Here is a 56,725-nt window from a genome sequence, read left to right on the forward strand (position 1 = left end):
GAGTGCCTGCAGGCGGTCGACGAGGCCCAGTGCCAGCGGCACTTCGGGACCGACAACCACGAACTCCACCTTTTCCCTCCGGGTGAGTTCGACCAGGCCGTCAATGTCATCCGCGGAGACCGGGTGGCAGGTGACGTCAGAGGCGATGCCGGCGTTGCCGGGGGATGCGATCACCCTGGGGGAGGAGGGAGATGCGAGCAGCGCGCGCACCAGCGCGTGTTCGCGGCCGCCGGAGCCAACAACGAGGACTGAGCGGGGAAGAGCGGTCATGAGCGAAAGAGGAAAATGCGGGATCAGAGGACCTGCAGTTTCTTGCGGTAGAACGCGACAACCTCCTCGGGGTCGTCGGAGAACAGGATGTAGTCCAGCATCCAGGCGGGAGCCCGCTGCGTGCGCACCATTTCCTGCAACTGGCCGCGGAGGTCGGCGAAGAAGGTGGAGTCGAAGAAAACGTAGGGCACGCGCTGGCGGATTCCGAGTTTCAGATTGCAGAGCTCGATGCCGATCTCCTCGAGCGTGCCCACCCCGCCGACGTTGAAGATGCAGAAATCCGCGACCTCGAACCATTTTTGCCGGAAATGGCGGGAGTGTTCCTGAAAGGTGTTGAAGAAATCGACACCGAGCTCCGGAGGCTGGGCCTCAAGCTCGAGGAAACACGCCCCGGTGAGCGCGCCCTGGCTTCGGGCCTGGTCGGTGGCCAGGCGCATCACTCCACCACCTCCTCCCGTGAGCACGCCGACGTTGGGTCCAACGAAGCCGGTGAGCGTGTCGATCAGCGTTGAGATCCGGCGCGTCTGCTCGACATCGAGTCCGGCGGCGCTTCCGTAGAACGCGAGGATGGTTGCGCCCTCGAAGCGTTTCACCAGTTCCTCCCGAATGAAGAACCCCTGGTCCTTCTTGTAGGTGTGGATGTACAGGTCGCCCATGGCGGTGTTGTACCAGTACACGTCGAGTCCGATGGCGTAGAAGCTGTCGAGCCGGCTGTGCGCGTTGCTGGAGAGGAAGAAACCGTGGGTGCGCGACGGTTTGCGAAAGACGATGCGGCGCAGCTTGAGCTCGTGGATGCGGGTGAGGAGCTCGATGTTCTCGAACAGATTCGGAAAGTAATCGATCAGCAGGGTGTCGGCGTCAGGCGGGGCGTTGTCGAGCGCCTGCACCATGGTCTTGTAGCCGCAGGCGTCGAGTCGCGCCTCGGCGAGTTTTCCCCGGAGGCTGGGAGGGCTGCCCGCCTGAAAGAAAAGGCAGGCGTTCTCCATCAGGGCGCTCTGACCGCGCACGGTGATCGTGGTCTTGGGGCGGGCCTCGGCGGTGCTTTTCGGGGGATTTTCGTCGAGGCACTGGTAGATGTCGGTGACGGTCGAGAGCAGCCGGGTGCGGCGCCGGGCGATGGCCTTGGTTTCAGGGTCGGCGGGCGGTGGCGCGCGGAAAATCTCGACGGAGACGAGTGGATTCACGACCGGCTGGTCGCCGGTGTTGTAGATCTCCAGCATGACGTTCGTGCCGAAGGTCTTGAGGGGATCCAGGAGCACGGCGCTGGTGTGGATGCCGAAGTGTCCCTCGCCCTGGTTGAGCACGACGTAGTGCTCCTTCAGATACATGGAGCAGCTTGTCAGGATGCCCGAGCGGGGGGGGACGGTGAGCGGTGAGGCTTCATGGCGGATCTGGACCTTGTCGAGGTAGGACCGTCCGGCCTCGCCGGATACAAGGCGCTCGAAGCTGCCGCGCGGGAGCTTGGGATTGAGCGAGTAGGTGACCTGGTGGGGCGTGAGATAGACGCGCCCGTCGCGGTCTATGCTGATGGTGTTGGGCAGCTTGATCTTGTTCGACTTGACGCTCGCCCAGATCTCGCCGGTGGTCAGCTTGGCTGCGGGCGGGGCGTAGTAGAGGCGCCCGACGGGGACCCCGGGCCGGAGCAGCTTTTTCCAGAAAGGGGTGTTGGGAAAGCTGGTGTCGTAGATGAATGCATCGGCCTCGATGGTGAGGCGGTTGCCGTCGATGCAGAAGGGGCCGCGCATGAGCATTTCGATGCCGATGCGCGCGAGGGTGCTTCTCAGGGTGAATCGCACGTCGGCGAGGTGGGCCTTGAGAAACTCGAATTCAGCCGGGTTTCTTGGCCAGAAGGCGAGGGTGAGAATGGCGCCGGCGTCGTCCTTTGGCTTAACCAGAAGGATTTGTCCGTCCTGGCTGGTCCAAAATTGGTCGTGATGCATGGTCGAGACGGACCAATCAACCGGTGTTGCTGGCATGACTCAAGCGAGTATCTCCTGATTGCACCTGGCTTGAAACCTTGTTCCGGCGGCGGCCTGAACCATTAGAGTTTGCCAACGCAACGCAGCAGCGTACGCTGGCATATTTTCCGCAACAAACATCGATGTTCTGGATCTCAACACCTTCACGCATGAATCTCACACGCATTTTCACCACGGTTGCAGTGACAGTCGCCTGCGCCCATCTGACCCACGCGCAGACTCCGCCTGCCCCTTCGCCTGAATCGGCCGCAGCCGCCACGGCAGCGCCAGTGCTGAAATTTTCCGAAGATCAGCTGCTTGAAACGTTTGGCTGGTTTGTCGGAAAGCGCATCGGGATAACCGAGCTGAAGTTTACGCCGGAGCAGACCGCAATGATCATCAAGGGGCTGCAAATTGCCGCGGCCGGCAGCGACGCCCCCTACAAGCTCGAGGAAATCGGACCCGAGATGGACAAATTTCTGCAGCAGAAGCAGCAGCAGTACCTGGATGTCCTGAAGCAGGAGGGACTCGCGGCCTCCACAAAATTTCTGGCGGAAGTTAAGGCGAAACCCGGGGTCACAACCCTTCCCAGCGGGCTGGCTTACGAAATCGTCCAGCCGGGATCAGGAGAATATCCGAAGCCGACCGACACCGTGAAGGTGCACTATACGGGCAAACTGATCGATGGCAGCGTGTTTGACAGCTCTGTTCAGCGCAACGAACCCTCGGAATTCGCCCTGGATCAGGTCATCCCAGGGTGGACGGAAGGACTTCAGAAAATCAACAAGGGCGGAAAGATTAAGCTCTATGTTCCGCCGCACCTGGGCTATGGCGACGACGCCCGTCCCGGCATACCGCCGGCTTCGACGCTCATCTTTGATGTCGAGCTCCTTGATTTGACGCCCGCTGCTCCGGCAGCTGCAGCCACACCGGCGGCGAATCCGGGCGCGAAGTAGCGCTGGATTTGCACAGGATGGTGCGCCAATCAGGGTGGAGGCTTCAGGCCCGTTTCTCCACCCTGACGTCGGTGAACAGCGAACTGCGGACGCGGGTGGAGCTGTAGATGCTTCCCTGGATTGGATTCACGCTTTCGGCGGACGGCGCATGTGCAACGGGAATGAAGGAGTCATCGCAAAACACTCCATGCGTTGGATCGACGCCCTTCCATCCCGCGCCTGGAAGATAGACCTCCGCCCATGCGTGCATGGCGCCGAGTGACCGGTGGCTGTCGTCGGTTTCTGAATACACGTAGCCGCTGACAAAGCGCGCCGCCAGACCCAGCGTCCGGAACAGCGCCACGAGCAGCACGGCGTAGTCGCGGCACGCGCCGCTTCCGCGCGCCAGCGTCGTGCGGGCGTCCTGGATGTCCGGGTCCTCGCGGCGGACGTAGTTCATGTTTGAATACAGGAGCTGGTTGAGGCCGCTGATGAACGAGACGGTCTCCCCGGGGCGCTTGAATGCCTGGGCGTCCAGCCAGGCGCGAAGAGCGCGCTGGGTTTCCTCGGGCGGCGGCGCCAGATAGGACGACAGATTGAAGCGCTCGGATGGTTCGTAGGCAAAGGGGAAGCTGGCGGCGCCGGGTCTGAGTATGAAATCGAAGGGGTTGCCGTCGCGGGTTTCGACATCGAAGTCCGTTCGAATGCTCAAGGCGCGGGCGCCGTCCCAGAACCAGGCGATTGCGTGCTCGACGTCGTGTGCGTCCCGGGCCCAGACGATCTTTGCTTCGGGAGAGATGTTGAAGTTGAAGCTGCTGACCCGCCGGAGAGGGGTTTCCCGCGGATGAAGGTAGAGCAGGTGCGGCGAGAACCTGACGACCCCGTCGTATTCGTATCTGCTCAGGTGTGTGACGTGGAGTTTCATCGGCGGGGGATCCTATGGCAGGGGTTGGGCTTGGAGGGAAGATCGCAGGTCGGCGACAAATCGATCAATGTCATCCTGGCGCGTGTCCCAGGAGCACATGAGCCGGTATCCGTGCGCGCCGATGAAGTTGTAGAAGTGCCAGCCCCTTTCATGCATCCGCTTCGCGGTCTCGGCGGGGAAGCTGACAAAAAGTGCGTTGACCTCGGGTTCCACGAGTATGCGCACGTCCGGAAGCCGGCGCAGGGAGTCCGCCAGCCGCCGGGTCATGGCGTTGGCGTGGCCGGCGTGGCGAAGCCAGGCGCCCGACTCCAGCAGTCCGAGCCATTGCGAGCTCAGGAAGCGCATTTTCGAAGCGAGCTGCCCGGCCTGTTTGCACCGGTAGTCGAATTCGCGGGCGAGTGCGGGGTTGAAGAATACAACGGCCTCGCTGGTGGTCATGCCGTTCTTGGTGCCGCCGAAGCACAGCACATCGACCCCGGATCTCCACGTGATGTCGGCGGGGGTGATGGCGCGGCCGGAAGGGCCTCCTTTCCCGGCGAGGGCCGCCGCCGCATTGGAAAACCGCGAGCCGTCCATGTGCACCGCCAGGCCGTGACGCCTGGCGATCGAGCTGAGCGCGATGATCTCCTCGACTGAGTAGACCGTGCCCCACTCCGTGGACTGCGTCAGCGAGAGTACCCGCGCCTTGGGGAAGTGAATGTCAGTTCGCTTCAGGATCAGCGACTCCACGGCTTCGGGGGTCAGTTTGCCGTCGCGTCCTGGCGAGGTGAGGATCTTCGTGCCGTTGGAGAAAAACTCAGGGGCGCCGCACTCATCCGTCTCCACGTGCGCCGCCTCATGGCAGATCACGCTGTGATAGCTCTGGCAGAGCGAGGCGAGCGACAGCGAATTTGCGGCCGTGCCGTTGAAGACAAAAAACACTTCGGCGTCGGGCTTGTCGAATACGGCGCGGATGCGGTCGCACGCGCGCCGGGTCCATTCGTCTGTTCCGTAGCTTGGAAGCCGACCCTGGTTGGCCGCCTCCAGGGAGGCCCACGCTTCCGGGCAGATGCCCGAGGTGTTGTCGCTGGCAAAATGGTAGTCGAGGTGCGGCTTGTTTTCCGCCGATCTGTCTGGCATGGGGGCATTCTCGCCGCACGCGGGCGTTGCGTGAAGCGGATTTTTTATTCGTTGGCAGACGGACTCCGGCGCTGAATCATCGCCGACCTGACCGGATGACTGCGCCCGCAACCAATAATCCAGGACCGAATCTCTACCTTGTGGGCTTCATGGGCACAGGCAAAAGCACCATTGGCCGCGCGGTGGGCCAAAGGCTGGGTTATGCCGTGATGGACAGCGACCATGAAATTGAGCGCGTCGCCGGCAAACCGGTCACGGAAATCTTCGCTCAGGAGGGAGAGGCGGCCTTTCGTGCGATGGAGCGCGAATTCGTGGAGAAAGGGCATCCGTCGTCGGGTCAGATTGTGGCGTGCGGAGGCGGGCTGGTCGTTCCTGAGGGCATGCTGGGACTGTTGCATCAAAAGGGCGTGGTGATATGCCTGCATGCCTCGATCGAAACCATTTTGAAACGGACCCAGGGCCAGCGGCATCGACCGCTGCTCAATGTGGCCGACCCCGACGAGCGCATACGCACATTGTATGCTGCACGCGAGCCCATCTATCGAAGGACGGGGACCATCATCCTGACGGATGGGCGTCCGCTGCATGACATCGTGGCCCATGTCATTCGCGCCTACCGGCGGGAGGCATCGGAGTGGGCGCGCCAGCGGCGGAGCCCGGGCGCGGCACCCTCGTAAGGCGCGTCAGTGCCCGGCGAAGACCGCGGCCATCTTTTCGGAGAAACCCGGCGGTGGCCGAACGGGGCGACCGGATCTGTCGATGAAAGCGTGCAGGGTCGAACCCGTTGCAAGCCGCTCGGTGCCACGCAGAACCTCGTAGTCGAGCTTGATGCGCAGGAGCGGTCGTTCGCGCATGGTGGTTACGATGACAAGGTCATCGTCGTAATGGGCGGGCCGGAAGTACTTGATGTTGACCTCCAGCACCGGGAGACGGAATCCCTCAGCCTCAAGAGCGCGGTAGGGGAGCCCGTGCTCCTTCAGGAGATTGGTGCGGCCGACCTCGAACCATGGCAGAAAACTGCCGTGGTAGACGATGCCCATCATGTCCGTTTCCGCGTAGCGGACCTGGATCGCCGTCCGTGACTGTATCATGACAGCGTTCCGCGTGGGTGCGGATCGTTGAAGAGCAGGTTTGCGGCCTTTTGCCAGGTATTGCGTCGCGCCCAGGAGCGACCGGCCTCTCCCATGCGCAGGCGCAGGTCGGAGTCGCTGATCAGGCGCTCAAATGCCGCCGTGAGCTGGGCGGGATAATTCGGCGGAACGCAAAGGCCGGTGACTCCGTCGACGACGGCCTCAGAGACGCCTCCGATGGAATGCGCCACGACGGGCAGCCCGTGTGCGGCGGCTTCGAGGTAGACGAGACCGAATCCCTCCACGCTCTGGCGGTAGTCGATGCTCGTCATGGCAAAGATGTCGGCGCGGTCATAGATCCGATCCAGTTCGTCGTCGGGCAGTTCACCGAAGAAACGGACCTTCAGGTCGCTCTGCGTCGCGGTTTCGCGCAGCTTCTGCTCGTACTGGCGCCGGTTGTGCTCCCCGACGATCCAGTATTCGATGCGCTGGCGGAATCGGGGAGCGAGCGCCTGAAGTGACTGGAGCGTGAGCATCTGTCCCTTGCGGGGATGGAGACGGCCGACCGTAAGGACGATGAGTTTGTCCCTCGAGCGATCCGCCGGCGAGTCGGGCACGACGGCGAAGTCTGATCGGAGGGCGCCTGGGGTGAGGAAGGTTTTTCCCTTTGCGGCGGGAAAACGCTCGGTCAGGAGGTTGTGCGTGTAGTGGCTGAGTGTGCTGATGCGCGATGCCCGGGAGATCAGGCGGTTCGTCAACCGGCGGGTGACGGGATTGCTGTGGAAGCGCAGGATTTCGGAGCCGTGAAAAGTCAGGACCAGTTGTTTTGGGCGAAAGGCGGGGATCCCGAGCAGCAGCATCATGGCAAGCATGGGTCCCGGCTCCGGCAGATACACCGTGGCGTAGCGCAGGCGCCGCCGCTCGGCGATCAATTGAGAAGCCAGTTTGACCTGGCAGCGAAAGTCCTGGGTCCCTGGCAGCGGGAGCCTGCGCAACCTGAAGGGCCAGGGTTTTTCCCGGATCGAAGTGGAGGCCGATTGCGCCCACACCTCCACGTCGAACCCAAGTCCGGCGGATGCCTTGGCGATCTCTTCGGCGAAGGTCGCGATTCCACCCCGCTTCGGGTAGAATTCGTGCGTTATCAGGAAAAGCTGGCGGGTTTGCGCGGTGGCGCTCATGCGCGATGGATCGTCGTTCAGGGAAGCATCAGGCAACCCCCTACGCAAGACTCATGAGTTCACCGGCTGGTGCCCCCACCGTGACTCGAACACGGATCATTCGTTTAGGAAACGAACGCTCTATCCACTTGAGCTATGGGGACGAACAATGGGCACGACCGTGAACAAAGGTTTGGCAATCTACGAACACTTTTTGGAACCGCCTCTCCGCGCAGCGCCCGGGGGAACGGCGGTCCACCAGACTGCACTCAGAGTGTAAAATTGTCGCCGGTGCCGTGGTGTTCGATCATGTAGTCCATGTCCTTGTCGCCGCGGCCGCTGAGATTGACCAGAACCGTGCGCGCCTCCGTTGGATTCTGGCGTGCGAGCCGGATGGCGTGCGCGACGGCGTGGGAACTTTCGAGAGCGGGAATGATGCCTTCGTTGCGACTCAGCACGTAGAAAGCTTCCACGGCCTCCTTGTCGGAAGCCGCGTAATATTTCACCCGGCCGGAATCCTTGAGATGGCAGTGCTCGGGGCCGACGCCGGGATAATCCAGACCGCTGGCAATCGAGTGCACGGGTGCCGGCTCGCCTTTTTCATCCTGCAGCAGGTAACAGCGGAATCCATGGATGAGCCCTTCCCTTCCGTAGGTCATGGTTGCCGCGTGATTGCCCAGAGTTGAATTCCTGCCGAGCGGCTCGACTCCATGGATCTCCACAGGATCGTCGATGAATCCGGCGAAAAGGCCCATGGCGTTGCTGCCGCCGCCGACGCAGGCGGCGACGATGTCCGGCAGGTTGCCGGTCATCTCGAGGAACTGCTCGCGTGCCTCGATTCCGACGACGTGCTGGAAATCGCGGACCATCATGGGGAAGGGATGCGGGCCGACAACGGAGCCGATGCAGTAGATCTGGTTGACGGGATCCTGGATGTAGGCGACTAGCGCGGCGTCAACAGCCTCCTTGAGGGTTTTCAGGCCGTGCGTTGCGGGAATCACCCGTGCGCCGAGGATTTTCATGCGGGCGACATTGGGAGCCTGTTTGGCGATATCCACCTCGCCCATGTAGATGTCGCACTCGAGTCCGAAATAGGCCGCGGCCGTTGCGAGTGCGACGCCATGCTGTCCCGCGCCGGTTTCGGCGATGAGCTTCCGCTTTCCCATGAAGCGGGCGAGCAGGCCTTCTCCCATGCAGTGATTCAGTTTGTGGGCGCCGGTGTGGTTGAGATCCTCGCGCTTCAGGTAGATCTGCGTCCGCCCGAGTTTCTTCGAGAGCCGTGCCGCGTGATAGGTTGGTGTCGGACGCCCCTGGAAATGCCGGCGGATGCGGCGGAGCTCCTCAATGAATTCGTGGGAGCGTGAAACAACCGCATAGGCGTCGCGCACCTCCGCGAGCGGTTTCTCAAGTTCCGGCGGGACAAAAATGCCGCCGTATCTGCCGAAGAATCCGGAGGCATCAGGTGAGTTTCGCAGCTGTGAGGAGGGGCTCATGATTGGATTGAAAGGCGCATGATGTGCCAGCCTGTCTTGCACAAGGCAAGGCGGTATGGCTCGGCGCGAGTGAGCGGTGAAACAGGAGAAGAACAGTGCCGCCCGGTTGACATCCGCGATGATTCGGCCTCATGTGTCTCTGTCATGGTTGCGCCATCCCCATTGATCCACCATCTGCGTGCGGTGCGTCGCATCGTGCGCCCGGGCGGTGTCTGGGGCTGTCATGATCTTGCGCGAGCGCCGTAAGGCTGGAGAGCATCCGCGGGCTACGAAGCGGACCGGCTCCTGATCCGGGGCATGTTCCCGGAGACAGACGGAAATCTGCGGGGCGCTGAGCGCCTCTTTTGACACGCGGCCTCGCCGCAATTCTCCAACAGACACGATTGATCGGACTTGGTCATCTGAGTTCTGCGGTCGACCCACACGCGCACACGACCGCAACCAAAGCGCGACCGTCATGAATCCAACGTATGTAACTTCCACAGACAACGAATGCCTGCGGTGGATGCTCGCCCAGGCTCCCTTTTGCATCGACCGCCGTCGTGAGCGCAATGTCCTCCGCACGAAGCTGGATCGCGCGTTCATTGTTGCCGATGAACCTGAACGGCCTGCGTTGATCCGCATGGGCAGCACCTTTGAAACCGTCGATGGGCAGACGGGAGCGACGCAATCCCACACGCTCTGCCTTCCGAACCAGGTTCTGCACCTGGACGACGGCCTTTCCGTGGATTCGCGCCTTGGCGTCGAGGCCCTTGGCCGCAGTGCCGGTGACGAAATAGTCTGGCAGACCCCGGCCGGCTCGCGGCGCATCCTGATCCGCGAAGTCAGGCCGCCGCGCCAGGCCGGCACGCTGGCCCAGGCGGTGCTTATTTAGCGGCGGCGTGGCTCGAGTCGAAGGATTGATTCATCCCACCTTCAGCCACGGCGTTTGTCGCTGCAATCAGGCACCGCGACGCTGATCGATCGCCCAGCGGGCGGCGCCGATCACGCCGGCGTGGTTGCCGAGCTTTGCGGCGATGACCGTCACGTGACTCGTGTCGATCAGTCTTGCGCGGTTCACGGCCTTCCTTGCGGCGTTCACAAAGAAAGCGGCGTGCGCCTCAACCAGACCTCCGCCGAGCACGATGCGGTCGGGGAGAAAACTGTGCAGCACGCCCCAGGTCGCCGCAGCGACCGCCTGCTGTGTATCCATGAGCACACTACGCGCGGATTCGTGGTCCGCCCCGGCCGCGAACAGCGCGTCCGCGGAGTCGAGGCCGATCGCCGCTGCCGCCGCCGCGATCGCGGGGCCCGAGGCGTAGGATTCCACGCACCCCCGGCACCCGCAGTAGCAGGGCGGTCCGTCGCTTGAAACAAGCATGTGCCCCGGCTCCGGATGCCCGCCGCCGGCCCCGCGGTAGATCCTGCCGTGGAGCACCGCGGCCCCGCCCACTCCCGTGCCAAAGGTCAGCATGACGAGCCGTTCCACTTTTTCGCCCGTGCCGAAATGATACTCGCCGTACGCGGCCGCATCGGCGTCGTTTTCCAGCCAGGCCGGCAGACCGAGCTCGTCCGACATCGCCGCGACGAGATTGCAGCCATCCCAGCCGGGAAGCGTGTAGGGATTGTCGACAACACCGGTCGTCGGATTGACCGGGCCCGTGCACCCCATGCCGACACCGGCCAGTGCGCCAGCCGGGATTCCGCTCGTCCTGAGCAGTTCCCGCGCGGCGGCGCCCATGCGGTGGATGGCGCTCCCGAACCCGAGGCCGGGATCCGTGGCAACGGCCGCTTGGGCCAGCAGGGCTCCATGCTCCGCCACCACGCCGAGAGCGATCTTTGTGCCGCCGATGTCGATTCCCAGTGCGTGATTCACGGCATGCCGGCGATGGATTGGGGCGGAGCGGGGCGTTTTTCGAAGGAAAGCGCCACGGCGGCGGTTATGGCCAGCACGACACCGGCGATCTCGAGTCCCCCGATCCGTTCGCCGAGAAAAATCAATGCCAGCACAACCGTGACGACGGGCTGAACCGCCGCGGCGAGAGGCGTGACGATCGAGGCCTTGCCCTCGGCGCGGTAGGCGGCGAACGCGGCGATGACGCCGAATCCGTTGAGCGCGCCGGCTGCCAGGCCCGACCAGAGCATGGGTGCCGGCATGTTCCATTTCAGCTCCTTCGTCGCGACGATCCAGATCGCAACCGGCACGAACGCCGCGCACCAGGCCAGATAGGAAAGCTCGGCGGAAATGTGGTTCGTCGAAATCTTCTGTGTCGCACTGAAGACCCCCCAGAACACCATCGCGGCGAAGGTGTACCCCATCCAGGCATTGAGCCCGAGACGGTGAAGAAATTCGGCGGGATTGCCCAGCGAGCCCGCCTCACCGCTCAGCAGGACGATGGCCGCGACGGCGACGCCGATGCCGGCGATCTGTATCCCATTCAGGCGTTCGCGAAACCAGAGCCAGGCGATGGCGATCGTCACCAGCGGATATATGTTTGTCAGTGGAATGGCGACTGCTGTGTCGGCTCCGTTTTCGAGCGCCAGGTAGAAGGCAAGATTGCCTCCGGCTGCCAGGAGTCCGGAGACAAAGCCCCAGAACAGCCCCCGCGGTTTGTTTGTGCCGATCTTCACGCGCGGCGAAAACGCAGCCACCAGGGCGGACGGGATCAACGCGAAGGTGAACAGAATCTGCGTCATCCAGCCCGAGAGTTCGCGGCTCGGCCCCTTGGCCAGCACGCCCCAAATGCCCCAGCAGGTTGCCGCGGTGAGAGCGTGGATGAGCCACCAGGGGCGTTGTTTGGTGGAGGCGGGCGTTTGTGAGGGCATTGGGCGCTAGTTGATCGTGGTTACCTTGCTGGCCAGCTTGAAGCGGCCGGCCTCGCGTCCATCGCGTGCGGCGATCGCAAGTGAAAGCATCTGCACGGGGAGAATCTCCACGAGCGGCAGCAACGGTGCAGGCACCACCGGAATCCGGAAAACCCCCGCGATCCCCGCGTCGGCGCCGATCACGCCGACAACGCCTCCATGGCCGCTGATCTCCGCGGCCAGCTTCTGGTGCAGTTGGGCGACTTCCGGTTGCCCTGCGAGAATGAGCACCAGCGTTTGCGGGCCGACCATTTCGATGACGCCGTGGCGAAATGCCGGTGCAGACATGCCTTCAGCGGGTTGCCGAGTGGATTCCTTGAGGATGAGTCCCCCCGTTCCCGCGGTCGCCAGCGAGGCGCCGCGTCCAATCACATACACCGCGCGAGTCCCCGCGATCATCCCCGACAACGCATCGACGAGACTCTGGAAATTTTCGACGTAGGCCCGCATCGGCTTTTCGATCGACTGAAGCGCCTGGATGGCTTCCGCGACGCTGCCGCCGGCCAGGGCCTCGCCGAGCCAGTGAAGAACGGCCAGTGTTGCGATGTAGGTCTTGCAGGAGACCGTGGCCTCCTCGCCTGCGTGCAGGCTGAGCAGCGTATGCGCGGCGCGACCGAGGGTGGAGGAGGAGTTGTTGGTGATTCCAATCACGTGGCCGAACTGCCCCCTGTCATTGAGCAGCGCGACCACCTCGGCGCTTTCACCGGATTGCGACGCCATGACGAGCAGCGTGTCGCGTGCCTTGAGAGGTCCGAATCCAAGGAGCAGTTCCGCGGTTTCAATCCAGTGCGAGGAGAAACCCGCGGCGCTGAGTCTCAGGTGCAATGGATAGAGCGCATGAAATGAACTGCCCATGCCCGTCAGAACCACGCGGCGGTACAGACCGCTCTGCAATCCCTTGCGGAGCTGATGCGGCGGCTGCAGGGGGCCAAGCGCGGCGCATACGCGGTGCAGGACCTCACCCTGTTTGAGGAGATCCGAAAGGTAGGGACCGTGAATGATGGTTGTCACGTTGCTCCAGGGTTTTTCGAGCTGGCGGGAGAGGGTAGCAGTGCGCGGCGGATGCCGCAATCCACGTAATTACGGGCGTTGCGGACCTTGCCGGCGGGATTGCTTTCCCTGGCGCGATGGTGCATGATTTTCGCGAACGATGCCTCGAAACAAGTGGATGCCTGCCGGGTTGGCCGCGATGGCGATGGGATCATCGCTGATGGCGCAGCCGGCTCCCGCAGAGCAGCATTCGCGGCCCTTTGTGCTGCCCAGCTCCATCGCGCGCGCCATCAGCCCGGAAATTCGGGCGCTCGATGATCGCGAGCAGCAACTGACCGCGGAGCTTCAAGTCCTTTCCCATCCTCCCAAGAATGAGCGCGCGTCAAGGATCGGGTGGAAGGTGTTTGGTTATGGCAGCAGTCTGGCCGTCGATCAATGGATTGAGATCGACCTCGGTGCGGTTCATTCGATTGACGCGCTGTGCCTTGTGCCGGTTGATGTTCCCTTCGCGGATACCGCCGCACCGGGCCATGGATTTCCGCGGCGTTTTCGGGTGGAAATCGACAATGGCACAACCGGCTGGACGATTGTTGAGGATCATTCGAATGAGGATTTCGAGAATCCGGGTTCGTTTCCCGTCTTGATTCGCACGCCCGGACGAGTCGCGCGCAAAGTGCGAGTGGTCATGACCAAGCCCTGGGAGAAAGGCGTCTACCGAGCCTATGCGCTGGGCGAAATCATGGTCATCCAAGGCAGCCGCAATCTCGCCACCGGGCTGAGCGGGGTGAAGGTGCGCACGAGCGCCTCGCTTGAACGCGGGCCGACCTGGAGTCGCCAGAACCTCATCGACGGACAGAGCATCGTCGGCGCACCGGTTGCAAAGACGAGCCATGCGCTTACGCACGGCTGGGAGTCCGACGTCTATTCCGATCCATCGACCAACGTTTGGTTCCAGGTGGACCTGGGACGTTCGTATGCGCTCGATGAGATTCGGTTGCTGCCGATCAAGTTCACGGATTTCTCCAACACGCACGGCTACGGGTTTCCGATGCGGTTTCGAGTGGAGTTGTCCGACGATGTGGAGTTTCACACCGCGCACGTTGTCGCGGACTGGTCGAGGCGCTCGTTTGGGGTGTCCTCTTTCAGTCCGATAACGCTGCCCTGTGAAGGGAAAGCCGGACGCTTTGTACGCATGACCGCGGAGGAGCTGTGGGAAAAGAGCGAGGGCCAGTACATTTTTGCATTGGGTGAACTGCAGGCCTACCATGGCGACAGCAATGTCGCGCTCGGGGCCGACGTGACGGCGATGAGCGCGACGTCGCAGAGTCCGAGAAATTTCAATCCCTCGTACCTGACCGATGGCCAGCGCGGACCGATGCATCTTATCGATTGGACCGCCTGGCTGCAGGAGTTGTCTCGGCGGGGAGAAGTCGAGCAGGCGCTTGCAACAGTGCAGGCCCGGCTGGCGGTGCTGCAGCCGCGTCTGGCCCGGCGTGTCTCACGCATTTTCATCGGGGGCGTCACGGTGGTGGTTCTGGGGACTCTGGGTGGATTTCTCCACCAGCGGCGCAAGCAGGCGCTCGCGGTCGCCGCTCTGCAGCGGAGGATTGCCGGGGACCTTCACGATGAGATCGGGAGCAATCTGGCCGGCATTTCCATGATGGCTGAGCTGGGTCATCGCGAGGGCGCCGGGCTTTCGGCGGCTGACACCGAGGAGATCCGAAAGCTCGCCGCGGATACAGCATCCGCGATGCGTGACATTGTGTGGCTCACGCAGCCGGGTCCGCACGATGCGCCCCGGCTCACGGAACGCCTTCGCGAAACAGCCAGGCACCTGCTGAAGGGTGTCGAGTGGACGTTTGAAATCGAGGGCATGGATGAGGCGCCGGCGCTCGATGTGCAGCGGCACCTGCTGCTGGCATTGAAGGAAATGCTAAACAATGTCCTGCGCCATGCAGGCGCAGGGCACGTGTGGATCCGCCTTCAGGTCGACGAGCGGAGGTTTTCGCTGGAGGTCAGGGATGATGGATGCGGATTCGTGGTCGGTGCGTCTGGAGATGGACACGGACTCACCAGCCTGCGCCACCGGTCGATGCTCCTGCACGGCAATCTTGAACTCGCGAGCCAGCCGGGGAAGGGGACGCGGGTTTCGCTGAACGGGATCCTCAATCCCGTGCCGGCCGCCCCGCCTGCGCCCGCCTGAACGTTCACCGCACAAGGCGGTTCACCCGCGACGCGCGGCCTCGATTTTTGCGATGTCGATTTTGCCCATTTCCATCATGGCCTCAAAAGCGCGCGTGGCCTCCGCACCGCCGGCGGTGACCGCGTGGATGAGGGCGCGCGGGGTGATCTGCCAGGACAGCCCCCAGCGGTCCTTGCACCAGCCGCAGGCGCTCTCCTGGCCGCCGTTGCCGACGATTGCGTTCCAATAGCGGTCGGTTTCCTCCTGGGTGTCCGTCGCCACCTGGAAGGAGAAGGCTTCGCTGTGCTGGAAGGCCGGCCCGCCGTTCAGGCCGATGCAGGGAATTCCGAGGACGGTGAACTCGACCGTGAGGACATCGCCTTTTTTCCCGGACGGGTAGTCGCCCGGCGAATGGTGCACTGCGGTCACTTTGCTGTCGGGAAATGTCGCCGCGTAGAATTTGGCCGCGTCCAGCGCGTCCTTGTTGAACCAGAGGCAGATGGAGTTTCTTGGAATCGGATTGTTCATGGGGAGTGTGTTCGAAGATCAGGTGAAACGCATGGACGTTTCACACCGCCCGTTTTGGCCGGGCATCAGTCGGAATGATTGTCCTTTTTGCGCAGCACGATGTGTGTCGCGGCCGGCGTGGCCGTGTGTTCCGCGCATCGATAGCCGAGTTTCAAAAGATCAATCCCGGTGAAAAGGGGCTCTCCCGCACCCAGCAGAACGGGCGAGATCGCAAGGTGCATTTCGTCGATCAACCCATCCTGCAGGTACTGGCGGATCGTCGCAACGCCACCACCCACGCGGATGTCCCTGCCGTGCGCGGCTTCGCGGGCCTGTCTCAAGGCGGAATGGATCCCGTCCGTGACGAAGTGAAACGTCGTGCCTCCCTTCATCGGAATCGACGGCCGGGCATGATGAGTCAGCACAAAAACCGGAACGTGATAGGGCGGGTTGTCGCCCCACCAGCCCTTCCAGGCATCATCGGGCCACTCTCCCCGGATCGGTCCGAACATGTTGCGACCGAGGATCCATGCGCCTAGGTTTTTCAGTCCACGCACGGCGTACTCCTCTTCAATCCCAGTCGTGCCACCCTCGTTGCCGATCATCTTCTGGAATGTCCGCGTGGGGAAAAACCATTCAGCCAGCGCCTTGCCGCCGACGCCGAGGGGGTTCTCCAGACTCTGGTTCGGACCGGCACCGAAGCCGTCAAGTGAGATGCTGAAGCAGTGAACGCGGAGTCGGCCACTTGGCGTTTGAGCATTCGTTGTCATGAATGAGGTCGGGGGATGCGGAGAATCAGTGAAATTGACGGACTTCGACCGGGGCGCGGCAGGCGAGCGTGGCTTTTTTTGCCCAGACGAGTGCCTCGTCGAGGTCAGCCGTGTGAAGCACCCACAGACCACAGATGTGCTCCCGGGTTTTCAGATGGGATCCCTCGGAAACGGTCACCGAGCCATCGTGCTGGCTCTTTACCGAGCGTGCGCTGTAGGCGGGATGAAGTCCGCCGACGAAAAGCCTGGCACCGGCCGCAACCATCTCGTCGTTGAGGGAGTCTATTGCGCGATCCATGGTCTCGTCCTCCGCGATCGATGGATCGTAGTCGTCGGGATGGTAAATGGAAATCAGGTATTTTGGCACCGTGCGTCCTTTCGCCTTTCTGGGGTGGGCTTGTTTTCGTTGGCTCACTGCTACCACGAATGAAGTGCCGGTGAATGGACACTCGACGGAAAAGAATCATTTGCCACGCGAAGAAAGGATCGACCTTGGGAATCCTGGCAGATGCGAGGGACGCCCCTCATTTTTGACTGCGTAGCGACTTTAGAAGGCAAGGCGGTGCAATCCCGGAATGACGTCAAAATGAGTGTCATTGCTGAGAAGTGGAAGTTGAAGTTCCGCAGCAATAGCAGCGATCCACAGGTCATTGCTTGGGATTGGCGTGCCCCGACTTTTGAGGTGCAGCCGCAATTCGGCATAGTGGCTTGCGGTGGTGGCGTTGACTGGCTGGAGTTCGGCAAATAGGAGGTTTTTGGAGAGCCAGTCCTCGTAGCGTGCGCGATGGCGGGACAGACCAATGCCATATCGATATTCCCCGAGAACAATAGCGGGGACAACAAGCCGGGAGGATTCCAGAAAGGCTTCACGGCAGGCGGGATTTCCGTCGGCCCAGGCAGAAAGTGCGTTGGTATCCAGGATCATGCCCCGTCTTCCTGGTCGAGCTTTCCGAAGGCTTCGGCAATGAGGGAATCAATCTGCCGGGTTTCATCGCCAAGGTCGGACAACGCACCGAACCCTTTCATCCAAGGTGGCTCGGCAGAGCTGGAGTTTGTCAAAGCAGTGGAGGAAATCCGTTTCTCGAGCGCTTCAGTGACGAATTGTCGAAGCGAAATCCCACGCAAGGCAGCTCGGGCCTTCGCCTGGCGGAAGATTTTGTCAGGAATATCCAAAGTTGTTTTCATAAGTATAACCTGCCGTATTTATGGCTTGAGGCAAGTAAAACGGCGAAATGCAATCGGAAATTTCAATTTCTTGACATTTTCATAGATGCTTTTCATTGCACTTGCTGAATCTCTGCGCAGTGGCTCCCCCTCCATGCTGATCATAGAAATCGCCCGGAAGGCTCGCGTATCACCGGCAACGGTATCCCGGGCAATCAATCAACCGGAGCTTGTCGCGGCCGAAAGCCTGGCCCGCATCCGGGCGGTCATGCACGAGCACAACTATGTGCCCGCTCCGATCAATGGACGTCGAGGACCGAAGACCCGCCTGCCGGAGCAGCGCCGGATTGGGGTATGGTTTGTCGGTGCGAAGGCCAACAATCCGAGCCTCAACTGGTTCCAGGATCAGCTGCTCCAGGTGCAGTCGGCCGATCCCCGTTATCGCGTCGATCTTCGCGTGCTCTTTTCAAACAGCCCTGCTGAAATTCCCCGGGTGCTCCTCGGGGAGCGGCTTGACGGCGTGATCATTCAGGGAATGGAGCCATCCCCGGAGTGCATGGCCCAACTGGCGGCGCTGCCGCATGTCTGGTTCATGACGCGCCGCTCATTCTCGTACAAGGGCGACTATGTCGAACCGAACAACGAGGAGAATGGCCGCATGGCCGCGGACTACCTCCACCAGCGCGGACACAAGTCTGTCGCCGTCCTTTCAACCGACCCTGAATACAGCGCCGTCGCCAGGCGCACGAACGCCTTCTCCGCGCGCGCGAGCGAACTCGGCATGACGCTGCATGCGATCATGGGTGTGCCGAACCCCGGAGTCAGCTATCTCGAGTTCATGCCGCTGCATGCGGAGAGCACGGAGCTGGTTCGCCGTCTCCTGGCCTGCACTCCGAAGGCAACCGGGCTCTATCTCCCCGTCGACCATTTCAGCGGGGCGTTTTTCCGTGCGCTGAGGGCGGCGGGAAAAATCCCGGAGCGCGATTTCGACACGATCCTCGGCAACTACAACCCGATGATTTATTTCAATCTCGACCACCATCCGGCGGCGATCGACATCAACCTGCCGCTGCTCGTGCGAAAGGTGATCGACCACCTCCTCTGGCGAACGAAGAATCGCGATGTTGAGGGTCGCGTCGGGGTGACGGTGTCGCCGCGCCTGATCACCGTCGAAACGACCCTACGACCGGCGGGTTAGGTTGCGGGTCAAAGCCGCGGCGTCGCCTTCTTCCGTTCCTTCAAGAACTCGAAAACATTCGTCGAAAAGTTCGCCCAGATCGGGGCCGCGCGTCGCGAGTTGCATCCCGACGCGGAAAACCTGAGGCACTGCGATCCCGAGCACGTGGGCGTGCTCGCCGAGGAGGCCCTCAAGGGCAGCGAGAAATGCAAAGTCTTCCGGCTGGTCTTGCAGGCATTCGGAGCGCACGACGACCGCTTCAAAGCCGCTATCAACCAGATCGAACTGAATATACAGTGGCGCGACTGGATCCTGCATTGTCATCTCCGCTCAACCACTCAAATATCACCTGATGCAAAAGCTTGCAGCAGAATTTTTCGCCGGGATCGGCCTAATGCGAATGGGGCTGGATGGAGAGGGCTGGACAACGGTTTGGGCCAACGACTTCGACGAGAAAAAATGGGAAATATATCGCGCCAATTTCAACGATGATGCCGGTGTATTTGTGCTCGATGACGTCCACAAGGTGAATGGTAAGGATATTCCCGACATCCATCTTGCGACAGCTTCCTTTCCATGCAACGACCTGTCGCTGGCTGGGGCTCGTCACGGACTGGCGGGCACGCAGTCCTCGGCATTCTGGGGATTCACCGATGTCATCAAAGGCATGGGCCGCCGCAGACCACCACTGGTGCTGCTGGAGAACGTCCCGGGCTTTCTCACCTCCAATGATGGCAATGACTTCCGCGACGCTCTCCTCGCTCTGAACGAACTTGGCTATGTGGTGGACGCATTTGTCGTCGATGCGGTTCGTTTTGTTCCACAAAGCCGTCAAAGGCTGTTCGTTGTCGGCAGCCAATCGAAGCCGGATCGTCTTCAGGAAACGTCCGCACTATTGCTGCAAAGTGATGTGCGTCCAGCGGCGCTCGCCGACTTCATCTTCATGAATCCTGAAATCGACTGGTCAATCCGAAGCCTGCCGTCGCTTCCGCTGTCTTCCAGTCGTCTGCAGGACATCCTTGAAGACGTTCCGTTGAATTCGGAACTCTGGTGGTCAAGAGAACGGTGTGACTATCTGATGAATCAAATGAGCGACAAGCACCGGTCGGAAGCTGACCAAATGATTGCTGGTCTGAAATGGTCATACGGCACAGTATTTCGGCGAGTGCGCAATGGGCGTTCGATGGGCGAGCTGCGCACCGATGGAATTGCCGGATGCCTCCGGACCCCGCGGGGTGGCAGCGGACGGCAGATTCTTTTCTGTGGTGGCCACGGACAATGCAGGGTTCGCCTTCTCACTCCGCGAGAATGCGCGCGTTTGATGGGTGCTGATGGCTACAAGATCAATGTGCCCATGAATCAGGCTCTGTTTGGGTTTGGGGACGCCGTCTGTGTCCCCGTGATCCGGTGGATTGCACGGCACTACTTGAATCCTGTGTTCGGCGAGATATGTGACGCCCCAGAGGCGTTGCCCTCAAATCGCGACCACATCCGCCATTCAATCCCGCGCCGTGCTGCCAAGGCGAAGCCATGAGCAGAATCATACACCTGCTCGAATCTCTCGTTCAAAAGCAGCGCAAGTTTCTAAACAAGGGCGGACTTTGCGTTGGTTTGGTTGTGACCAAGAGGGCGGTGGAGCAGGGGCTTCCCTTGTTGCCAAAGACACTTCGCACGGATGAGGGCGGGCAGGTTGCAGGCCTTGGCAAAGCCGCAGTGCAGAAAATTCTAAGCGCACATGGCATCACCGCAATTTTGGCCGAAGAGGGTGGCCGCACAAGTCGTGGAAGCCTTGGGCTCATGGAAGCCTATGTAACGGCACTCAACGCGTTTCGAGGCAAGGCCGGCAAGGCGGAGCTCGATGCTGCCATGAATTGGTGGATTGAGAAAGTGCGTCTGCACTTTGCCAGCGAGGGGCCGAAATTTTGCTTCGACACTGGCAAATCCGTCGCGGCCAACCTCGCCGCCATTTTCGATCAGGCGGCGCAGATTCAAAGGAACTCAGGCGGCACGAACTATGTTGGCGCCATGCTTCAACATCTGGTGGGTGCGAAGCTTGACCTCGTTCTTGGTGCTGGCACTGCTGTCCATCACGGTTTTTCCGTTGCGGATCAATCGACGGAACGGCAAGGTGACTTCGAGGTAAACGGCGTTGCAATCCACGTCACGACGCATCCAACCGAGGCATTGATTCGCAAGGCAGCAAGGAATATTCAGAGCGGTCTGAAACCCGTTATTGTCACGCTCTCGGACGGTGTCATTGGAGCAGCCTACTTGCTGAAAAATACTGAATGGAAAAGCCGCATTGACGTGATTGATGCCACCCAATTCCTCACGGCAAACGTCTATGAGCGGAGTCTCTTCAAAGCAGGGGAATGCAAAGCAACCCTCATCTCGATTCTGACTCGATACAACGAGATTGTTGAAAAGTGTGAAACCGACCCGGTTCTACACATTCGCCTTTAGCGAGCTGGCACCTCCTCCTTCATGGTCGCGAATAGGAGGAGCGGCAAGAAGGCGAATTGGCCGTGAAATCAACGCCAGCCTGTCGGTTCCCTGTCGCAAGCTTTCCCCTGTCCTGCCCAAGATAGGAAGCCGGAAGAGGAGTCAGCGGTCAGGGGCTGGTCTTCTCCCGCCCGAGTTTCAATCGCTGGCCTTCGCGGCCGAAGCGCAGCGCCTCCTCGTGACGGCCGGATTCGTCGAGGAGCTGGGCGAGGAGCAGGAAGGCCTCGGCGCGGGTGGGCTGGGCGGCGGTCAGTTCACGGAGCTGGCGCATGGCGTCGGACGGGCGTTGCTCAGCGACCAGCATGACAGCGAGCACCCAGCGGCTTTCATGGCGCGCGGGGTCGCGCCTGACGATTGCCTCGAGGTGGGTGATCGCTTCGGCGCGCCGGTCCAGGGCGATGAGCGTCATGGCAAGGTTGTGCTCGCTGTCGGAGAACCCCGGATCCGCAGCAAGCGCCGCTTCGAATTCCGACAGGGCTGCAGCCGGTTTTCTTTCGTTGAGCAGCAGCGTGCCGAGCTGGTTGTGCGCGGCCGCATGGGTCGGACGCAACGCGACGGCGCGTTCGAAGTGTGCCCGCGCCCCGGCGGTGTCGCCCGCGGTCAGTCGGCTGGCGCCCAGATTGTATTCAGCTTCCGGATACTCAGGCCGCAGCCGGATGGCCGTCTCAAACCATTGCTCCGCCTCGGTGGTCCTGCCCGCCTGCCTCAGGGCGACTCCGAGGTTGTTGGCCACTTCGGCGGAGTTGGGGCGCAGCCTGAAGGCTGACTCGAGATGACCGATGGCTTCCGTGGGCCTGCCGGAGTCCAGGAGGAGCAGGGCCAGATTCGTGTGGCTCATCCACGAGTTGGGATTCCGTTCCAGAGTGGCTCGATGCAGCGTCTCGACGTCGCGATAGGGCCCGCACTGGCGCCAGGTCAGGATGCCCAGCGTGACGAACAGGATGCCGCAGCCGGCGCGAGCGGCGATGCGGGCGTTGCGCGCGGAAGTGCTGACAGCGCCATCGATGGCCGCGCCTGCAAGTGCAAGGGGTCCGATGCATGCGAGGTACTGCCAGTGGTCCGCGGCGTAGGAGAAGTTGAACCCGTAGACGTTCATAAAGCCCATCACCGGGAAGAGTGACCCGAGGAAGAACAGCAGTGCGGTGAGTGGGGCGCGATCGCGCTTGTGAAACAGCCATGCCGCCGCCAGCAGTCCGATCGCCGCCAGAACGGGAAGCCAGGTGACGACCGATGCTGGATTGATCGTCCATCGCGGATAGATGAAATTCAGGTCAAACGGCCAGAGCAGCTTGCCTAGGTAAAACCACACGATCCTGCCCGCCAGCGCGAACCTCGACAACCAGTCGAGATCGAAGCTCTCGCCCCTGGCTCCGACAATGGAATGCTCGACCCAGGCGCTGAAAAGTCCGAATGCGGCTCCCGCGACAAACCAAGGCAGCAGCGGGCGGATGTCGCGCCAGGTCAGTCGTCCCTCTTTCCACCAGGCGCCAAGCAGGAGCGCCGCCGGCAGGGTGGCTGTGACCGACTTGGTCAGCAGCGCGGCCACAAAGAAACAGGTCGCGAGCAGGTATCTGCGGGGTGTTGGATGTTCACGGTGTCGAAGATAGGCAAGGGCTGCAGCCAGGTAGAGCAGGAGCGACAGCGTGTTCTTCTGTTCGGCAATCCATGCCACGGACTCGACGCAGACCGGGTGCAGAGCAAACAACGCCGCACCGAACCAGGCGCCGCGGATGTCGAGCCGCGCAAGCACGCGCCAGAGGAGCAGGGCGGCAAGGGCGTGAAAGGCCACGGTGCATAGATGATAACCCAGCGGAGCATCGCCCCAGATCCTGTGTTGAATCCAGAACGCGCTGTGCAGGGCGGGGTAGTACTGCTCGGTGGCGCCCAGCTTCGTCCAGATCCGTGCAAGACCGTCGAGCGAGCGCAGAGGCGGGGCGGTGACGTAGTCGGAATCGTTCCAGACGAAGCCCGCGCGGTAGGTCGGGATGTAGGCCGCAAAAACCGCGACCAGGAGCGCGCATCCGAGAAGCCATTGCCGACGATTCACCAGACGGTAGGTTCGCTCGGGCGTTGTTCATGTGGCAAACCAAAGGTGAGCCTGTCTTGAGAACGCGAGGAGGGGAAGCCGGTGAATCCGCCTCGACCTTGCAGCCCGGTCGCGACAGACCGGAGGGCTGCCATGCTGTCCCTTCTCATTGTCGTTGTCGTTCTTTGCGCGGCCATCCTGGGGCTGCTGCTGTTTCTGACATTTCGCCGACGCGATGATGAAAACGGCGGGCATGCGCTGGACGCGCGTTTTTCAGGAGTAACGGAGTCCTTGAGGCGCCTGGAGCAGGCCTCGCAGGAAGGTGCGGCCCAGGCCCGCAGGGAGGCGAATGAGAATGCCGGCGCATTGCGCGAGGAGCTGTCGCGCCGCATCGAGGCCAATCACCTGGCCGCGAGCACCCGTGCCGACGAGGCCCGGCGTGAGGCGCGGGAACAGATGGAGGCTGTGCGGCAGTCCGTCGACACGCGGTTGAGGGAGTCGGCGGAACGCACGGAGGGAAGCGTCGTCCGGCTGCGCGCGGAGCTGACCGATGCATTTTCGATCGCGCGGAATGAAACGCGGCAGCTCATCACCACGTTCCAGACGACCGTGAAGGATGCACTGGCCGACTCGCGCACCCACCAGGGCGCGGAGCTTGCGGGATTTTCCCAGCGCCTGCGGGATTTGAACACGGCGGTGACGGATCAACTGGACAAGGTCCGGCAGACGCTGGACCAGCGTCTGACCGAACTGCAGACGCAGAACGCGGCGAAGCTGGATGAGATGAGGCAGACGGTCGACCAGCGGTTGCAGGCGACGCTCGAGCAGCGGCTGGGCGACTCGTTCAAGGTCGTGAGCGAGAGCCTTGAGAAGGTCACGCGGAGCCTCGGCGAGATGCAGCAGATCGCCTCGGGCGTGGGCGATCTCAAGCGGGTGCTGACGAATGTGAAGACCCGCGGCACCTGGAGCGAGGTCCAGCTTTCCGCCCTGCTTGAGCAGGTGCTGACCACGGAGCAGTTCGCGGCCAACATCGCGCCCAATCCCGCATCGGGCGAACGGGTGGAGTTTGCGATCAAGCTGCCGGGACGCGACCAGCCGGACAAACCGGTCTGGCTTCCGATCGATGCGAAGTTTCCGGTGGAGGACTATCAGCGGCTCGTTGATGCGGCGGATCGTGCGGATGCGCAGGCCGTGCTTGAGGCGGGCAATGCTCTCGAAGCGCGAATCCGCAGTTCGGCGCGCGACATCTCGACCAAGTACGTGGCGCCGCCGCACACGACCGACTTCGGCATTCTCTACCTCCCCACGGAAGGCCTGTATGCAGAAGCGCTGCGACGTCCGGGGCTGGCGGAGGCGCTGCAGCGTGAGCACCGGATTGTCATTGCGGGCCCGACGACTCTGGCCGCGCTGCTCAACAGCCTGCAGATGGGATTCCGCACGCTCGCGATCCAGCAGAGATCCAGCGAAGTGTGGCTGGTCCTCGGAGCAGTCAAAACCGAGTTCGGAAAATTTGCCGAGATACTCGCGAAAGTTAAGAAGAAGCTTGATGAAGCGAGCACGCACATGGAGCAGACGGGGGTGCGCTCTCGAGCGATCGAGCGCAAACTGCGCAGTGTGGAGACCCTCCCGGCCGAGGATGCCGCGCGACTGCTGCCCCGTCTGGACACCGACCCAGCGGTTGATGAGGCGGCGGAATAAAGGGGCGCATCTGTCGTGAGCTTTCGATTTGTGGCATCAATCCTCGCGGTCCTCGTCCTTGTGACGGTTGGTCCCTTTTGTTTGCAGGGGCAGGCCGAATCGGCGACGGTGAGCAGCCTGATACCTCCGCGTGCGCCAGTCGCGCCGGGGGCATCGGTTGAAATTGACTGGGTTGCTCTCAATCCATCCGCGGAGGAGATTGCGTTCAAGCTGCCTCATGAAATCTCCGCCCGCTTGATTGCGGGGAATGAATCCTGGCCGGTGCGACTGGCATCGACGCAACTGACGCCGGCGACAATTCCACCAGGCGGATTCGCGTCAAAGGCCTATGCGTTGGCGCTCCCCTCCGGAGCCAAAGGCAGGGTCATTCTCGAAGTTCCTGATGTCGATGGAGGTGACGCAATCCAGGCGGTGATCGTCATCAGGGAGGATGGCGTCACGGCACCGCCAAAAACTTCCATTCCCCTGACAAATTTTGCGGTGAAGAAGCCGGCCGCCTCGGCGATCGAACGCAGCTTTGCGGGGCGGCTGAGCGCCCATGAGGGAATCTATTTTGTCTATGGTACGAAGAAGCCTGCGGCGAAGTTCCAGTTCAGCTTCAAGTATCGACTGCTGGGAGTTGAGCATGATGGCGTGCCCCGGACGCTGCAGTTCGCCTACACGCAGCGTTCGCTGTGGGACATCACTGGGCCGTCGAGTCCGTTTTTTGACACCAGCTACATGCCGGAGCTGATGATTGAATCGCTTGCACCGATGCCGACAACGCCCTCGGATCGTTTCATCTGGCTCGGCTATCAGGCGGGCTACAAGCATGAATCGAACGGACGCGACGGCCCGCTGTCGCGAAGCCTGAACACCCTGAACCTGCGCACCGCCTTTGTGGTCGGCAATCCCGATGGGTGGCGCATGATTGTGATCCCTGAGATTTTCGGCTATGTCTTCGATCTGGACAACAACCCGGACATCGCGGACTACCGGGGATACGGACTATTGCGCATGATCGTCGGAAAAAATGACGGGCCCGCACTGATGTTCTCGGGTCGCGCGGGCAAGGACTTCGATCATTTCACCTGGCAGCTCGATCTGACAGTGCCGTTTCGCACGCGCCTCCTCGAATTCGAATCGTATCTGCTGCTTCAATACTTCAACGGCTTCGGCGAAAGCCTGCGGACCTATCGGTTGAAATCTGACGAGGCCCGGCTCGGAATCTCCTTTGTGCGCTGATGGCGCTTGTGTCTGGGCGACTCCAGTCACCCCGCTTTCCTCCGTCGTCCAGTCTTCGGGCTTGGCCTGCCGGATTCAATTCCCTTGAATGCCTGCTTCCGTTTCCATCCACGCAAGTTCAATCAATTCAACTCCGCATCCCATGAGATTTGGCCTGAACACATTCCTGTACACTTCACCCTTCACGACTGCGAGCACGCCCTTGTTCAAGAAGTTCAAGGCGTGGGGATTTGAAACCGTTGAGATTCCGATCGAGGATCCCAGTCACATCGACACCACCAAGGTACGAGCCGCGGCCGAACGGGCCGGCATCGCCATTGGCAGCGTTTGCGCGGCGATGGGCCCCGGACGCGATTTTCGCGGCACGGCAGCGGAGCAGCGCACGGCCATGCAGTACTGCAAGGCGCTCATCAACCAGGCTGCCGAGCTCGGGTGCCCGTCGCTTATCGGGCCCGTTTACTCGGTCGTTGGAAAGGCCGACGCGGTTCCGCCGGATCGCCAGAAGAAGGAGTGGGCGCTGGTGGTGAAGCACCTGAAAACCCTCGCCAGACACGCGGAGTCCAAGGGTGTGACGATCTGCATCGAGGCGCTCAACCGGTTCGAGACGGACTTCCTCAACACCTGTGAACAGGGGCTGAAGCTGGTTCGCGCGGTGAATTCGCCCGCGGTCAAGCTTCACCTCGACACGTTTCACATGAACATCGAGGAAAAGAACCAGGCCGCGGCCATTCGCAGGGCCGGCAAACTGCTTGGCCATTTTCATGCGTGCGGAAGCGACCGCGGCACGCCGGGAGGCGATCACATTGACTGGCCGTCGATCGTGAAGGCGCTGAAGGCGATCGGCTACAAGGGCGATGTCGTCATCGAATCCTTCACCACGGACGTGAAGGTGATCGCGCGCGCCGCCGCCATCTGGAGGAAGATCGAGCCGAGGCGCGACGACATAGCGGTCGGCGGACTGAAGTTCCTGCGCAAGGCGTTCAAGTAGCCGCTGCCTGGCGCGGCTTGCGGGCCGTGATGACGCTGCGGTCCGCGACGGTTTCCCTGAATTTCAGTTCCTGGAAGCCGGCGTCGCGCAGAAGCGTCTCCAGCTCGCTGACCGAGTAGCATTTTCCCTCGGTCACGCTCATGAGCACGGCCGAGTATTCCGCCACCGCCAGCGGTCCGGTCTTCGCCGCGTTGATGTGCGCATCATGGATCATGAGCATGCCGCCGGGAGGCAGGGCTGCGAAGGATTTCCCGAGAAGCGTGCGCACCTTGTCAAAATCCCAGTCGTGAAGCACGTTCGAGAAGAGATGCAGATCATGACCGCCGGGCAGCGGATCTGCGAACATGTCTCCCGCTGCGACAGCCACGCGGTCGCCATAACCGCGTTTGGCGATCATGGTGTGCGCGATCTGATCGACGGGGGCGCGTTCAAACACGGTGGCTGATAGCTGTGCATGATGCGCGGTGAGGATGCAGGCGTAGATTCCCGATCCGCCGGCGATGTCCAGCAGCCGCGTGAGCCCGCTGGTGTCGACGGCGCGCGCCAGTCCGAGGCCCAGGTACCGGCCGCGGCAGTCCATCGCGGCGGTGAACTGCGTGGCAAAGGCCTCCGTCAGCATGGCCTCGCTCCACTCCTTCTCGTTCGCGTAGCTCCCCCAGTTGGCGGGTTTGCCCGTGCGCAGGATGTTCACGAAATCCCTGACAACGGGTCTTTCCTTGAGCGAGGCGTAGTAGGGCCCGAGGTACCAGGGGGAGGTGCGCGCGAGGTGCTCGCGCGCCGTGGCGGTGGTTTCATAGAAACCCTCTGATGAGCGTGTCAGCCAGCCGTTCGCAGTGAAGAGTGTGAGCATCACGTCGGCGGGTCGCTCCGTGATGCCGAGTTCGCCGCACAAAGTCGGCAGATCGGAGGGATATTCCGTCAGCCAGGTGAAAAGGTCGAACTCCGTCAGGGCGGCGATGACGAGATCGCCGGCGTAGAGTCCGTCGCGATAGCGATAGACTGCGATCGGGTCGGTCTGCGGGGAACGCGTGAAGTCGATGCGTGGCTCCATGAGAATATCGAAAATCCTGCTGAACGGTTTCTGTTTCAGCGATGAGGTGGCGTCAGCCAGCCCTTTTGTCGCAGCCATGCCTCGGCGCGAGCCGGCCAGTCGGCGGATGGAAGCCCCGACTTGTGCATGCCGAAACCGTGGCCGCCGTCGGCGAATATGTGCAGTTCGGCGGGGCGGTTGGCGCGCTTGTATTCCAGGTAGAGCAGCGCGCTGGCAGAGGAACTCGTTGCGCCGCTGTCGTTGTTCGCATGGACGAGGAAAATGGGAGGCGCCTGTTCGGTCACTTTTAGTCCCGGCTTGAGGTGAAAGGTGTCCTGCGCCGTGACGAGGTAGGCGGGATAGATGGGCAGGAGAAAATCCGGGATCACGTCATCGACATCCAGGGCGTTGTCGGACGTGTAGGTGCGGGGTTGAGGGTTGAGCGCGAGCTCGATGATGAGATGTCCGCCCGCGGAGAATCCCAGGGCTCCAACGTGGTCGGGGCGGAATCCCCAGGCGGCGGCATTGTGACGCATCCATCCCATCGCGCGCTGAGCGTCCTGCAGCGGCCATTTTTCAGGATGATCGGGATCGCGACGAGGCACCCGGTATTTGACGAGCCCGGCGGTGACGCCGATGGAATTGAGCCATTCGCAGACCTGCACGCCCTCGTGATCGAAGGCGAGTTGGTTGTAGGCGCCTCCCGGGAAGACCAGGATGGCGGTGCCATTGGGTTTTGCCGGGCGGTACAAAGTGAGCGTTGGGACGGATACGTCGGTGACGCGGCGCAGGTTGTCGCGTGGTGATGCGCTTGTGCTTTCCCGCCTGGCAACGAATCCGACCGGCTCCGGTGCGCCCTTTGGCCAGAGGATGAACGTTTCGGGAGCGGGTGCTGCGGAGAGGGTCATCATGAAGAATGCTGAACAAAGGACGGAAAGACGGACCAGCATGCGGTCAACGTAGATGATGCGGGGTTCCATGCGAGCGTTTGTTCGGTATTGCACGATTCCGGGTTTGCGACGACGCGGAGCGCTTGATTGGCTGATGTACACCCATGACACGGATATTTGACCCTTTGCCTCGCGTTTCCCTCGTGATCCTGTCGGCGCTGCTGGCGGGTTCGTCCCAGGCGGCCAGCACCGGACAGGCCTTCTATGGCGATTCTCCGGACGACTTGCACGCTTGGGCCGTGCACGACCGCAATCGTGTCCAGCCGCCTCGTGTGGAGCCGGGCGCGTCCAGCACGCAGCAGACTCCGGGAAAGCCGCCGTCGGACGCCGTCGTGCTGCTTGACGGAACGGAGGATTCGCTGGCGAACTGGATTTCCGACAAGCCCGAAGGTGGCCCGATCAAGTGGGCGCTGAAGGATGGCGCGCTGGAGGTTGTACCGAAGACAGGCTACATCCGCACCCGCGTGGAGTTTGGGGATGTGCAGTTGCACGTTGAGTGGGCCTCTCCGACGGTGATCAAGGGAGAGAGTCAGGGGCGGGGCAACAGCGGCATATTTCTCCATGGGCTGGTTGAAGTCCAGGTGCTGGACAACAACAACAACCCAACCTACGCGGACGGCTTTGCGACCGCGGTGTATGGCGTGAATCCACCGATGGCGAATGCCTTGCGACCCACGGGGCAGTTTCAGTCCATCGACATTGTTTTCCGCCGCCCCATATATGTCGGCGACCACATGGTGGATCCCGGATACGTGACTGTTTTCTGCAATGGCGTGCTTGTGCAGGATCACACGCCGCTGGAAGGTCCGACTGGGCACATCAAGCGCACGGTATCAAAGCCATTTCCCGAAAAGGCTCCGCTGAGGCTGCAGGACCACGGTGATCTTGTGCGCTACCGCAACATCTGGATCCGCGAACTGCCGCCGCGGGCGCAGGCGGGTGCGACGGACTTTGCCTATGAAGCCGTAAAGACGAAGAAGAAGCGCGCGGAGATCGCAGCCATGATCCGCAGCGATGGCATCAGGCTGGCGGCGGGTTCAAATGCGCGGATGCTGCGCCTCGCCGAATCGCTGGTCTATGCTCCCGATGCGGCGACGCAGAAGGAGGTTGAGGCGCAGGCGGCCGTGTACGCGAAGTCGATCGCGGGCCTTTCGGGTGAGGCGCTTGAGGCGAGAAAGGATGAGGTCAAGGGTGTGCTCAAGGCGCTGCAGTATCTCGCAAAGGACTCGATCATCGCCGCAAATTTTGAGCCCAAGGTGACGCTGGAAAAGGTGTCGCTCGCCGCAGGCTGGGATGAAGCGAAGAAGCAGTGACCGCGAAAAGCCGGGCCTGACGCCACGGAATCGAACCCTTTGACCACGGATGGCACAGACTGCGCGGAATCGGATTGGTCGACCGCAAATGGCCCGAATTGCCCGGATAGGAGGCAAGGGACGTGGTTTTTGGGACGTGTTGAAAATGACCGGCTCAATAGAGTGGAGGGGCACGCTTTGTCGTGCCTTGGGGATGTGCATCGCGGTACTGCGCCAGATGATTCGCTTCCAGTAAACCAGAGAGGAACCACTGACGCCAGGCATTGCGGAAAAGAACGGCCCAACCGCGGGTTGCACAGATTGTCCGGATGGGAGGCAGCGGAAGTGGTTTTGCGATGTGCCGATTGGGAATGACCGGCGCTGAAAAGTGGAGGAGCGCGCTCCGCCGCTCTCTGGAGGCTTCAAGGAAGTTTCATGGTAAGGACTGACCCTTTATGTCTCCCCTCCAATGTTTCAAGCGGCCGGGGCAAAGGGGGATTGCTGAAAGAAGACGCGCACCCGACGCCGACCTTGGCGATGCCATGCACCGGGTGTCTATCTGCCAAGGACGCGGGGAATCGACCGCGAGTCCATCTTGCGCAGCATGTTGTGCCGCCGGCCTTTGACGGCACGCGTTGCCGTGGAAAATTTCCACCTGCTGTGTGGACTTTGCAACGTCCGCGATGCGCCTCAAGCGTGGGCCTGCGGAGCCATTGGTTTCGAAATCCACGCTATACGAATATCAGATACTATCTGTTTGACGAATAGACGAAAGGCGTCATGCTGGTCACCGCATGATCAGGAACTTTGCCGATCCGGAGGCTGAAAAACTCTGGCGCGGCATTCGCTCCCGCCGACTTCCACCTGATGTGCAGCGCCGCGCTCTCATCAAACTCCAGTTGATCGATGCGGCGGTTGAACTCGCCTTCCTCCGCCTGCCGCCGGGCAACCGACTGGAGCCTCTGAAAGGCGGCCGTGCCGGTCAGCACAGCATTCGCATCAATGACCAATGGCGCATTTGTTTCACATGGAATGGAACCGACGCGGAGCAGGTCGAAATCACGGACTATCATTAATCCAATCCGGCAAACAAACATGAGCACAAAAATTCCCCACACACATCCGGGCATCATCCTGCGGGAGGAGTTCTTCGAGCCGATGGGCATCACGCAACTGGCGGCAGCCAAGGCCACGGGGATACCGCAGAGCCGCCTTAGCGAGATCCTGGCCGGCCGCCGGTCCATCACGGCTGACACGGCGGCAAGGCTTGGCCGCTTCTTTGGCGTGGATCCCAGGAATTGGCTGAACCTGCAGGCAGCCTACGATCTCTGGAAGTTTGCATTCGACCACCGTCAGGAGCTGGCGCGGATCAAGCAGGTGGCCTGACGGCCATGTGCGAGTCTCTCGGGACAGGAAGGACCATATTCCGGTATGAGGGTGGGAGTGGATTGAAGTGGTCCTGCTGAAAGTTGTCGCCTGAAAGCTGGATTCTTCGCCCCGGCAGGCCGGCGGTTTGGCGGGTGGAGCATGGCGGGAGGGACAGGGCTGACCTATGGCGCGAGCAGGGCCAGCGCCTGGCGTCCGAATCGGCGGTGCACGCGGAAATCCTCGGCATCGGTCGTCAAGATCGTGTGCTTTCGGTGCAGCTCCGACAGACGGACCAGGCACGCATCGGCGTAGTCCATTCGCTGTCCATATCGGGAAAGCAGCGTCCGCACGGCCGGCGACTCCTCCGGCAGCACGGGAACAATGCGCAGAATGCCGCGTTCAATCATGAGAAAAATCGTCTCGCGCGCATTGGGCGCGGAGCGCAGCAGGAAACAGGTTTCCGACACAACGGCATCGCAGGTGAGTGCCGGCTGGCAAATGTCCGCAAACGCCGCCGCCGCCCAGGCGTGCCATTGATCGTCCCTGTCCAACGCCCCGACCAGCACTCCCGTGTCGAGAATGGCGTCAATCACGCCCGTATCCAGCCAGCGACTTCTTTTTCTGCCCGCCCCGCACGGAGCCAATCAGGTCCTTCAGGGCGTCAGCCATGCTCACCGGCTTTGACTCCTCCGTCCGAAACACAAAGTCATTGCCGGCTCGATCGCGCACACGCACTTCCTTCCCCGCAAGCGCGGCGCGGCGGTAGTTGGGAAACCTGCGCGTAAACTCCCGGGTGCTGACTGGCATGATGGATACACTTGACTGTCATGCATGTCTGTCAAGCCGATGCTGGTTCAAACCTGCACGCCTCACGTGCCCGCTTTGCACCCGCCCTTCGGGCTGTGCGCCGCAGTGACTCATTGCCCATTGGCATTTCCCACGGCCGGAGGTGGGCGTCCTTTTCACTCGCAGGCGCGCCTTCTTTTTTGCAAGATGACCGTTTGATCATTTCTCCATGAAGCACTTCCTCAAAGAGACTGACTTCACTTTGCCTGAGGCGGCGGAAGTCTTTGCCCTGGCCCGGGAACTCAAGGCGACGCGCGGGCGTCGGGCGACTCCTGTGCTTGCCGGTCAGACCTGGGCGATGATCTTCTCCAAATCGTCCACGCGCACACGGGTCTCCTTTGAGGTGGGCATTCATGAGCTCGGCGGCAATCCGCTTTTCCTCAACCGGAACGACATTCAACTGGGTCGGGGCGAAACCATCGAGGACACGGCGCGCGTGCTGTCGCGGTTTGTGCACGGCCTGATTGTCCGCACCTTCGACCACGGCGAGGTCGAGCGTCTCGCGGCGGCGGGCTCCATTCCGGTCATCAATGCGCTCACGGATTTCCTGCATCCCTGCCAGATCTATACGGACGCCTTCACGGTGGCGGAGCGCTGGAGCGGCGGGACGGGCGGTGACTTGCTTGCCTCGCTGCGGGGTCGGAAGATTGCGTTTCTTGGGGACACCGCCTGCAACATGGCGTATTCCTGGGTGCTTGGCGCGAATCTGTTTGGCATGAAGATTTCCCTGGGGGGACCCGAAGCGTTCAGACCGACAAAGGAATTCGACGCCTTTCTCGCCCGCGAAGGATTCGCCGGCGGGTACAGGTTCACCGCCGATCCATTCGAGGCGGTGAAGGGTGCGGACATTGTCTATACGGACGTCTGGGTCAGCATGGGCAAGGAGGAGGAGTCGCGGCAGCGGCTGAAGACGTTGTCGCCCTATCAGGTGACAGCCCGGCTGTTTGCTGCGGCGCGGCCCGACGCCTGGTTCCTGCACTGTCTGCCCGCGCATGCCGGCGAGGAAGTGACGCAGGAGGTTCTCGACAACCCGCGCAGCGTCATATTCGACCAGGCGGAGAACCGCCTCCATGTCCAGAAGGCCATTCTCGCCCAGCTCGCGAAGGCGAGGGGCGGGTCCTGAACCGCGGGTGCCGCTCCAACGTCCACCCTTCACCCCCTTTTTTATTTTGCGCGGATCGCCCGCGCTTCACACAACGAAAGCTCCATGAAAATCGTTCTAGCCTACTCGGGCGGCCTCGATACGTCCGTCATCGTCAAATGGCTCAAGGAAACCTACGACGCTGAGATCGTCACCTTCGCGGCCGACATCGGCCAGGAGGAGGAGCTGAAAGGGCTCCCGCAGAAGGCGCGAAAGACGGGTGCCTCCAAGCACTACACGCTCGATCTCGTCGAGGAGTTTGCCCGCGACTTCATCTATCCGATGATCCGTGCGAACGCTGTGTACGAAGGCCAGTACTATCTTGGCACTTCGATTGCGCGGCCGCTGATCGCCAAGGCACAGATCGACATCGCGAAGAAGGAAAAGGCGGACACCGTCGCCCACGGGGCCACCGGCAAGGGCAATGACCAGTGCCGGTTCGAGCTGACCTACATGGCCCTCGCGCCATCGCTCCAGATTCTGGCTCCTTGGAAGATCGACACATTCCGCGAGGAGTTTCCGGGGCGCGCGGAAATGATCGCCTACTGTCAGAAACACCGGATTCCCGTCGAGGCATCGCTCAAAAAGCCCTACTCGATGGACCGCAACCTCCTCCACATTTCCTATGAGGCGGGCATCCTCGAGGATCCCTGGTTCGATCCGACGGCGCCCGGGAACAGGGAGATGTTCAAGCTTTCGGTATCACCGGAAGAGGCACCCAACAAGGCGGAGGAAATTGAGCTGGAGTTCGTCAAGGGCGACTGCGTGGCGGTGAATGGGAAAAAGCTGAGCCCTGCTGGCGTGCTGCGCACACTGAACAAGCTTGGAGGCAGGCACGGCATCGGACGCGTCGACCTGGTAGAAAATCGTTTTGTCGGCATGAAGTCGCGCGGCGTGTACGAGACGCCGGGCGGCACCATTCTCATGCAGGCCCATCGTCAGATCGAGAGCCTGACGCTTGACCGCGAGGTGCAGCACCTGCGCGATTCGCTGATTCCGAAGTATGCGGAGCTGGTTTACTATGGGTTCTGGTTCGCCCCGGAACGCGAGGCGCTTCAGGCGCTCGTCGATGAGAGCCAGAAGTACGTCAGCGGCACGGTCCGCCTGAAGCTTTACAAGGGCAACATCATCACCACCGGCCGCAAATCGAAGTACTCCCTCTACGATCCGCACATCGCGTCAATGGAGGGGGTGAAGAGCTGGTACAATCAGAGCGACGCCACCGGGTTCATTCGCCTGAACGGTCTTCGGCTGCGTGCGCGCAACATAGCGCAAGGCGGCCCGAAGGTCTGAGTGCCGCCAGACTGAGCATCAAAAAGCCCCGGCCGCCGCTTTTGCGACGCCGGGGCTTTGTGCGGAAGAAAGAAGGAGCCGGGAGACTATTCTTTCCCGCTCACGTAGAGATAAACGATGGCGGCCACAACGCCGCCTGCCAGGTCTGCGCCGACATAGACGGCGAGCTGTGCTGACTTCACCAGGCCCATCATCACCACGCCGAGGCCGACCGCGGGATTGAAGGCGCCGCCGGAAATGCCTCCGACAGCAACCGCACCCACGAGAACCGTGAAGCCGATCGCGAGGCCATAGAACGAATTGCCGCTGGTTCCCTTGGACGTCGCGGTGTTCAGCACCACCCACACGAGGGCAAACGTGAACAGAAACTCCACGACCAGCGAGGGCATCAGCTCAAATCCCGCCGCTGCAGCGGTGGGTTTTCCCAGGACGAACGTCGTCACCCAGGCGGCGACGGCACCGCCGGCGAGCTGTGCGATCCAATAAGGCAGCAGATCGCTCATGGGCATCTTGCCGCGGATCAGGACTCCAAGTGAAACGGCAGGATTGTAATGGCCGCCGGAAACGTGGCCACCGGCAAAAACCGCGATCATCAGGGCGGAGCCGATTGCCAGAGGCGCGAGCACGCTGCCATTGCGCACGGCGAAACCAACGGTGAGGACGAGGATGAACGTACCGATGAACTCAACGAGATATTTTTTCATGGAATGAGCTGGAGGATTGTGAGGGGCGGCGAGATTGGTTCGATTGGCTTGAGACGGCAAGCCTCCAGCCCGGGGCCACGCGGGCTCAAACTGCGGCGACCGAGAATGACCGATGGCCCGCCGCGGTTGCGTTGCGGGGGTTTTTGGACTCATGCTCATCCTGCTCATGGCGCTCACAAAGGCTGAACTGACCCACCTGAGATCCCTCCGGGAGAAGAAACACCGCGAGGAACTGGGGCTGTTCGTTGTCGAGGGTGAGAAGGTTGTGCACGAACTGGTTTCGGCCGGCTATCCGCTGGTCGGCATTTATGCGCTGGAGATTGAGGCGTTCGACTCGGGGGCGATTCCCGTGCACCGGGTCACGGACGGGGAGATGAGGCGCATCAGCCACTTTCCGACGCCGTCTTGCGTGCTTGCGGTTGGGGAACTTCGCCGGGTCGAATTGACGGAAGGGGAACTGATGTCCGGCCTGACGCTTGCACTCGACGGCATCCAGGACGCCGGGAATGTGGGCACCCTGATTCGCATTGCCGATTGGTTCGGCTTTGATCGCGTCCTGCTTTCGCCGGAGTGCGCGGATCTCTTTTCGCAGAAAGTCATCAATGCCAGCATGGGTTCTTTCAGCCGCGTGCGGTGCATCGTGGCCGACCTCGCCAGGGAATTGGAAACGGTCGTCCGGAAAGGGAGAGTCCCCGTTTATGGCTGCGACCTGCAGGGCACTCCCGTTGATGCGATGCAGTCTGCCAAGACTGCCATTGTTGTTGTGGGCAGCGAGGGCGGGGGATTGAGTCGGGCGGTGGCGGACTGCGTGACCGAGCGCGTCACGATACCTCGATACGGCGCGGCGGAATCACTCAATGCTGCGGTGGCGGCCGGAATTGTCTGCGCCCAGTTGAGGATGGGAGCGGGCTAGCGTCTGGGCGCAACTTCATCGGAGGGGCCGCGCGCCATGCAGGTGCTTTTCATCGCGACTATTGATTAGCCATTTCTTTCAAGACGCTCATGATGAGTGGTCTTATGGCCGCCGTGACTCAGCCCAGCTCAGGACCGATGCGCGATTTCGCGACCGTTTTCGGCAAACTGCGACCTCACATGACCGCGCTGGACGGGTTCCTGCGTGAGCAGATCGCGGCTTTTGAACCCGAAATTCGCGGCATGGCGGACTACTGCATCGACACCTCCGGAAAGCGCATTCGCCCGGCTCTGGTTTTCCTGAGCGGATGGAATGACCGGAACGCTGTGCAACCCGAGCTGGTGCGGGTGGCGGCGGTGGTTGAGCTCGTGCACCTGGCCACGCTGGTGCACGACGACATCATGGATGAGGCGGACCTCAGGCGGGGCCGCCGCACAGCCACGCGTGAATACGGACCGGAAGCCGCGGTGCTGCTCGGCGACGCCCTTTTCGCCCACGCCCTTCACCTGGCATCTCTGTTTCCGACACCGGCCGTCTGCCGGGCCGTATCCGATTCGACGCGAAAGGTCTGTGCAGGAGAAATCATTCAGACCCTCCGCCGTCGTGACGTGAATGTGACGCTGAACGACTACCATCGCGTCATTGATCTCAAGACCGCGGAACTCTTTCGCGTTTCCTGTGCCCTGGGCAGCGAGTTGGCGGGTTATTCGCCAGGATTTGTGTCGGCGGCGGCCACTTTCGGCAGGCAGTTGGGTGTCGCCTACCAGATCTACGACGACCTTGCGGATTTCTTCGGGCATGAGAAGAAGATCGGCAAGACATTGGGAACCGATCTGCACAGCGGGAAGGTGACGCTTCCGCTGCTGCTGCTGCTGCAGACGATGGATTCCGGCGAGCGCGAGGAGCTGCTCTCGGAGATTCGCGGCGAGCGGCCTGCACGGCCGGGCCATTGGATCGCAGGGATGGAGGAAAAAGGGGTGTTCGAACGGGTTGGGGCCGATATTGAAAGCGAGCTGGTTGCGGGCGATGATGCGCTTGCCCCGTTTGCAGCCATGGCGCCAACCAAGGGCCTGCGGCAGTTGAGCGATGTCCTTCGCGATCAGGTTGCGGTACTTCGAGGTGGAATTGCAGCGAACTGATGGTTGGTCGCATGGGAGTGAAATGCAGGTTGACCGTCAGATTTCTCGTTTCGTCCACCTCGTGAAATTCCATTTGCGCCCGCACGCTCCTTTCGCATGCTTGCCGCCATGAACCCCGTTGCGAAAGCTCTGAACAAGACGCTTGTTGCGTCCCCTGAGCGGCAGCAGGAGGCGGATTCCGACTGGGCGGTTGTGCAGCGGGTGCAGGCGGGGAATGTTGCGGATTTCGATGGTCTGATCCGCAAGTATCGCGAGCGGGTGTATGCGATCGTCTACAATATGACGTCAAACCGTGAGGACGCGGCCGACTTGACGCAGGACGCCTTTATCAAGGCGTTTCAATCGATCCATCGCTTCCAGGGGCAGTCGTCCTTCTTTACCTGGCTCTACCGGATTGCGGTCAACGGCACGCTATCGCATCTCCGTAGAAACAAACTGCGCACGTTCTTCAGTTTTGAGAAAATTCATGATGAAGAGAAAAGTCATGAAATCATTTCGCAACTGACGGACAAGACAGGCGGTGATCGCGAATTGTTTGTAAAGGAACTTCAGGAAAAATTGAACGAGGCTCTTCAGAAACTGTCTATCAAGCATCGTACAGTGGTCACCTTGTTTGAAATCGACGGTTTGAGTCATGAGGATATCGCCGATGTGATGGATTGCTCGGTGGGCACGGTGCGTTCCCGTCTTCATTACGCCAAACAACTTCTTCAATCTGAATTGCAGGCATACGTTCGTTCCTAATGGCAGATCATCCGGAAAATAGAAAAGTCAGTTTGGAAGAGGTATTGCGGCTCAAGCGCTTCGAGCGTCCGGAGCCGATGTTTTGGGACCGCTTCGACAAGGACCTCCGTGAGAAGCAGCTCGCTGCGATCATGGTGAAGCGGCCTTGGTGGCAAATGGATTTCGGGCGGATGATGGCGGGTGTGGCGCGGGCACGAGTGCCTGTCGGCGCAGCGGCTGTCCTTGCACTCACATTTCTCGCCGTGCGCGAGCATCGTCAGCCCGCTCAATCGGGCCAGGAGCGGTCTACGCCGGAGGAAGTGATTGCATCAATAGCGAATTCACAGGAACTGGACGGAGTGGCCGGGGATGGCAGTGGAGCCGCTGGCTCGCTGGCTCTGGCGGCGGTTGCGGCCGAATCGACCAATGCGCTCGCCCCCTCGACGGATTCCACGACGCCCTCATCGGTGCACGAGGTTTCTCCCTCCTACGTGGCAAGGAGCGAGGAGCCCAATGCGCGTACAACGCCATCAAAGGCCGGATCCCCGAATCCATGGCTTGGAAGTTCAATTGATCTGACCAATGCACGGCTGGTTTCCGGGGATGCCCGCTCCTTTACGCCAACGCTCGAGGAATTGCGTGATACGACCCTTGAAACGGTGCCGCAGTTGCGCGGCCGCGGACTTCAGGTTGCGACGATCATGAGGGATTCCGCGGCGAGTGAGGAGCCTTTGGCCAAGCTGGCGGGTCCGGCCAATTCCCAGCGCGCGCGCCTGGCGAGCTATGTTGCGGCTGCTTTCAAGTCGGAGGGTGATCGTTCTGAAAACTCCGATCACCGGGCGCGCGAGCGTGCCATCAGCCGGCTGAGCAATGAGGAACTTTATTCGAGCGTAAGTCGGATCGGCCTGGCGGCGGGCGGCGGCCTGCGATTGACCTTCTGACAAGGCTCCCCGCGCGGGAAAACCAAGACCCCGCGCGGCGCGGATCGCATCTTCAATGGAGGGGCACGCTTTGTCGTGACCAGGGAATGGGTGTCGCCGTGCAACGCGGGGAGGAATGCGGTTTGGCGCTGGATGTGAAGATTGAGGATCTCGGGTGTGAGATCGATTTTTCAAACCGGTCACGACGGAGCGTGCCCCAGCAATCAAGGTCGAGGCAAGCCCTCCTCGGATTGGCTTTTGCGTTCTGGTGCTCTTCCTGTCAGTGTAGAGTATGAATACCCGCTTGGAACGCGATTCGATGGGTGAAATGCAGGTGCCGGCCGATGCCTTGTACGGCGCATCCACCCAGCGAGCCGTCCTCAATTTCCCCATCAGCCATCGCCCGCTTCCCGAGCGCTTCATTCGCGGCCTTGGCCTGGTGAAGCTGGCCGCCGCACAGGGCAATGAGGAACTGGGACTGCTCCCGCGCGAAAAGAGCCTGGTCATCCAGCAGGCGGCGCGCGAAGTGGCCGACGGGCGGCTGTATTCGCATTTTCCCGTGGATGTGTTTCAGACGGGTTCGGGTACCTCGACGAATACCAATGCCAACGAGGTGATCGCAAACCGGGCGAGTCAGTTGACCGGTAATCCGATTGGATCCAGGAAGCCGATTCACCCCAACGACGACGTCAATCTCGGCCAGTCCTCCAATGACGTGATCCCGACGACGCTGCACGTGAGCGTCGCCCTCGCGCTGAAGGAGCTGCTCCTGCCGGCGGTTGAGAGCCTCGCTGGCGCGCTTGAGCGAAAGTCGGCGGAGTTCACGAAGATAATGAAAATAGGCCGCACCCATCTCATGGATGCGACACCGATGACGCTGGGGCAGGAGTTTTCGGGTTATGCGCGGCAGGTCAGAAAAGGAGCGGTCCGTGTCAACTTGGCGATGGAAGCGCTGGCGGAACTCGCGATCGGCGGCACGGCCGTGGGCACGGGCATCAACCGGCATCCGGAGTTTCCTGGGAAAGTGTGCGCCGTGTTGAATCGCGAGACCGGGCTGAGTTTCCGGGAGGCGTCGAATCACTTTGAAGCCCAGGGCGCGCGGGACGATGCGGTCGAGGTGGCGGGCCACCTGGCCACGGTCGCGGCCGGCTTGACCAAGATTGCCAGTGACATCCGGCTGCTGGGCTCCGGCCCCCGCGCGGGAATCGGCGAGCTCAGGCTGCCGCCGACGCAGCCCGGAAGCTCGATCATGCCGGGGAAGGTCAATCCCGTGATGAGTGAAATGCTCATTCAAGTCTGCCACTATGTGCAGGGACTCACGCAGACGGTCGCGCTGTGTGGGCGCGACGGCCAGTTCGAGCTGAATGTCACCCTGCCGCTGATCGCTCATGCGCTCCATGAATCCATCGCCTGCCTTGCCCAGGGGGCCGCGGTGTTCGCCGAGCGCTGTGTGGCCGGGCTTGAGGCGGATGAGGAACGATGCCGCTCCCTCGTGGATCGGTCGCTGATGCTGGTGACTGCGTTGAATCCATATATTGGATACGATGTCGCTGCGAGTGTTGCCAAGGAGGCGCACGCCACGGGCCGGACCCTGCGGGAAATCGTGCTGGCGCGCGGTTTGCTCGATGAGGCCACGCTCGATCGCGCACTCGACCCGCGATCAATGACGAGTGCGCATGCGGACGGCCTGGCGGGACACCGCGCCTGATGCCGGTTGGAACGCCGCTGGCGTTCCAATTGAAATTTGAGGATCCCGGGTGCGAGATCGATTTCTCAAACCGGTCACGACGGAGCGTGCCCCTCCAAATGAGGAAAAGATTGCGTCCAACCTCCGCACGAGGGGCATGCTTCGTCATGCCCTGGGAACTTCATTTTTTCGCCGGCAGGCAGGCTCCGCAGCCGTTGACGAAGAAATCGTTGCCCTTGTCATCCACCAGCACGAACGCGGGGAAGTCCTCCACCTCGATTTTCCACACGGCCTCCATGCCGAGTTCGGGATATTCGAGCAACTCCACCTTCCGGATGTTCTCCTTTGCGAGGATTGCCGCCGGACCGCCGATGCTGCCGAGATAGAAGCCGCGATGCTTCTTGCAGGCCGCGGTCACAACTGGACTGCGATTGCCCTTGGCCAGCATCACCATGGAGCCGCCCAGGGATTGAAACTGATCAACATAACCGTCCATGCGCCCCGCCGTGGTCGGACCAAAAGAGCCCGACGCATAACCCTTGGGCGTCTTGGCCGGGCCCGCGTAGTAGACTGGATGGTTCTTGAAGTAGTCGGGAAGTCCGAGACCGGCATCGACGCGTTCCTTCAGCTTGGCGTGGGCGATGTCCCGGGCCACCACGAGCGGTCCTGTCAGGAGCACCCGCGTGGTCACGGGGTGGCGCGACAATTCGGCGAGAATCGCGGACATCGGTTGATTGAGATCAATGTGCACGGCGCGCTCGTCCTTGAGAAATCGCTGGTCAGTCGGAATGTACCGGCCGGGATTGGTCTCCAGTTTTTCAAGAAAAATGCCGTCCCTCGTGATGCGCGCCTTGATGTTCCGGTCCGCCGAGCAGGAGACGCCCATGCCGACAGGGCAGCTGGCGCCGTGCCGTGGCAGGCGGACAACACGGACATCGAGCGCGAAATATTTGCCGCCAAACTGAGCGCCGATCCCGCTCGCCTGGGCGATCGCGAGGATCTTCTTCTCCCATTCGAGATCGCGAAACGCGCGCCCCTCGCGGTTCCCTGTGGTCGGCAGAGCGTCATAGTACTTGGTTGACGCCAGCTTCACTGTCTTCAGGCAGGCTTCCGCGCTCGTGCCGCCGATGACGAAAACGAGGTGGTAGGGAGGGCAGGCGGCTGTTCCGAGATAGGAAAGCTTGTCGGTGACGAACTTCTCCAGCGACTTCGGATTGAGCAGGGCCTTGGTCTCCTGAAACAGGAATGTCTTGTTGGCTGAGCCGCCTCCCTTTGCGACGAAGAGGAATTCGTAGGCGGCGCCTTCGGTGGCGTAGATGTCAATCTGTGCTGGAAGATTGGTGCCGGTGTTCACCTCGTTCCACATGTCGAGGGGAGCGGTTTGCGAATAGCGCAGGTTTTCCTTCGTGTAGGTTTCGTAGATCCCCCTGGAGATCCATTCGGCATCATTCGCCCCCGTCCAGACCTGCTGACCCTTCTTTGCCACCACCGTGGCTGTACCGGTGTCCTGACAGAAGGGCAGGATGCCCTCGGCGGCGACCTCTGCGTTCTTCAGCAGCGTCAGCGCGACATAACGGTCGTTTGGTGACGCATCCGGATCGTCGAGAATCGCGGCGACCTGTTTCAGGTGCTTTGGTCGCAGAAGGAAGGACGTGTCCCTCATCGCGTGCTGCGCGATATACGCAAGTACCTCCGGTTCGATCTTGAGGATCTCCCGGCCCTCGAACGCAGTCGTGCTGACTCCCTCTGTCGAAAGGAGTCGATACTCGGTCTCGTCGGGTCCGAGGGGAAATGGGTCCTGATAGGAAAATGTGGGCGTGGACATGGGACAAGGTGTGCCGCAACAGCTCCGCGGAGACAAGCTGCACGGAATTGGGAGGAGGAAAACCCCGTGGTCCGGGCTTCCAGCCCGATTCAGAATACCTGCGGGCTGGAAGCCCGAGCCACGGGGCCGCCAGGCCGGTCAGACGATCTTCAACGCGGGCAGGTCCTGCCCGTCGACCAGGCCGACGGGGCGACCTTTCCTGTCGACGACGATCAGATCGTCGATCTTGTGCGCCTCAAACAGCCGCAGGGCGTCGACCCCGAGCGCAGTGTCAGGAATGGTCTTTGGCGTGCGTGTCATGAAGCTTGAAACCGGCTTCGAAAGGAAATCAGGCCCCGCGGTGAGAGCATTGCGCCGAAAATCCCCGTCGGTCAGGATTCCACTCAGCCTGCCCGATTTCCGGTCCACAAGTGCTATGGACCCGCTTTTCGCCTTTGTCATGGCGAGGATCGCGTCCTGAACGGTGACGGTGTCCAGTGCGACCGGCATGCGATCAGCGGTGCGCATGATGTCGCGCACGCGCAGCAGCAGGACGCGCCCGAGATTGCCAGCGGGATGATAGGCCGCAAAGTCGTCGCGGGTGAGTCCGCGGGATTCCAGCAGCACCATGGCAAGCGCGTCGCCCAGCGCCAGAGCCGCGGACGTGCTGGACGTGGGCGCAAGCGCGAGCGGGCAGGCCTCCCTGGGCACGCGATAGAGGAGGGCGTGGTCTGCGATGCGCGTGAGTTCGGAGTCCGGTCGCGACGTGAAGGCGACTATTGTCACGCCGAATCGCTTCAGCGGTGTGACGAGCCGGATGATTTCCTCAGACTGGCCGCTGTTGCTCAGCAGAAGCGCCAGGTCTCCCTCCTCCACGAGACCGAGATCACCATGCAGCGCCTGTGTCGCATCGAGGAAGCAGGATGAAACGCCGGTGCTGTTGAAAGTGCCACAGAGCTTTTGCGCGACATGGGCGGATTTGCCGATTCCGGAGAAGATGAGTTTTCTGCCTGCAGAAGATGCGGTTTGAATGGCATGGACGACCTCCACAAAGCCCTCGTCGAGTCCCCTGGCGGTTGCCTCGAGTGCGTTCATCTCAATCCGGATGCAGGCGCGTGCGCGCTGGAGGATGGTTTTTCGGGAGAGGGCCATTTCTCGTTTGTGTCGGGGGATGAAAAGCTGAAGGTAGCATCCTTGTCGATTCCCTCAATCTCATTCCCGTTCGATGACGCTTCGCATTCTTCTCATTGGCCTGGTCGCGCTGGGCGCCTTGCTCATCACCCCGGGATGCGATCCAGGCGAAAGAGCGGCGACGACAGCCGAGGTGGATGATCCCGGCTACAGGCGGGGCAAGGAACTGCTGCGTCAGGGGAGGAACCAGGAGGCGCTTGCGGCCTTTCTCAAGGTGATCGAAAAGCGCGGGGACGACGGCCCGGAATCCCACCTTGAGGCGGGATTGCTCTATCAGTTTCACATCAAGGATCCCATCTCGGCGATCTACCACTACAGGAAATACCGCGAGCTCAAGCCGAACTCGCCGCAGGCGGATCTCGTACGCCAGCGCATCGAGAGTGCAACGCGCGAGTTTGCGAGTACGCTCCCGGGAGATCCGCTGAACAATGCCGTAATCCCGCGGTATCAGGGGTTGGACCAGATTGAGCGGTATCAGCGCGAAAATGAGGCTTTGAAAGCGGAAGTCGCCACGTTGCGGGGTCAGCTGATGAACCGCCCGGCGCTGCCGCCGTTGACCCGGGATCAGGCTTTGGATTCGCCCGTGTCGCCCGTCACGCCAGCGGCTGCCACCCCCGCGGCGACTGTTGTCCTTGGGTCGGCGGCTGGGGCCTCTGAGTCAGGCACACAGCAGGGTTCCCGAGTTGCCTCCAGTTCGCAGGCTTCACCTTCACCCTCGGTGCCGACGCGTCCGTCTGAAACTTCCGCGGTGAGTCGAGGGCGCAGGCACGTGGTGGTCAAGGGCGACACGCTCTTCAATCTGGCACAGCGCTACTATGGCGATCGCTCGAAGTGGCGTGAGATTTACGCCGCGAACCGGCAGATCATGCGAAGTGAAAACGATCTTCGCGTCGGCATGGAAGTGACGATTCCCTGAGGCCGGTGGCCCGCTCAGCGTTGGTTGAGCCGGTCAAAATCCGCCGGCGTGTCGAGGTCGAATGCCAGTTCAGGCAGATTCACGGGAATAACGTGTCCGGCCGTTTGCGCGGTCGAGATGACATGACGGGCACCGGCATCGCCGCTGAGACTGGAGAGCGCCTCGAAATATGTGCGGCTGAAAAGCGCCGGTGAACCCAGGCGGCCCTGGTACTGCGCCGCAACAATGCGACCCTCCAGGGGAGACGGCGCCTTCTCCAGCAACTGGGCAACAGTTGAGCGTGTGAAGGCCGGCTGGTCACACAGGGCGACCACCGCGCCGTCGAGGCTGCGTGAAAACGACTGCAATGTCGCGATGCCAGCGCGCAGAGAGGAGGCCATGCCCTCGATCCATGCGGAATTTTCCGCGATCAACACGGGAAGGCGTGCGAGCTCGGCCCTGACCTCCGCTGCGGAGGAGCCCACAACGACAACGATGGGCCAGAGCGGTGAATCCATGGCTGCTGTGACCACGCGGACGATCATCGCCACGCCGTCGACGCGAAGCAGTTGCTTGGGCGTGCCCAGTCGGGTCGATGCCCCGGCCGCAAGTATGATGGCACCCATCTGTCTTGGCTCTCTCCGGCGCGGGGGAGTTTCACCAGTGCTCATTGGTGGATCGGAAGGGCGCGGTCGCGCAGCGGACGGGCGTCGCGTGCATTCCGGATCGCGAGGATTTCAGCGATGATCGCGACAGCGACCGCCTCCGGGGCGTCGCTGCCGAGGTCCAGTCCGACGGGGCCGTGCAGCCGGGCGCGTTGTGCCGAAGTAATCGGGCAGCCCTTGCTGGCAAGATCGCCCAGCAGGCGTTCCGCGCGTTTGCGCGGTCCGAGCAGACCGACGTAGAAGTAGGGCAGTGGCAGCACGGCTCCCAGCAGCGGCAGGTCATGGACGTAGTGGTGCGTCATGATCACCGCCGCTGAATCGCTGTCGGGCGCGAGCGTCTCGCTCGCGACGGCCGCCGGCATGACCGCCACCCGGTGCGCGAGCGGGAAGCGGGCCGCGGTGGCGAAGGCCGAGCGCGGATCCGCCACGGTGACCCGCCAGCCGAGCTGGCTGGCAAACTGCACCAGCGGCCGGGCATCGTCGCCCGCGCCGAGCACATGCAGCGCAACCGGTGACCGTATCGACTGATCGAATACATCGGCCAGCGGGGCGTCGCGGCCGTCCCCGGCCAGATGCGTTCCTTGTTCGGACAGCGCGCCGCCGCGGAACCGCACCCACAGGCGGGTGGTTTGCCGCCTTGCCTGGTTTTCGCGCAGGACGCCGACCCAGACCGGCGGGTGAGACAGGCGTTCGATGAAAATCTCGACGACCCCGTGGCACCCCAGCCCCACGCCCCAGAGCAGATCGTTCTCTTCGGTGGTGTCGTAGGTGACCACCACCGGTTTGCCGGTGGCCAGGACCGTGCGGGCATGTTGCAGCACATCCTCCTCCAGGCAGCCTCCGCTGATCGACCCCGTGCGGGCACCCTGCGCCGTCAGCAGCAGCCGGGCGCCCGGCCGCCGGTAGGATGAACCCCTGACCGTGACCAAGGTCGCCAGCGCCGCCGGATAGACGTCCGGCTGGCTGAGGCAATGGACGATTTCGGAGATCTCCGTCACGCCAGGATGTTTTTCGAGATGACGCCCCGCGTCGAGCGCAGGTTCATGTCCCTCTGATTGAACCCCGTGGGAGGGCCACAGGAGCCGGGATAGGGTCAGGTCATGTCGTTTGTATTTCCCGAGGGCGAACAAGGCTTGCGGGGAGGTGGCGTTGAGGCAGGATGCAGGCATGAGCAAGTCCGAGATTCTGGCCGAACTTCCCAAGCTGACTCCCGCGGAGCGGCAGGAAATCCGCCTGTAACTGGCCCGGCGCCTTCCCTATCGGGTCTTTTTCATCGTACAGGATGAATCGTGGTCGTGTTTGCCATCATCCATACGGCGAGACATGATCGCAATTGGCGGGAACGTCTGGGAAGCTGAGAGGCAATCCGCATTGCCGTAGCCATCCTCTTGACCGACGTTATCAATGATAGCAGGCATGCAACCATGCCGCAATTGATCGTCCGCAAGCTCGAGGCCACCGCGAGATCGATCTATTTAAATTACAACGTTCGCTCGGCCGTTTTCGTTTACGCTAAAATAGACAAAACTCTGGAATTTTTACAGGGATATCCTCGACACCTTGAGACCTGGAGGGCATGGAAAGGCACCCCTTTTTTACCCATGGCGGATTCCAATCACAGCCGGTGGTTCGCGGAAGAGATTCAACCGTACGAACCTTCTCTCCGGGCCTATCTGTCCAGGCGGTTTCCGACTGTTCGCGACCATGACGATCTTATCCAGGACACGTTTGTGCGCACATTGCGCGTCCGGGAGCGGGGGCGACTCGATCATATCAAGGCGTATTTGTTCGCAACGGTGCGCAATGCGGCAATCGATTGGCTGCGACGCCACCGACGTGAAACCCGCGACCTGACGGGGCTCTCGGATGACATGCATGTTCTCGATGAGAAACCGGGCGTTCGCGACGAGTTGGAGCGCAGGCAGGAGTTTGAAGCGGTGGTGGAAGCCGTCATGGCGTTGCCCGGCCGCTGCCGGGATGTCATGGTCCTCCGTTTTCTGGAAGGCTTCAAGACATGTGAAATTGCCGAAAGGCTGGAAATTTCGACTGAGACGGTGCGGGTGCAATTGTTCAAAGGCATCCGCACCTGCACGGCCAACCTGGGTCGCAGGGGTTTCCTCGAACACCGGGGTGTCGCCTGCGAATCGCCATGAACGAACCGACGCAATTCGAGGGGGACTTTCAAGAGGCGGTCGCTGACCGGGCGTTACTCTGGCTGATCGAGCGAGACGAAGGTTTCGCCGACGGCCGGGCGCGCGAGTTCGAGGCTTGGAAGAACGAGCACCCACGGCATGTGCAGGCTGTGCATGAAATGGAGGTGAAGTTCTCGGTGCTCGCCCGGCTGCCCGAGGCCCGGTCCAGGCTTGCGCATCTGGTTCCCCCTGCGCGGACGAATGCTGCGGCTCTCCTCTCCGTGTCGTCCCCGGCCAGACATGCTTTTTCTTTCTGGAAAACCGCCGGATTCGCCGCCCTCGCGGCGGGTGTGGTCATCATCGTGGCCGGTGGGTTGAAGTTTGGCGTCGGGCCTCCGGACTCCGGACGAACCTCGCTTGTTTCCGATGGGACAAATCGCACGGTAGACCTGCGCGACGGATCGATCGTCCACCTCAATGCCGCCTCCGAGGTCAGCGTTCATTTCGAGGACAAGGAGCGGCGTCTTGCGTTGGTTCGGGGCGAGGCTCACTTCGAGGTGGCGCACAATCCCGACCGGCCATTTGTCGTCGAGATCGAGAATGTGCGTGTGCGGGCGGTGGGAACGGCATTCTCGGTGGCGAAGGGGGATGGCAGCGTCAGGATCGTCGTGACCGAAGGAAAGGTTGCTGTCTCTGGGCCGGAGTCTGCCGCCGGCCTCCCGTCGGACGAGCGCCCCCTTGAGGCGGGACAGGCGCTGAACGTCGGAAAGGGGGAGGCTGTCTGGCAGGCACCTCTGGAAATCATAGACAAGGCAGCGATGCGCGACAAGGCAATGCGCAGGCGTTTGGTGGAGTTTACCCTGGCGGAGGCGGTCGACCGGATGGCCAAGAAGGGGGGACCGACGATCACGATTCTCGATTCAGAACTGGCGACCCGGCGCATTGGTGGCACGTTCGATACGTTGAAGCTGGAACCGCTGCTGCAACTTCTATCCAAACAGAACGATATTGTGATTGAACGGGATCCTGGAGGGGGCGCGACCTTGCGCCTCGCGCGATAAATGCGAAAAAATCAGTTGGGTGATAAACGATATCGGCGTTGCTGACGTTTCAGGAGTGTCGCAACCTTCCGGATGCGCGCGTTCTTTCGTCCAATTGCCGTCGCATTTGTCCTTTGGCTCGCCGTTTTGGATGTTTCCGGCGCGGCGGAGCTCGAGGCTCATCGTGAATATTCCCTGCCTGCTGGGGACGCCGTAACCATGCTCGTCCGCTTCTCGACCGAGTCGGGCATGGAATTGATGTTTTCTCCCGACGACCTCGCAGGCCGCAAAACCAAAGCAGTGCGGGGCCGTTACCCGGCCCTCCACGCGCTCCGGAGAATGCTGGCTGGAACAGGCGTCGAAATCGAACCGATGCCGGGGGGAATCGTACTTGTTCATCCTGGCGAAAGCGCCCGACCGGAAGGCAGCGATCCACTATCACCGCAACACCCTGACGCCCCTTCAAAAATGAAGACTCCATCGCTCGCTCGGCGGGTGGCCGCGGCTTTCGCCGCGCTCGCCTCAACTATGGCCCATTCCCAGACGTCCAGCCCCCAAGGAGGAGACGAGATCGTCGAACTTTCCCCCTTTGTCGTGCTGACCGATACGGATGTCGGTTGGGTCGCGACCGAGAGTCTTGCCGGCAGCCGGCTCCGTACGAACTTGAAGGATCTGCCGAACCAGATCGAGACACTCACGATGGACTTCATGCAGGATATGGGCGTGACGTCGATCGATCAGGCGCTGATCTACACCGCCAATACCGAAAACGCCAATGACTTCATGTCGGCCACGCCCGGCCAAGCCGTCGCGAGCCCAGGCACCGGCGGTCGCATTCGCGGCATCGGTGCCGGCACGCTTTCGCGAAACTTTTTTCAAGTACACAACCCGACCGACAACTTCAACCTCGAGCGCGCAACCGTTGCGAGCGGACCCAACGCCATTCTCTTCGGTCTCGGCAGTCCGGCCGGCATCCTCGATGTCACGCCGGCACGGGCGCAGACGCGGACCAGCAAGTACGGCTTTTCGCTCCAATACGACTCGGAGAACTCCCGGCGCGGCACCGTCGACGCCAACGTCGTTGTGCTGCGCGACAAGCTTGCCATTCGGTTGATGGGCACGTCGAAGCGCGAGTACACCTACAAGCTGCCCAATCTCGATCGCGACGAGCGGCTCTATGCTGCAATTACATACAAGCCGTTCAAGAACACCACGATCATCCTCCAGGGCGAGCGCGACCATCGAAACTGGAACCGCGCGGGCCGCATTGCGCCAAGCGAGAACATCACCCCATGGCTGTACGCGAACCAGATTGCCGGAAGCGGCTATACGACGGCCAAACCGGTTTACGACAACCGCAGCTTCACTGGGATCGGAAACAACCGCGTTTTTAACCAAGCTGGCGACACGGCCGTGGTGATCAACGGCGGAACGCCCGTTCCGCTGATGGGCTGGCGCAATTCGGTCGTAGTCCGGAGTCCGAGCACGCTGCCGGGAGTTGATCCAACGTTCGACGCCGGTGTCAGCCACTCCATCATGGATGCCAGCATCTTTCCCTTCGACGTGAACGTCGTCGGTGAAGCTCGCACCACACTGATGGGCGCCTACACCAAGACCGCCATCATCGAACAGAAACTGGCCCCGAACTGGTTTCTGGAGCTGGCCTACAATCGCGAGGACGCCTACGACCACCGACTCAACGCGGGAGGCCAGGCGGGCAGTAGCGAATTTGGGCTCGGAGTCGACGCCAACCAGTTCCTGCCCGGCACGACCACCCCGAACCCAAATTTCGGCAAGTACTACTTTCAGGGGGGCGCAAAGAATGACCTCGACTATTATGAACGCGACGACTGGCGGATCACCACCTCGTATGAGTTCGACGCCGCGCGGATACTGTCGGAGCGCTTTCCCTGGGGCAAGTGGCTCGGCAACCACCGGCTCTCGGCCCTCTACACGGGTGCAAAATCCAAGTACATGGGGCAACAGAACTTCGAGCGGAAGATCCTCGACGACCCTGTGATCTCCGGACTCACCCTTCGCCCGAAGACCCAACGGAACTGGGCGACGCACTCGACCCGCGTGCCTGTTTACCGGCACTATTACAATGATCCATACGATCCGACGCCGGCCTTCGGCTCAATGACAGGAGACTGGACGCTCACCGACACCAATGGCCGCATCTTCAACCTGCCCCTGTACGAAACCGGGTTGCTGGCAGCTGACGGAAAGCGGCTGGCTGCCGCGAGCGTGGCGCAGGGATCGCTGAACAAGACCAGCGCCATGATTTTCGCCTGGCAGGGCTATTTCCTTCCGGATCGTGAGAAACGCAACCGGCTCATCCTGACTTACGGCTATCGCAAGGACTCCGCGGATGCCGCCACCCTCGACAACGCCTCCCAGCTCCAGGACTTCTCGGGCTTGTATCCTGTCTTGTGGGACGCCAACTTCGCCGACTATAGTCAGTCGCAGTCGGGCATCAACCGCAACTACGGCGTGGTCGCCAGTCCCCTGCGCTGGTTTTCGGTGTTCTACAACCAGTCCGCGACCTTCGATCTGAACATCGGACGCTACGATCCCTTCGGCAACGACATCCCCGGTGCCAGCGGCGAAGGCAAGGACTACGGCATCCGCTTTGACCTGTGGGATGAACGTCTTACAATCCGGCTCAACCGTTACGAGAACACGATTGGCCCTCAGCGTGCCTCCAGTCAGATAAACGGTCTGCGCGACCAGTTCTACAACGTCGAGCAGCGTGTACTTCAGCTCGACCCGCAGATCGAGACCATCAACGTCGTTGATGGCAACATGCGCGGCTATCGCGTGGCCGGCCGGCCGAATTATTACATCATGTCGGACGCCGCGTCGAAAGGCTACGAACTCGAGATCAACTTCAACCCAGTGCGCAACTGGAACATCCGGCTCAACGGCGCCCGCGGCGAAGCCGTGGAGTCCGACATCGGGCAACCTTGGTTCGAATGGGAGGCTCAGCGACGTCCCGTCTGGGAATCCGTCGTAGCCAAGAATGGCGAGGTAGATGCGCAGGGCCGACCGGCAACCTGGCAGACCGCACCCTACAGTGCTTCGAATCCCACGGGCCAGACACTGGCCCAGTATTACCAGTCGCAGGTCGTGGGCCGGGCGCTTGCGTTCATGGCCGCCGCCGATGGTCGCGCCACGGACAGCGCTCGCGCAAGTCGCGCCAACCTGATCACCAACTACAGTTTCACCGGGAATTTTCTCCGCGGCTTCAACGTCGGTGGTGCCGCACGCTGGCGTGCCGAACCGACCATCGGCTACGGCATTACCACCGCCGCCGATGGCGCCGTGCTGCTCGACATCGGCCGGCCGTATCGCGGCAAGTCCGAACTATACTTTGACGCCGTGATGGGCTATCGCGGCAAACTCAAGGCCTTCGGTGGCTTCAACTACAAGCTGCAGCTCAACGTCCGCAATCTGCTCAACGAAGACGACGTCATCCCAGTCCAGGCGCTCACCACGGGCGAAATCGCGAAAGTTGCCACAGTCGAGCCCCGTGTCATTGTACTCAGCTTCAGTGTGAATCTCTGACAGGGGTAATCGTGCGCATTGGTCGCCATATCGGCTCTCTCGTTCGTTCTCTTCATCATGCGCTGGCTCTGACTGGGTGCGGCGCTTCTCTGGCTTTGTGTCCCGGCACAACCGCAGCCGCTGCGACGGACGGGAAACCGCCGAACATCCTCTTCGTTATTTTTGACGATTGGGGTGGCAGCACCCACACTGGGGCGGCGGGAAATGCACGGATCAAGACTCCCCATTTCGATCGGGTGGCCCATGAAGGCATTCTCTTCAAGAATGCCTTCACATCGAATCCGAAATGCAGTCCCAGCCGTGCAACGATTCTAACGGGGCGGAATACGTGGCAGTTGAAGGAGGCTGTTTCCCACAATGGAATGTTTCCGGCGGGCTTTGCGGTCTATCCGGATCTTCTGGAAAATGCGGGGTATTCGATTGGCCTGACGGGCAAGGGTTGGGGGCCTGGCGATTTCAAGAGTCTCACCGGATGGACACGCAATCCTGCGGGACCGGAGTTTGCCGATCGGAAACGAAATCCGGAGACCAAGGGCATCAACAAGAACGACTACAGCGCCAACTTTGAGGATTTCCTCCGCCAGCGGGCCCCCGGAAAACCCTTCTGCTTTTGGATGGGTTTCACCGAACCGCACCGTTCGTATGAGCGCGGCTCCGGACTTCGCTTGGGCAAGAAGCTCTCGGACGTCGTCGTTCCCGCGTATCTGCCGGACACCGAGACAGTCCGCTCTGACTTGTTGGACTACGCGATCGAGGTTGAATCGGGCGATGCCCAGCTGGGTCGAGCTTTGGCGCTGCTCGAAGCTGCCGGCGAACTGGAAAACACCGTGGTTGTGGTTACCTCGGATCATGGCATGCCCTTTCCCTTTGTGAAGGGACAGATTCATGAGGACGCCTTTCACATCCCTTTGGCCATTCGGTGGGGTGCGACAATCGCGCATGGCCGAGTCGTCGAGGACTTTGTCAATGTGCGCGATCTTGCACCGACCTACCTGGAGCTGGCAGGCCTGCCTCCCCATCCCCAGATGACGGGTCGCAGTCTCGTCAGAATCCTGCGATCGCCAAAATCGGGCTGGATCGAAGACCGCAACACGATGCTTGTGGGCATGGAGCGGCACAGCCTCGGTTTGCCGCGCGACTTGGGGTATCCTGTGCGGGCATTGCGCACCAAGGACTACCTCTACGTGCATAATTTCTTCCCCGACAGGTGGCCGGCGGGCACCCCCGAGGCTGATTTCGGCAACGTCGATCCCGGTCCGACAAAGGAGCTGATCAAGCAGCTCGGGGGCTACTACTATGAGCTTTCCTTTGGCAAACGCGCCCCCGACGAGCTATACCGTTTGAGCGACGACCCCGAAAACGTCCGAAATCTCGCGCATGACCTGGCTTTTGTGCCGGTGATGGAAGAACTCCGGACCCGTATGATGAAAATGCTGCGCGACGAAGAGGATCCCCGGGCGTTGGGACACGGGGATGTTTTCGATACGTATCGCTACGTGGGACCGCGGACAAAAGGTTATGAGACCTGGCTCGCAAAACAGCCGGGGTTGCCGGTCAAGTAGCGACCTGCCATTCACCGCGCCTCCACCGCTTCCTTCAACGGATACACGGCAAATGAATCATATTCGCATCGCACGGTACGGCCCATTTGTCGGAGTCCAATCCATCCCCGGTGATTCCATACGGGGCCGTGAGTCTTGCCGTCATCGTCGAATGCCACGGAAATGACGTCGTCCACCATCAGCCGAATCATGCCGCCACGCTTGTAGATCCGCACGGTCTGAAATGCGTCCGCCGGGCCTTTCGTGACATAGTCAGGTCCGGTTGCGACCAGGTTGAACCCGGCATTTTTACGCAGATTGGCAGTCCCTCGCGCACCCGCCCAATATGAAATGTGATAACCGTTGAGATCACTGCTGTGATATTGTTCGAACACGCCCGTGCGTGGCTTGAGTGCGGGATCAAATATGCCTTCGCCCCTGCGGCCACGGGTGTTGAAAAAGACGATGGTGAGTCCTTCCTTCCGATCTCTCGGTCGCAAAGCAAGCTCAAGGAGGAAGTCCGCGGGCATTTCCCGGTCGAGCCAGCAGACCAGATGGTTGTCCTTCTGCCCCGGCTCACTCTCCAGCACGAGCTTCCCGGATACGACACTCATCCGCCTGCCGCCTTCGAGCCTCCACTCTTTCAAGGCCGAGTCATCATCGAACGACGTCCGGTATGCAGGATGCATCCAATCGACATCGCTCGGAACAAAGCGCTGCCCGACGGAAGGATGAAAGGGCGGCTCCGGTGGCTTTGCCGCTCCTGCGATCGACGCCAGCATACCCAGCACCAAGGCTGTAAACCAACGACTCGTGACCATGCTCGATTGCGTCTTCCGTGATGACATGCCAGGCTCCAGCTTCCGGCTGTGCGAAAGCGCGACAAGACTTAACTGAGCCGTGACTGCCGGACGCGTTTGTCCATCGCGTGGACTTCCCTTCAACCTCACTCCAACCGTTGTATCCACTCCCATGCCGAAAGAAGCCATTCGCTGCGCTCGCCACCAGTTTTTGCCCAACCGTAGTGACTCCATGAGTCCCTCACTTGTCACAGGCGTTGCGCGCCGTGTCTCCCCGTTGCTCTTCCTCGGGCTGTTGGTAGCGGTCGTTGGCGTGACGTGCCGCGCTGCAAATGAACCTGCGTCGCCTGCCGCCGCCGGCGACGCGGACTACATGAAACTTGTCCAGACCTACGCCGATGCCATGATCGCGCACGGACGTGACACGTATGGCACGCAGCATTCCCCGCTGTTTGCGTCGGCGATGGACCGCAAGACCTTCAAACCCTTCGAGAAATCTCCTGGCGTGCTGGCGGAAATGCGCGATGGCGACCGCACTTTCAGCGGCGCCAACCCGATGCACGATCAGAATCTCTATCAGATTCTTTACACTCTGACCGGGTTGACCGGCCAGCCCAGGTACGCCCAAGCCGCCGACGAGGCGCTTAAATGGTTCTTCGAGCATTGTCAGAGCTCGCGCGGCCTCATGGCGTGGGGTGAGCACCAGGGTTGGAATTTCTACACAGAGTCCTCCACGGCCCCAAAGGGTCCCCACGAATTCTTTCGTCCCTGGGTGCTGTGGGGCCGCAGTTACCAGCTTGCCCCCGAGGCCTGCCGGAGATTTGCCACGGGGTTGTGGGAGCATCAGATCGCCGACCATGAAAAGGGTCTCTATTCACGACATGCCATGCCCATTTGGGAGACCGATCTCAAGATCAAGAGCAGCCATGCAGGCGCTGAATTCCCGCGGCATGGCGGTTTCTATATCGCCACCTGGGCCGAAGCCTATTTCCGGACGAAAGATCCCCAAATGCTAAAGGCGGTCAAAGTGGTGCTCGACGGCTTTCTGGCGCGGCGCAACCCGCAAAGCGGCGCCATTCCCTCAGGAAGCCGCGATAAGAACCTCAGTCTCTTGTGGCCTGAAAGCAATCTGTCGCTGGCCATCGACTTGTGCGATGCCGCGCCGAAGGTCACTCCCGACCTGGCCGGGGAGATGCTCGCAGCCGCGGCGCAGATCGACGAGATTTTCCTCAAGATGAAGCATGAGCCCGGACCGGGTGGCAAGGGGTTCATCAAGACAGCCGTGCCAGCGACGCTGGAGCCCGGGGACGAGCGGGCAGCCCCGGTCTTCGGCGCCGTGGGTCTGAGGCGGAAGAATTATACCGAGGTCTGGGCGACCGGCTACGGCGTGCATACGACCGCGAATTTCGCCCTCGCTTGCGAAATCCGTTACAACCAGACCAGGATCGATGGCTATAGGAAGCTGGTTATCGCCGCTGCTGATTTGTATCTCCAAGGCGAGCCTGACTTGGGGGACTCCATGGATGAGAGCAGCCACGAGACTCGCCCGACGCTCTATCCCGGCGCAATGGGGGATGTCATCGCCGTCGAGCTGGCTGGCCATCGCTTGACCGGCGATCAGAAGTATCTCGCCCGCGCCAATCACTATGCTCGCATGGCCGTGCGGATCTTCCTCCCGGACGACTCGCCGTTGCCCCGGGTCAGTTCACGTGCGGACTACTACGAGGCTCTCAGCCGTGGCGACTACTTGATGGCGCAGCTCCTGAACCTGTGGGCGGCTCAGAATCATCTCGAATCGAAAGTCAGGCTGATCTGGTGTGAACGTTGATCAAGCAATTCGCCGAGGCCAACGCCCCGCCGGATCACCCCTGCTCGGTCTCGGCGAAGCCGCATCCATGATTCATCAGGGGATGCTTTCCGCGCGGGTCGGCGGCAGATTGTCCACGAACTTCGCGTCGGTACGGCGCAACTCGGCGAGAGTCTTGGCACGCAGCGCCCGCAATCGGACGGATTGCTCTGGGCGAGCTGCGAGGTTTGTGTGCTCTTCAGGATCTGCCTCCAGGTCATAGAGCTCCTCCGTCTCTC

55 protein-coding genes and 1 tRNA gene (2 of these 56 only partly in view) are annotated in these 56,725 nt (G+C 61.4%); 26 read left to right on the forward strand and 30 right to left on the reverse strand.

Going from position 1 to position 56,725, the window contains the following annotated elements:
- Together purD and HS122_18030 are read right to left on the reverse strand one after the other, a co-directional pair.
- Positions 1–270: the 5' portion of a phosphoribosylamine--glycine ligase gene (gene purD / locus HS122_18025; GenBank protein MBE7540296.1), read on the reverse strand. The gene continues 1,011 nt to the left of window position 1, outside the view; only the first 270 of its 1,281 coding nucleotides appear in the window; the start codon lies at positions 268–270; its stop codon lies beyond the left edge, outside the window.
- A 23-nt stretch (positions 271–293) separates the two neighbouring features.
- The gene (locus HS122_18030) at positions 294–2,210 is read right to left on the reverse strand and encodes an LOG family protein (GenBank protein ID MBE7540297.1); all 1,917 of its coding nucleotides are present in this window, start codon (positions 2,208–2,210) and stop codon (positions 294–296) included.
- 161 nt (positions 2,211–2,371) lie between these two features.
- Here HS122_18030 and HS122_18035 point away from each other — a divergent pair, with 161 nt between their 5' ends.
- On the forward strand, positions 2,372–3,184 hold the full coding sequence (locus tag HS122_18035) for an FKBP-type peptidyl-prolyl cis-trans isomerase (GenBank protein MBE7540298.1): 813 nt from the start codon (positions 2,372–2,374) through the stop codon (positions 3,182–3,184).
- Positions 3,185–3,227: 43 nt separating this feature from the next.
- Here the strand turns inward: HS122_18035 and HS122_18040 are convergent, their stop codons facing one another.
- Together HS122_18040 and HS122_18045 are read right to left on the reverse strand one after the other, a co-directional pair.
- Positions 3,228–4,088 (reverse strand): transglutaminase family protein, encoded by an 861-nt coding sequence (locus tag HS122_18040; GenBank protein ID MBE7540299.1) that lies wholly within the window; start codon positions 4,086–4,088, stop codon positions 3,228–3,230.
- A 12-nt stretch (positions 4,089–4,100) separates the two neighbouring features.
- Entirely contained in the window at positions 4,101–5,207 is a 1,107-nt protein-coding gene (locus HS122_18045; GenBank protein ID MBE7540300.1) for a low specificity L-threonine aldolase, read from the reverse strand.
- 95 nt (positions 5,208–5,302) lie between these two features.
- Between HS122_18045 and HS122_18050 the strand changes: the two genes are divergently transcribed.
- A complete protein-coding gene (locus HS122_18050; GenBank protein MBE7540301.1) occupies positions 5,303–5,884 on the forward strand; it encodes a shikimate kinase in 582 nt (193 codons plus the stop codon).
- Positions 5,885–5,890: 6 nt separating this feature from the next.
- Here HS122_18050 and HS122_18055 read toward each other — a convergent pair whose 3' ends face one another.
- The 4 genes from HS122_18055 to trpB form a co-directional block, all read right to left on the reverse strand.
- Complete coding sequence (locus tag HS122_18055) at positions 5,891–6,298, reverse strand: acyl-CoA thioesterase (GenBank protein MBE7540302.1); 408 nt, start codon at positions 6,296–6,298, stop codon at positions 5,891–5,893.
- On the reverse strand, positions 6,295–7,455 hold the full coding sequence (locus HS122_18060; protein ID MBE7540303.1) for a glycosyltransferase family 4 protein: 1,161 nt from the start codon (positions 7,453–7,455) through the stop codon (positions 6,295–6,297). Before HS122_18060 ends, HS122_18055 begins: the two co-directional genes overlap by 4 nt.
- 67 nt (positions 7,456–7,522) lie before the next feature.
- A tRNA-Arg gene (locus HS122_18065) sits at positions 7,523–7,598 on the reverse strand.
- A 105-nt stretch (positions 7,599–7,703) separates the two neighbouring features.
- Positions 7,704–8,927 (reverse strand): tryptophan synthase subunit beta, encoded by a 1,224-nt coding sequence (gene trpB, locus HS122_18070; GenBank protein ID MBE7540304.1) that lies wholly within the window; start codon positions 8,925–8,927, stop codon positions 7,704–7,706.
- Positions 8,928–9,384: 457 nt separating this feature from the next.
- Here trpB and HS122_18075 point away from each other — a divergent pair, with 457 nt between their 5' ends.
- A complete protein-coding gene (locus HS122_18075; GenBank protein ID MBE7540305.1) occupies positions 9,385–9,801 on the forward strand; it encodes a GreA/GreB family elongation factor in 417 nt (138 codons plus the stop codon).
- A gap of 66 nt (positions 9,802–9,867) precedes the next feature.
- Here the strand turns inward: HS122_18075 and HS122_18080 are convergent, their stop codons facing one another.
- The 3 genes from HS122_18080 to HS122_18090 are packed head-to-tail and all read right to left on the reverse strand — an operon-like array spanning position 9,868 to position 12,782.
- Positions 9,868–10,782: an ROK family protein gene (locus tag HS122_18080; GenBank protein ID MBE7540306.1), complete on the reverse strand. Its 915-nt coding sequence runs from the start codon at positions 10,780–10,782 to the stop codon at positions 9,868–9,870.
- A complete protein-coding gene (locus tag HS122_18085) occupies positions 10,779–11,732 on the reverse strand; it encodes a DMT family transporter (GenBank protein ID MBE7540307.1) in 954 nt (317 codons plus the stop codon). The genes HS122_18080 and HS122_18085 overlap by 4 nt, the downstream gene beginning before the upstream one ends.
- 6 nt (positions 11,733–11,738) lie before the next feature.
- Positions 11,739–12,782 (reverse strand): SIS domain-containing protein, encoded by a 1,044-nt coding sequence (locus HS122_18090; GenBank protein ID MBE7540308.1) that lies wholly within the window; start codon positions 12,780–12,782, stop codon positions 11,739–11,741.
- Positions 12,783–12,939: 157 nt separating this feature from the next.
- Between HS122_18090 and HS122_18095 the strand changes: the two genes are divergently transcribed.
- Positions 12,940–14,964 carry a discoidin domain-containing protein gene (locus tag HS122_18095; GenBank protein MBE7540309.1) on the forward strand — a complete coding sequence of 675 codons (2,025 nt, stop codon included), beginning with the start codon at positions 12,940–12,942 and terminating at the stop codon, positions 14,962–14,964.
- Positions 14,965–14,985: 21 nt separating this feature from the next.
- Here HS122_18095 and HS122_18100 read toward each other — a convergent pair whose 3' ends face one another.
- From HS122_18100 to HS122_18120, 5 genes are all read right to left on the reverse strand, one after another.
- On the reverse strand, positions 14,986–15,471 hold the full coding sequence (locus tag HS122_18100) for a VOC family protein (GenBank protein ID MBE7540310.1): 486 nt from the start codon (positions 15,469–15,471) through the stop codon (positions 14,986–14,988).
- Between the two features lie 65 nt (positions 15,472–15,536).
- Positions 15,537–16,220 carry a dihydrofolate reductase gene (locus HS122_18105; GenBank protein ID MBE7540311.1) on the reverse strand — a complete coding sequence of 228 codons (684 nt, stop codon included), beginning with the start codon at positions 16,218–16,220 and terminating at the stop codon, positions 15,537–15,539.
- A 25-nt stretch (positions 16,221–16,245) separates the two neighbouring features.
- Entirely contained in the window at positions 16,246–16,587 is a 342-nt protein-coding gene (locus tag HS122_18110) for a hypothetical protein (GenBank protein ID MBE7540312.1), read from the reverse strand.
- A gap of 180 nt (positions 16,588–16,767) precedes the next feature.
- Positions 16,768–17,145 (reverse strand): type II toxin-antitoxin system VapC family toxin, encoded by a 378-nt coding sequence (locus HS122_18115; GenBank protein ID MBE7540313.1) that lies wholly within the window; start codon positions 17,143–17,145, stop codon positions 16,768–16,770.
- Positions 17,142–17,405, reverse strand: a complete 264-nt coding sequence (locus HS122_18120; GenBank protein MBE7540314.1) for a hypothetical protein — start codon at positions 17,403–17,405, stop codon at positions 17,142–17,144. Before HS122_18120 ends, HS122_18115 begins: the two co-directional genes overlap by 4 nt.
- A 133-nt stretch (positions 17,406–17,538) precedes the next feature.
- On the opposite strand from HS122_18120, the gene HS122_18125 reads away from it, so the two are divergent.
- Positions 17,539–18,582, forward strand: coding sequence for a LacI family DNA-binding transcriptional regulator (locus HS122_18125; GenBank protein ID MBE7540315.1), 1,044 nt, complete (start codon positions 17,539–17,541; stop codon positions 18,580–18,582).
- Here HS122_18125 and HS122_18130 read toward each other — a convergent pair.
- Entirely contained in the window at positions 18,565–18,879 is a 315-nt protein-coding gene (locus tag HS122_18130; GenBank protein MBE7540316.1) for a hypothetical protein, read from the reverse strand. The genes HS122_18125 and HS122_18130 overlap by 18 nt on opposite strands.
- 34 nt (positions 18,880–18,913) lie before the next feature.
- On the opposite strand from HS122_18130, the gene dcm reads away from it, so the two are divergent.
- Complete coding sequence (dcm, locus tag HS122_18135; protein ID MBE7540317.1) at positions 18,914–20,095, forward strand: DNA (cytosine-5-)-methyltransferase; 1,182 nt, start codon at positions 18,914–18,916, stop codon at positions 20,093–20,095.
- A complete protein-coding gene (locus HS122_18140; protein MBE7540318.1) occupies positions 20,092–21,024 on the forward strand; it encodes a DUF4928 family protein in 933 nt (310 codons plus the stop codon). The genes dcm and HS122_18140 overlap by 4 nt, the downstream gene beginning before the upstream one ends.
- Positions 21,025–21,172: 148 nt before the next feature.
- On the opposite strand, the gene HS122_18145 is transcribed toward HS122_18140, so the two are convergent.
- Positions 21,173–23,110: a tetratricopeptide repeat protein gene (locus tag HS122_18145; protein ID MBE7540319.1), complete on the reverse strand. Its 1,938-nt coding sequence runs from the start codon at positions 23,108–23,110 to the stop codon at positions 21,173–21,175.
- Between the two features lie 132 nt (positions 23,111–23,242).
- Between HS122_18145 and rmuC the strand changes: the two genes are divergently transcribed.
- The 3 genes from rmuC to HS122_18160 all read left to right on the forward strand — a co-directional run bounded on the left by rmuC (position 23,243) and on the right by HS122_18160 (position 26,999).
- The gene (gene rmuC, locus HS122_18150; protein MBE7540320.1) at positions 23,243–24,787 is read left to right on the forward strand and encodes a DNA recombination protein RmuC; all 1,545 of its coding nucleotides are present in this window, start codon (positions 23,243–23,245) and stop codon (positions 24,785–24,787) included.
- A 15-nt stretch (positions 24,788–24,802) separates the two neighbouring features.
- Complete coding sequence (locus HS122_18155) at positions 24,803–26,011, forward strand: phospholipase A (GenBank protein MBE7540321.1); 1,209 nt, start codon at positions 24,803–24,805, stop codon at positions 26,009–26,011.
- A gap of 142 nt (positions 26,012–26,153) precedes the next feature.
- The gene (locus HS122_18160; protein ID MBE7540322.1) at positions 26,154–26,999 is read left to right on the forward strand and encodes a sugar phosphate isomerase/epimerase; all 846 of its coding nucleotides are present in this window, start codon (positions 26,154–26,156) and stop codon (positions 26,997–26,999) included.
- On the opposite strand, the gene HS122_18165 is transcribed toward HS122_18160, so the two are convergent.
- Both HS122_18165 and HS122_18170 read right to left on the reverse strand, forming a co-directional pair.
- The gene (locus HS122_18165; GenBank protein MBE7540323.1) at positions 26,992–28,050 is read right to left on the reverse strand and encodes a methyltransferase; all 1,059 of its coding nucleotides are present in this window, start codon (positions 28,048–28,050) and stop codon (positions 26,992–26,994) included. The two genes, HS122_18160 and HS122_18165, sit on opposite strands and share 8 nt — an antisense overlap.
- 35 nt (positions 28,051–28,085) lie before the next feature.
- The gene (locus HS122_18170) at positions 28,086–29,009 is read right to left on the reverse strand and encodes an alpha/beta hydrolase (protein MBE7540324.1); all 924 of its coding nucleotides are present in this window, start codon (positions 29,007–29,009) and stop codon (positions 28,086–28,088) included.
- A 74-nt stretch (positions 29,010–29,083) separates the two neighbouring features.
- Here HS122_18170 and HS122_18175 point away from each other — a divergent pair, with 74 nt between their 5' ends.
- From HS122_18175 to HS122_18185, 3 genes are all read left to right on the forward strand, one after another.
- Complete coding sequence (locus HS122_18175) at positions 29,084–30,292, forward strand: DUF1080 domain-containing protein (GenBank protein ID MBE7540325.1); 1,209 nt, start codon at positions 29,084–29,086, stop codon at positions 30,290–30,292.
- 773 nt (positions 30,293–31,065) lie between these two features.
- A complete protein-coding gene (locus tag HS122_18180) occupies positions 31,066–31,347 on the forward strand; it encodes a type II toxin-antitoxin system RelE/ParE family toxin (GenBank protein ID MBE7540326.1) in 282 nt (93 codons plus the stop codon).
- 19 nt (positions 31,348–31,366) lie between these two features.
- Positions 31,367–31,657 carry a HigA family addiction module antidote protein gene (locus HS122_18185; GenBank protein ID MBE7540327.1) on the forward strand — a complete coding sequence of 97 codons (291 nt, stop codon included), beginning with the start codon at positions 31,367–31,369 and terminating at the stop codon, positions 31,655–31,657.
- Positions 31,658–31,821: 164 nt separating this feature from the next.
- Here the strand turns inward: HS122_18185 and HS122_18190 are convergent, their stop codons facing one another.
- Both HS122_18190 and HS122_18195 read right to left on the reverse strand, forming a co-directional pair.
- Positions 31,822–32,232 carry a PIN domain-containing protein gene (locus tag HS122_18190; protein ID MBE7540328.1) on the reverse strand — a complete coding sequence of 137 codons (411 nt, stop codon included), beginning with the start codon at positions 32,230–32,232 and terminating at the stop codon, positions 31,822–31,824.
- Positions 32,225–32,446 (reverse strand): hypothetical protein, encoded by a 222-nt coding sequence (locus tag HS122_18195; protein MBE7540329.1) that lies wholly within the window; start codon positions 32,444–32,446, stop codon positions 32,225–32,227. The genes HS122_18190 and HS122_18195 overlap by 8 nt, the downstream gene beginning before the upstream one ends.
- 208 nt (positions 32,447–32,654) lie before the next feature.
- On the opposite strand from HS122_18195, the gene argF reads away from it, so the two are divergent.
- Complete coding sequence (gene argF / locus HS122_18200; protein ID MBE7540330.1) at positions 32,655–33,608, forward strand: ornithine carbamoyltransferase; 954 nt, start codon at positions 32,655–32,657, stop codon at positions 33,606–33,608.
- An 84-nt stretch (positions 33,609–33,692) separates the two neighbouring features.
- Positions 33,693–34,919, forward strand: a complete 1,227-nt coding sequence (locus HS122_18205; GenBank protein MBE7540331.1) for an argininosuccinate synthase — start codon at positions 33,693–33,695, stop codon at positions 34,917–34,919.
- A gap of 86 nt (positions 34,920–35,005) precedes the next feature.
- Here HS122_18205 and HS122_18210 read toward each other — a convergent pair whose 3' ends face one another.
- Positions 35,006–35,623: an aquaporin family protein gene (locus HS122_18210; protein ID MBE7540332.1), complete on the reverse strand. Its 618-nt coding sequence runs from the start codon at positions 35,621–35,623 to the stop codon at positions 35,006–35,008.
- 166 nt (positions 35,624–35,789) lie between these two features.
- On the opposite strand from HS122_18210, the gene HS122_18215 reads away from it, so the two are divergent.
- The 5 genes from HS122_18215 to HS122_18235 all read left to right on the forward strand — a co-directional run bounded on the left by HS122_18215 (position 35,790) and on the right by HS122_18235 (position 41,026).
- On the forward strand, positions 35,790–36,536 hold the full coding sequence (locus HS122_18215) for an RNA methyltransferase (GenBank protein MBE7540333.1): 747 nt from the start codon (positions 35,790–35,792) through the stop codon (positions 36,534–36,536).
- A 179-nt stretch (positions 36,537–36,715) separates the two neighbouring features.
- Entirely contained in the window at positions 36,716–37,675 is a 960-nt protein-coding gene (locus HS122_18220; GenBank protein MBE7540334.1) for a polyprenyl synthetase family protein, read from the forward strand.
- Between the two features lie 108 nt (positions 37,676–37,783).
- On the forward strand, positions 37,784–38,419 hold the full coding sequence (locus tag HS122_18225) for a sigma-70 family RNA polymerase sigma factor (GenBank protein MBE7540335.1): 636 nt from the start codon (positions 37,784–37,786) through the stop codon (positions 38,417–38,419).
- Between the two features lie 32 nt (positions 38,420–38,451).
- Positions 38,452–39,339 carry a hypothetical protein gene (locus HS122_18230; GenBank protein MBE7540336.1) on the forward strand — a complete coding sequence of 296 codons (888 nt, stop codon included), beginning with the start codon at positions 38,452–38,454 and terminating at the stop codon, positions 39,337–39,339.
- A 271-nt stretch (positions 39,340–39,610) separates the two neighbouring features.
- Complete coding sequence (locus HS122_18235; GenBank protein ID MBE7540337.1) at positions 39,611–41,026, forward strand: class II fumarate hydratase; 1,416 nt, start codon at positions 39,611–39,613, stop codon at positions 41,024–41,026.
- Between the two features lie 160 nt (positions 41,027–41,186).
- Here the strand turns inward: HS122_18235 and HS122_18240 are convergent, their stop codons facing one another.
- Together HS122_18240 and HS122_18245 are read right to left on the reverse strand one after the other, a co-directional pair.
- A complete protein-coding gene (locus HS122_18240; protein ID MBE7540338.1) occupies positions 41,187–42,830 on the reverse strand; it encodes a fumarate hydratase in 1,644 nt (547 codons plus the stop codon).
- Positions 42,831–42,968: 138 nt separating this feature from the next.
- Positions 42,969–43,961, reverse strand: coding sequence for a KpsF/GutQ family sugar-phosphate isomerase (locus tag HS122_18245; protein ID MBE7540339.1), 993 nt, complete (start codon positions 43,959–43,961; stop codon positions 42,969–42,971).
- A gap of 73 nt (positions 43,962–44,034) precedes the next feature.
- Here HS122_18245 and HS122_18250 point away from each other — a divergent pair, with 73 nt between their 5' ends.
- Positions 44,035–44,916, forward strand: coding sequence for a LysM peptidoglycan-binding domain-containing protein (locus tag HS122_18250; protein MBE7540340.1), 882 nt, complete (start codon positions 44,035–44,037; stop codon positions 44,914–44,916).
- Positions 44,917–44,930: 14 nt separating this feature from the next.
- Here the strand turns inward: HS122_18250 and HS122_18255 are convergent, their stop codons facing one another.
- Together HS122_18255 and HS122_18260 are read right to left on the reverse strand one after the other, a co-directional pair.
- Positions 44,931–45,566, reverse strand: coding sequence for a nucleotidyltransferase family protein (locus HS122_18255; protein MBE7540341.1), 636 nt, complete (start codon positions 45,564–45,566; stop codon positions 44,931–44,933).
- Positions 45,563–46,729: an XdhC family protein gene (locus tag HS122_18260; GenBank protein ID MBE7540342.1), complete on the reverse strand. Its 1,167-nt coding sequence runs from the start codon at positions 46,727–46,729 to the stop codon at positions 45,563–45,565. The genes HS122_18255 and HS122_18260 overlap by 4 nt, the downstream gene beginning before the upstream one ends.
- 219 nt (positions 46,730–46,948) lie before the next feature.
- Here HS122_18260 and HS122_18265 point away from each other — a divergent pair, with 219 nt between their 5' ends.
- Positions 46,949–47,713: a sigma-70 family RNA polymerase sigma factor gene (locus HS122_18265; GenBank protein ID MBE7540343.1), complete on the forward strand. Its 765-nt coding sequence runs from the start codon at positions 46,949–46,951 to the stop codon at positions 47,711–47,713.
- Complete coding sequence (locus HS122_18270) at positions 47,710–48,753, forward strand: FecR domain-containing protein (GenBank protein ID MBE7540344.1); 1,044 nt, start codon at positions 47,710–47,712, stop codon at positions 48,751–48,753. Before HS122_18265 ends, HS122_18270 begins: the two co-directional genes overlap by 4 nt.
- Here HS122_18270 and HS122_18275 read toward each other — a convergent pair.
- Positions 48,682–49,131, reverse strand: coding sequence for a hypothetical protein (locus tag HS122_18275; protein ID MBE7540345.1), 450 nt, complete (start codon positions 49,129–49,131; stop codon positions 48,682–48,684). The two genes, HS122_18270 and HS122_18275, sit on opposite strands and share 72 nt — an antisense overlap.
- Before the next feature lie 69 nt (positions 49,132–49,200).
- Here HS122_18275 and HS122_18280 point away from each other — a divergent pair, with 69 nt between their 5' ends.
- Together HS122_18280 and HS122_18285 are read left to right on the forward strand one after the other, a co-directional pair.
- Positions 49,201–52,299, forward strand: coding sequence for a TonB-dependent receptor (locus HS122_18280; GenBank protein ID MBE7540346.1), 3,099 nt, complete (start codon positions 49,201–49,203; stop codon positions 52,297–52,299).
- Between the two features lie 68 nt (positions 52,300–52,367).
- Entirely contained in the window at positions 52,368–53,861 is a 1,494-nt protein-coding gene (locus tag HS122_18285) for a sulfatase (protein ID MBE7540347.1), read from the forward strand.
- An 11-nt stretch (positions 53,862–53,872) separates the two neighbouring features.
- On the opposite strand, the gene HS122_18290 is transcribed toward HS122_18285, so the two are convergent.
- Positions 53,873–54,688 carry a DUF1961 family protein gene (locus tag HS122_18290; GenBank protein MBE7540348.1) on the reverse strand — a complete coding sequence of 272 codons (816 nt, stop codon included), beginning with the start codon at positions 54,686–54,688 and terminating at the stop codon, positions 53,873–53,875.
- Positions 54,689–54,872: 184 nt separating this feature from the next.
- Here HS122_18290 and HS122_18295 point away from each other — a divergent pair, with 184 nt between their 5' ends.
- Positions 54,873–56,468, forward strand: coding sequence for a hypothetical protein (locus HS122_18295; GenBank protein MBE7540349.1), 1,596 nt, complete (start codon positions 54,873–54,875; stop codon positions 56,466–56,468).
- A gap of 75 nt (positions 56,469–56,543) precedes the next feature.
- On the opposite strand, the gene HS122_18300 is transcribed toward HS122_18295, so the two are convergent.
- Positions 56,544–56,725, reverse strand: partial view of a sulfatase-like hydrolase/transferase gene (locus tag HS122_18300; protein ID MBE7540350.1) — the final stretch only. It continues 1,375 nt past the right edge of the window; 182 of the gene's 1,557 nt are visible here — the last part of the coding sequence; the start codon falls outside the window, past its right edge; its stop codon occupies positions 56,544–56,546.

This window comes from Opitutaceae bacterium (assembly GCA_015075305.1).
In the GTDB taxonomy this organism is placed as follows: Bacteria; Verrucomicrobiota; Verrucomicrobiia; order Opitutales; family Opitutaceae; genus UBA6669.

Bases quoted from the DNA above. Each gene is read 5' to 3' on its own strand.
- HS122_18165 (MBE7540323.1), bottom strand. From the start codon at position 28,050: ATGGAGCCACGCATCGACTTCACGCGTTCCCCGCAGACCGACCCGATC.
- HS122_18125 (MBE7540315.1), top strand. From the start codon at position 17,539: ATGCTGATCATAGAAATCGCCCGGAAGGCTCGCGTATCACCGGCAACG.
- HS122_18045 (MBE7540300.1), bottom strand. From the start codon at position 5,207: ATGCCAGACAGATCGGCGGAAAACAAGCCGCACCTCGACTACCATTTT.
- HS122_18220 (MBE7540334.1), top strand. From the start codon at position 36,716: ATGACCGCGCTGGACGGGTTCCTGCGTGAGCAGATCGCGGCTTTTGAA.
- HS122_18060 (MBE7540303.1), bottom strand. From the start codon at position 7,455: ATGAGCGCCACCGCGCAAACCCGCCAGCTTTTCCTGATAACGCACGAA.
- HS122_18115 (MBE7540313.1), bottom strand. From the start codon at position 17,145: ATGATCCTGGATACCAACGCACTTTCTGCCTGGGCCGACGGAAATCCC.
- rmuC (MBE7540320.1), top strand. From the start codon at position 23,243: ATGCTGTCCCTTCTCATTGTCGTTGTCGTTCTTTGCGCGGCCATCCTG.
- argF (MBE7540330.1), top strand. From the start codon at position 32,655: ATGAAGCACTTCCTCAAAGAGACTGACTTCACTTTGCCTGAGGCGGCG.
- HS122_18260 (MBE7540342.1), bottom strand. From the start codon at position 46,729: ATGCCTGCATCCTGCCTCAACGCCACCTCCCCGCAAGCCTTGTTCGCC.
- HS122_18210 (MBE7540332.1), bottom strand. From the start codon at position 35,623: ATGAAAAAATATCTCGTTGAGTTCATCGGTACGTTCATCCTCGTCCTC.
- HS122_18295 (MBE7540349.1), top strand. From the start codon at position 54,873: ATGAGTCCCTCACTTGTCACAGGCGTTGCGCGCCGTGTCTCCCCGTTG.
- HS122_18185 (MBE7540327.1), top strand. From the start codon at position 31,367: ATGAGCACAAAAATTCCCCACACACATCCGGGCATCATCCTGCGGGAG.
- dcm (MBE7540317.1), top strand. From the start codon at position 18,914: ATGCAAAAGCTTGCAGCAGAATTTTTCGCCGGGATCGGCCTAATGCGA.
- HS122_18075 (MBE7540305.1), top strand. From the start codon at position 9,385: ATGAATCCAACGTATGTAACTTCCACAGACAACGAATGCCTGCGGTGG.
- HS122_18120 (MBE7540314.1), bottom strand. From the start codon at position 17,405: ATGAAAACAACTTTGGATATTCCTGACAAAATCTTCCGCCAGGCGAAG.
- HS122_18085 (MBE7540307.1), bottom strand. From the start codon at position 11,732: ATGCCCTCACAAACGCCCGCCTCCACCAAACAACGCCCCTGGTGGCTC.
- HS122_18280 (MBE7540346.1), top strand. From the start codon at position 49,201: ATGAAGACTCCATCGCTCGCTCGGCGGGTGGCCGCGGCTTTCGCCGCG.
- HS122_18030 (MBE7540297.1), bottom strand. From the start codon at position 2,210: ATGCATCACGACCAATTTTGGACCAGCCAGGACGGACAAATCCTTCTG.
- HS122_18170 (MBE7540324.1), bottom strand. From the start codon at position 29,009: ATGGAACCCCGCATCATCTACGTTGACCGCATGCTGGTCCGTCTTTCC.
- HS122_18175 (MBE7540325.1), top strand. From the start codon at position 29,084: ATGACACGGATATTTGACCCTTTGCCTCGCGTTTCCCTCGTGATCCTG.
- HS122_18245 (MBE7540339.1), bottom strand. From the start codon at position 43,961: ATGGCCCTCTCCCGAAAAACCATCCTCCAGCGCGCACGCGCCTGCATC.
- HS122_18160 (MBE7540322.1), top strand. From the start codon at position 26,154: ATGAGATTTGGCCTGAACACATTCCTGTACACTTCACCCTTCACGACT.
- HS122_18270 (MBE7540344.1), top strand. From the start codon at position 47,710: ATGAACGAACCGACGCAATTCGAGGGGGACTTTCAAGAGGCGGTCGCT.
- HS122_18055 (MBE7540302.1), bottom strand. From the start codon at position 6,298: ATGATACAGTCACGGACGGCGATCCAGGTCCGCTACGCGGAAACGGAC.
- HS122_18095 (MBE7540309.1), top strand. From the start codon at position 12,940: ATGCCTGCCGGGTTGGCCGCGATGGCGATGGGATCATCGCTGATGGCG.
- HS122_18215 (MBE7540333.1), top strand. From the start codon at position 35,790: ATGGCGCTCACAAAGGCTGAACTGACCCACCTGAGATCCCTCCGGGAG.
- HS122_18040 (MBE7540299.1), bottom strand. From the start codon at position 4,088: ATGAAACTCCACGTCACACACCTGAGCAGATACGAATACGACGGGGTC.
- HS122_18050 (MBE7540301.1), top strand. From the start codon at position 5,303: ATGACTGCGCCCGCAACCAATAATCCAGGACCGAATCTCTACCTTGTG.
- HS122_18130 (MBE7540316.1), bottom strand. From the start codon at position 18,879: ATGCAGGATCCAGTCGCGCCACTGTATATTCAGTTCGATCTGGTTGAT.
- trpB (MBE7540304.1), bottom strand. From the start codon at position 8,927: ATGAGCCCCTCCTCACAGCTGCGAAACTCACCTGATGCCTCCGGATTC.
- HS122_18100 (MBE7540310.1), bottom strand. From the start codon at position 15,471: ATGAACAATCCGATTCCAAGAAACTCCATCTGCCTCTGGTTCAACAAG.
- HS122_18225 (MBE7540335.1), top strand. From the start codon at position 37,784: ATGAACCCCGTTGCGAAAGCTCTGAACAAGACGCTTGTTGCGTCCCCT.
- HS122_18105 (MBE7540311.1), bottom strand. From the start codon at position 16,220: ATGACAACGAATGCTCAAACGCCAAGTGGCCGACTCCGCGTTCACTGC.
- HS122_18205 (MBE7540331.1), top strand. From the start codon at position 33,693: ATGAAAATCGTTCTAGCCTACTCGGGCGGCCTCGATACGTCCGTCATC.
- HS122_18240 (MBE7540338.1), bottom strand. From the start codon at position 42,830: ATGTCCACGCCCACATTTTCCTATCAGGACCCATTTCCCCTCGGACCC.
- HS122_18035 (MBE7540298.1), top strand. From the start codon at position 2,372: ATGTTCTGGATCTCAACACCTTCACGCATGAATCTCACACGCATTTTC.
- HS122_18235 (MBE7540337.1), top strand. From the start codon at position 39,611: ATGAATACCCGCTTGGAACGCGATTCGATGGGTGAAATGCAGGTGCCG.
- HS122_18275 (MBE7540345.1), bottom strand. From the start codon at position 49,131: ATGAACAAGTACGATTCCCCCCGGCATCGGTTCGATTTCGACGCCTGT.
- HS122_18195 (MBE7540329.1), bottom strand. From the start codon at position 32,446: ATGCCAGTCAGCACCCGGGAGTTTACGCGCAGGTTTCCCAACTACCGC.
- HS122_18255 (MBE7540341.1), bottom strand. From the start codon at position 45,566: ATGAGCACTGGTGAAACTCCCCCGCGCCGGAGAGAGCCAAGACAGATG.
- HS122_18180 (MBE7540326.1), top strand. From the start codon at position 31,066: ATGATCAGGAACTTTGCCGATCCGGAGGCTGAAAAACTCTGGCGCGGC.
- HS122_18250 (MBE7540340.1), top strand. From the start codon at position 44,035: ATGACGCTTCGCATTCTTCTCATTGGCCTGGTCGCGCTGGGCGCCTTG.
- HS122_18140 (MBE7540318.1), top strand. From the start codon at position 20,092: ATGAGCAGAATCATACACCTGCTCGAATCTCTCGTTCAAAAGCAGCGC.
- HS122_18290 (MBE7540348.1), bottom strand. From the start codon at position 54,688: ATGTCATCACGGAAGACGCAATCGAGCATGGTCACGAGTCGTTGGTTT.